Annotated in this window: 51 protein-coding genes, 3 pseudogenes and 1 other annotated feature (1 of these 55 running past the window's edge); of the genes and pseudogenes, 23 read left to right on the forward strand and 31 right to left on the reverse strand. The window is 69.7% G+C overall.

All coding sequences use genetic code 11. The features are described 5' to 3' along the window. Positions 1-326 precede the first annotated feature (326 nt). From ME121_RS01040 to ME121_RS01060, 6 genes and pseudogenes are all read left to right on the forward strand, one after another. On the forward strand, positions 327-1,112 hold the full coding sequence (locus ME121_RS01040; RefSeq protein WP_059408046.1) for a hypothetical protein: 786 nt from the start codon (positions 327-329) through the stop codon (positions 1,110-1,112). Between the two features lie 119 nt (positions 1,113-1,231). Continuing rightward, positions 1,232-1,459, forward strand: coding sequence for a hypothetical protein (locus ME121_RS01045; protein WP_059408048.1), 228 nt, complete (start codon positions 1,232-1,234; stop codon positions 1,457-1,459). Positions 1,460-2,078: 619 nt separating this feature from the next. After that, the gene (locus ME121_RS01050; RefSeq protein ID WP_059408050.1) at positions 2,079-2,384 is read left to right on the forward strand and encodes an ArsR/SmtB family transcription factor; all 306 of its coding nucleotides are present in this window, start codon (positions 2,079-2,081) and stop codon (positions 2,382-2,384) included. Positions 2,385-2,601: 217 nt separating this feature from the next. Continuing rightward, positions 2,602-3,124: pseudogene (locus ME121_RS33050) on the forward strand (transposase); the annotation flags it as partial. After that, positions 2,879-2,995 (forward strand) — a sequence feature (AL1L pseudoknot). (Overlaps the previous pseudogene by 117 nt.) A 506-nt stretch (positions 3,125-3,630) precedes the next feature. Next, positions 3,631-4,254, forward strand: a complete 624-nt coding sequence (locus ME121_RS01055; protein ID WP_306419136.1) for a sigma-70 family RNA polymerase sigma factor — start codon at positions 3,631-3,633, stop codon at positions 4,252-4,254. A gap of 168 nt (positions 4,255-4,422) precedes the next feature. After that, positions 4,423-4,686 (forward strand): hypothetical protein, encoded by a 264-nt coding sequence (locus tag ME121_RS01060; RefSeq protein ID WP_143739258.1) that lies wholly within the window; start codon positions 4,423-4,425, stop codon positions 4,684-4,686. 140 nt (positions 4,687-4,826) lie between these two features. Here the strand turns inward: ME121_RS01060 and ME121_RS33055 are convergent, their stop codons facing one another. Next, entirely contained in the window at positions 4,827-5,123 is a 297-nt protein-coding gene (locus tag ME121_RS33055; RefSeq protein WP_408902627.1) for a hypothetical protein, read from the reverse strand. A 30-nt stretch (positions 5,124-5,153) separates the two neighbouring features. Beyond that, a pseudogene (locus ME121_RS33060) lies at positions 5,154-5,642 on the reverse strand (transposase); the annotation flags it as partial. 501 nt (positions 5,643-6,143) lie between these two features. Here ME121_RS33060 and ME121_RS01065 point away from each other — a divergent pair. Beyond that, complete coding sequence (locus ME121_RS01065; protein ID WP_179239958.1) at positions 6,144-6,929, forward strand: GGDEF domain-containing protein; 786 nt, start codon at positions 6,144-6,146, stop codon at positions 6,927-6,929. Between the two features lie 351 nt (positions 6,930-7,280). Here ME121_RS01065 and ME121_RS33065 read toward each other — a convergent pair whose 3' ends face one another. Further along, the gene (locus ME121_RS33065) at positions 7,281-8,384 is read right to left on the reverse strand and encodes a glycosyltransferase (protein WP_206406673.1); all 1,104 of its coding nucleotides are present in this window, start codon (positions 8,382-8,384) and stop codon (positions 7,281-7,283) included. Positions 8,385-8,743: 359 nt separating this feature from the next. On the opposite strand from ME121_RS33065, the gene ME121_RS01070 reads away from it, so the two are divergent. Both ME121_RS01070 and ME121_RS01075 read left to right on the forward strand, forming a co-directional pair. Continuing rightward, positions 8,744-9,094, forward strand: coding sequence for a ferritin family protein (locus ME121_RS01070; RefSeq protein ID WP_059408058.1), 351 nt, complete (start codon positions 8,744-8,746; stop codon positions 9,092-9,094). Between the two features lie 205 nt (positions 9,095-9,299). Beyond that, complete coding sequence (locus tag ME121_RS01075; protein ID WP_059408060.1) at positions 9,300-10,622, forward strand: type II restriction enzyme NmeDI-related protein; 1,323 nt, start codon at positions 9,300-9,302, stop codon at positions 10,620-10,622. Positions 10,623-11,085: 463 nt separating this feature from the next. On the opposite strand, the gene ME121_RS01080 is transcribed toward ME121_RS01075, so the two are convergent. The 22 genes and pseudogenes from ME121_RS01080 to ME121_RS01180 all read right to left on the reverse strand — a co-directional run bounded on the left by ME121_RS01080 (position 11,086) and on the right by ME121_RS01180 (position 35,334). Then, positions 11,086-12,210, reverse strand: a complete 1,125-nt coding sequence (locus ME121_RS01080) for a DNA-binding protein (RefSeq protein WP_059408281.1) — start codon at positions 12,208-12,210, stop codon at positions 11,086-11,088. A gap of 636 nt (positions 12,211-12,846) precedes the next feature. Continuing rightward, positions 12,847-13,581, reverse strand: a pseudogene (locus tag ME121_RS01085) (DUF4396 domain-containing protein). Positions 13,582-13,674: 93 nt separating this feature from the next. Continuing rightward, on the reverse strand, positions 13,675-14,508 hold the full coding sequence (locus tag ME121_RS01090) for a hypothetical protein (RefSeq protein WP_059408062.1): 834 nt from the start codon (positions 14,506-14,508) through the stop codon (positions 13,675-13,677). Positions 14,509-14,519: 11 nt separating this feature from the next. Continuing rightward, positions 14,520-15,881 (reverse strand): hypothetical protein, encoded by a 1,362-nt coding sequence (locus tag ME121_RS01095; RefSeq protein WP_059408064.1) that lies wholly within the window; start codon positions 15,879-15,881, stop codon positions 14,520-14,522. 608 nt (positions 15,882-16,489) lie between these two features. Next, complete coding sequence (locus tag ME121_RS01100; RefSeq protein WP_059408282.1) at positions 16,490-17,662, reverse strand: SIR2 family protein; 1,173 nt, start codon at positions 17,660-17,662, stop codon at positions 16,490-16,492. A gap of 99 nt (positions 17,663-17,761) precedes the next feature. Further along, positions 17,762-18,064 (reverse strand): metal-sensitive transcriptional regulator, encoded by a 303-nt coding sequence (locus tag ME121_RS01105; RefSeq protein WP_059408067.1) that lies wholly within the window; start codon positions 18,062-18,064, stop codon positions 17,762-17,764. 67 nt (positions 18,065-18,131) lie between these two features. Beyond that, complete coding sequence (locus ME121_RS01110) at positions 18,132-18,887, reverse strand: DUF4111 domain-containing protein (RefSeq protein ID WP_089231003.1); 756 nt, start codon at positions 18,885-18,887, stop codon at positions 18,132-18,134. A 10-nt stretch (positions 18,888-18,897) separates the two neighbouring features. Continuing rightward, on the reverse strand, positions 18,898-21,336 hold the full coding sequence (locus ME121_RS01115) for a heavy metal translocating P-type ATPase (RefSeq protein WP_059408069.1): 2,439 nt from the start codon (positions 21,334-21,336) through the stop codon (positions 18,898-18,900). A 68-nt stretch (positions 21,337-21,404) separates the two neighbouring features. Further along, positions 21,405-21,896, reverse strand: coding sequence for a DUF305 domain-containing protein (locus ME121_RS01120; protein ID WP_059408071.1), 492 nt, complete (start codon positions 21,894-21,896; stop codon positions 21,405-21,407). Between the two features lie 56 nt (positions 21,897-21,952). Next, positions 21,953-22,285 (reverse strand): four-helix bundle copper-binding protein, encoded by a 333-nt coding sequence (locus ME121_RS01125; protein ID WP_059408073.1) that lies wholly within the window; start codon positions 22,283-22,285, stop codon positions 21,953-21,955. A 410-nt stretch (positions 22,286-22,695) separates the two neighbouring features. Beyond that, positions 22,696-23,169: a hypothetical protein gene (locus ME121_RS33070; protein WP_491892815.1), complete on the reverse strand. Its 474-nt coding sequence runs from the start codon at positions 23,167-23,169 to the stop codon at positions 22,696-22,698. 91 nt (positions 23,170-23,260) lie between these two features. After that, on the reverse strand, positions 23,261-23,473 hold the full coding sequence (locus ME121_RS01130) for a heavy-metal-associated domain-containing protein (RefSeq protein WP_059408075.1): 213 nt from the start codon (positions 23,471-23,473) through the stop codon (positions 23,261-23,263). Between the two features lie 280 nt (positions 23,474-23,753). Continuing rightward, the gene (locus ME121_RS01135) at positions 23,754-25,469 is read right to left on the reverse strand and encodes a DUF2326 domain-containing protein (RefSeq protein ID WP_059408076.1); all 1,716 of its coding nucleotides are present in this window, start codon (positions 25,467-25,469) and stop codon (positions 23,754-23,756) included. Continuing rightward, positions 25,459-25,701 (reverse strand): hypothetical protein, encoded by a 243-nt coding sequence (locus ME121_RS01140; RefSeq protein ID WP_059408078.1) that lies wholly within the window; start codon positions 25,699-25,701, stop codon positions 25,459-25,461. The genes ME121_RS01135 and ME121_RS01140 overlap by 11 nt, the downstream gene beginning before the upstream one ends. Continuing rightward, positions 25,694-26,653 carry an SMEK domain-containing protein gene (locus ME121_RS01145; RefSeq protein WP_059408080.1) on the reverse strand — a complete coding sequence of 320 codons (960 nt, stop codon included), beginning with the start codon at positions 26,651-26,653 and terminating at the stop codon, positions 25,694-25,696. The genes ME121_RS01140 and ME121_RS01145 overlap by 8 nt, the downstream gene beginning before the upstream one ends. Before the next feature lie 230 nt (positions 26,654-26,883). After that, complete coding sequence (locus tag ME121_RS01150) at positions 26,884-27,360, reverse strand: DUF411 domain-containing protein (RefSeq protein ID WP_059408081.1); 477 nt, start codon at positions 27,358-27,360, stop codon at positions 26,884-26,886. 20 nt (positions 27,361-27,380) lie between these two features. Then, positions 27,381-30,542: an efflux RND transporter permease subunit gene (locus tag ME121_RS01155; RefSeq protein ID WP_059408083.1), complete on the reverse strand. Its 3,162-nt coding sequence runs from the start codon at positions 30,540-30,542 to the stop codon at positions 27,381-27,383. Beyond that, positions 30,539-32,062 (reverse strand): efflux RND transporter periplasmic adaptor subunit, encoded by a 1,524-nt coding sequence (locus tag ME121_RS01160; RefSeq protein WP_059408084.1) that lies wholly within the window; start codon positions 32,060-32,062, stop codon positions 30,539-30,541. The genes ME121_RS01155 and ME121_RS01160 overlap by 4 nt, the downstream gene beginning before the upstream one ends. Next, positions 32,059-32,463 carry a FixH family protein gene (locus tag ME121_RS01165; protein ID WP_059408086.1) on the reverse strand — a complete coding sequence of 135 codons (405 nt, stop codon included), beginning with the start codon at positions 32,461-32,463 and terminating at the stop codon, positions 32,059-32,061. Before ME121_RS01165 ends, ME121_RS01160 begins: the two co-directional genes overlap by 4 nt. 81 nt (positions 32,464-32,544) lie before the next feature. After that, positions 32,545-32,958: a hypothetical protein gene (locus tag ME121_RS01170; protein WP_059408088.1), complete on the reverse strand. Its 414-nt coding sequence runs from the start codon at positions 32,956-32,958 to the stop codon at positions 32,545-32,547. 1,174 nt (positions 32,959-34,132) lie between these two features. Beyond that, positions 34,133-34,783 carry an NrsF family protein gene (locus ME121_RS01175; protein ID WP_059408089.1) on the reverse strand — a complete coding sequence of 217 codons (651 nt, stop codon included), beginning with the start codon at positions 34,781-34,783 and terminating at the stop codon, positions 34,133-34,135. Continuing rightward, complete coding sequence (locus ME121_RS01180) at positions 34,780-35,334, reverse strand: sigma-70 family RNA polymerase sigma factor (RefSeq protein WP_059408284.1); 555 nt, start codon at positions 35,332-35,334, stop codon at positions 34,780-34,782. The genes ME121_RS01175 and ME121_RS01180 overlap by 4 nt, the downstream gene beginning before the upstream one ends. A 520-nt stretch (positions 35,335-35,854) precedes the next feature. Between ME121_RS01180 and ME121_RS01185 the strand changes: the two genes are divergently transcribed. Next, a complete protein-coding gene (locus ME121_RS01185; RefSeq protein WP_059408091.1) occupies positions 35,855-36,478 on the forward strand; it encodes a DUF2231 domain-containing protein in 624 nt (207 codons plus the stop codon). A 232-nt stretch (positions 36,479-36,710) separates the two neighbouring features. Here ME121_RS01185 and ME121_RS33075 read toward each other — a convergent pair whose 3' ends face one another. Then, positions 36,711-36,962 (reverse strand): hypothetical protein, encoded by a 252-nt coding sequence (locus ME121_RS33075; protein ID WP_408902546.1) that lies wholly within the window; start codon positions 36,960-36,962, stop codon positions 36,711-36,713. Positions 36,963-37,319: 357 nt separating this feature from the next. Between ME121_RS33075 and ME121_RS01195 the strand changes: the two genes are divergently transcribed. The 9 genes from ME121_RS01195 (at position 37,320) to ME121_RS01235 (ending at position 45,690) form a co-directional block, all read left to right on the forward strand. Further along, entirely contained in the window at positions 37,320-37,616 is a 297-nt protein-coding gene (locus ME121_RS01195) for a hypothetical protein (protein ID WP_059408095.1), read from the forward strand. A 47-nt stretch (positions 37,617-37,663) separates the two neighbouring features. After that, entirely contained in the window at positions 37,664-39,196 is a 1,533-nt protein-coding gene (locus ME121_RS01200; RefSeq protein WP_059408097.1) for a TolC family protein, read from the forward strand. A 41-nt stretch (positions 39,197-39,237) separates the two neighbouring features. Further along, a complete protein-coding gene (locus ME121_RS01205; RefSeq protein WP_059408099.1) occupies positions 39,238-40,656 on the forward strand; it encodes a multicopper oxidase family protein in 1,419 nt (472 codons plus the stop codon). Between the two features lie 163 nt (positions 40,657-40,819). Next, the gene (locus ME121_RS01210; RefSeq protein WP_059408100.1) at positions 40,820-41,110 is read left to right on the forward strand and encodes a copper-binding protein; all 291 of its coding nucleotides are present in this window, start codon (positions 40,820-40,822) and stop codon (positions 41,108-41,110) included. Positions 41,111-41,186: 76 nt separating this feature from the next. Further along, positions 41,187-41,897 (forward strand): copper-binding protein, encoded by a 711-nt coding sequence (locus ME121_RS01215; protein WP_059408102.1) that lies wholly within the window; start codon positions 41,187-41,189, stop codon positions 41,895-41,897. Then, positions 41,897-42,619, forward strand: a complete 723-nt coding sequence (locus ME121_RS01220; RefSeq protein ID WP_059408104.1) for a transglycosylase SLT domain-containing protein — start codon at positions 41,897-41,899, stop codon at positions 42,617-42,619. Before ME121_RS01215 ends, ME121_RS01220 begins: the two co-directional genes overlap by 1 nt. Positions 42,620-42,740: 121 nt before the next feature. Then, positions 42,741-43,607: a GNAT family N-acetyltransferase gene (locus tag ME121_RS01225; protein WP_245337754.1), complete on the forward strand. Its 867-nt coding sequence runs from the start codon at positions 42,741-42,743 to the stop codon at positions 43,605-43,607. Next, positions 43,604-44,908, forward strand: coding sequence for an ABC transporter ATP-binding protein (locus tag ME121_RS01230; RefSeq protein ID WP_059408106.1), 1,305 nt, complete (start codon positions 43,604-43,606; stop codon positions 44,906-44,908). The genes ME121_RS01225 and ME121_RS01230 overlap by 4 nt, the downstream gene beginning before the upstream one ends. Before the next feature lie 326 nt (positions 44,909-45,234). Further along, positions 45,235-45,690, forward strand: coding sequence for a MerR family DNA-binding transcriptional regulator (locus ME121_RS01235; protein ID WP_059408110.1), 456 nt, complete (start codon positions 45,235-45,237; stop codon positions 45,688-45,690). A gap of 470 nt (positions 45,691-46,160) precedes the next feature. Here the strand turns inward: ME121_RS01235 and ME121_RS01245 are convergent, their stop codons facing one another. Then, positions 46,161-46,955 carry a copper resistance protein B gene (locus ME121_RS01245; RefSeq protein WP_059408113.1) on the reverse strand — a complete coding sequence of 265 codons (795 nt, stop codon included), beginning with the start codon at positions 46,953-46,955 and terminating at the stop codon, positions 46,161-46,163. Further along, the gene (locus ME121_RS01250) at positions 46,955-48,757 is read right to left on the reverse strand and encodes a copper resistance system multicopper oxidase (RefSeq protein WP_059408115.1); all 1,803 of its coding nucleotides are present in this window, start codon (positions 48,755-48,757) and stop codon (positions 46,955-46,957) included. The genes ME121_RS01245 and ME121_RS01250 overlap by 1 nt, the downstream gene beginning before the upstream one ends. 424 nt (positions 48,758-49,181) lie before the next feature. On the opposite strand from ME121_RS01250, the gene ME121_RS01255 reads away from it, so the two are divergent. Both ME121_RS01255 and ME121_RS01260 read left to right on the forward strand, forming a co-directional pair. After that, entirely contained in the window at positions 49,182-50,492 is a 1,311-nt protein-coding gene (locus ME121_RS01255) for a carbon-nitrogen hydrolase family protein (protein ID WP_059408117.1), read from the forward strand. A 159-nt stretch (positions 50,493-50,651) separates the two neighbouring features. Then, positions 50,652-52,127, forward strand: a complete 1,476-nt coding sequence (locus tag ME121_RS01260) for a helix-turn-helix transcriptional regulator (RefSeq protein ID WP_491892816.1) — start codon at positions 50,652-50,654, stop codon at positions 52,125-52,127. 503 nt (positions 52,128-52,630) lie between these two features. On the opposite strand, the gene ME121_RS01265 is transcribed toward ME121_RS01260, so the two are convergent. The 3 genes from ME121_RS01265 to ME121_RS01280 all read right to left on the reverse strand — a co-directional run bounded on the left by ME121_RS01265 (position 52,631) and on the right by ME121_RS01280 (position 55,465). Then, the gene (locus ME121_RS01265; protein ID WP_059408121.1) at positions 52,631-52,906 is read right to left on the reverse strand and encodes a type II restriction enzyme NmeDI-related protein; all 276 of its coding nucleotides are present in this window, start codon (positions 52,904-52,906) and stop codon (positions 52,631-52,633) included. Between the two features lie 449 nt (positions 52,907-53,355). Continuing rightward, positions 53,356-54,795 carry a HAMP domain-containing sensor histidine kinase gene (locus ME121_RS01275; protein WP_059408125.1) on the reverse strand — a complete coding sequence of 480 codons (1,440 nt, stop codon included), beginning with the start codon at positions 54,793-54,795 and terminating at the stop codon, positions 53,356-53,358. Next, entirely contained in the window at positions 54,788-55,465 is a 678-nt protein-coding gene (locus ME121_RS01280; protein WP_059408127.1) for a response regulator transcription factor, read from the reverse strand. Before ME121_RS01280 ends, ME121_RS01275 begins: the two co-directional genes overlap by 8 nt. Before the next feature lie 166 nt (positions 55,466-55,631). On the opposite strand from ME121_RS01280, the gene ME121_RS01285 reads away from it, so the two are divergent. Together ME121_RS01285 and ME121_RS01290 are read left to right on the forward strand one after the other, a co-directional pair. Beyond that, a complete protein-coding gene (locus ME121_RS01285) occupies positions 55,632-57,005 on the forward strand; it encodes an efflux RND transporter periplasmic adaptor subunit (protein ID WP_408902544.1) in 1,374 nt (457 codons plus the stop codon). A 4-nt stretch (positions 57,006-57,009) separates the two neighbouring features. Then, a protein-coding gene (locus ME121_RS01290) for an efflux RND transporter permease subunit (protein ID WP_059408129.1) crosses the window boundary here: on the forward strand, positions 57,010-57,270 show its 5' end (the start). Its footprint extends 2,877 nt past the window's final position; 261 of the gene's 3,138 nt are visible here — the first part of the coding sequence; it begins with the start codon at positions 57,010-57,012; the stop codon falls past the right edge of the window.

A 57,270-nucleotide genomic window follows, 5' to 3' on the forward strand; every position in this document is an offset into this window, starting at 1 on the left:
CGCGACGGTCGCCCGGTCAGCACCGATGCCGGGACGAGCCGGCGGCCGGGTCGCCAGGGGGGACCACGCCTCAGTCCGTTCAGGGATTGACGGGTGCGGATGTCGCGGGCGCTGACGGACGCGACAAGGCGCCGTGCCCACGACCCGGCCCCCGAGGAGGGCGGGACGCCGACGGCGGTCGGCACGAGCGCGGGACCGCGCGAGGCGCGATGGACAGTGCGCTTTGGGCGGCCAGGGATCCGATAACCAGTAATTTCGATACTTCTGGATTTATGGAAATAACGGTGGCAGGATTCCCTCGATGCATCGGCCCAAAGGAGGACGCCGTGATCGCGACCATCCATTCCAACGACCGCACCGGCCTCCTGGCCGCAGCGCTGGTGGCCGGCGGCCTGACCGACGCCGGCACCCGTCCGACCGTCGTCGCCGTCGGCGCCAACGGCGCCCAGGCCTGTGGCCTGGCACGCCTCTCGGGTTCGTTCGACCTGCTCCGCCCCGATCCCCGCGACGCGGCGGCCATCCTCTCGGGCCTGGCGGCGCGGTCGGAACGCGACGTGATCGCCGTCCTGCCGACGGACCTGCTTCGCGAGGGCGGTCCGGGCGAACCCGGACACCTGCGCGTCGTGGCCACGGCGTGCCGGCTGACCGCGGCCCAGGCCCTGCACGCGACCGCGTCGGGGGCGTGGCACCTTCGCTGCGACAGCGAGCTCGGCCAGCCGGCCTGGCGGATCGCCCCGCGCGTCCTGCCGCTCCGGCTGCCGAGGCTCTCGCCGCTGGAACAGATGCGGCTGCTCGCGGGCGATCTCGGCGAGGGCATGCGGTACGCGGCGGTCGCGCTCGCCGCCACCCTCCTCGCCGTGTCGGCGGATCCGGACGCCGAGCGCTTCGAGGCGGGTGACCTGACCGCGCTCATGTCGCCGCTCTCCCCGGCCCGGGACCGAGCCCTGCACGAGCGGCTCCTCGACTGTGCCGCCGCCCTGGGCGACCCGGCCTTTCATGGCGCGGCCGTCGGGACCGCCGCGGCCGCCGGCGGACGCCTCCGCAAAGCCCACCCGACGCCGGTGGCGACCGCTCGCCTCCGCGCAATGCAACCCGCCCGCCTCCGCGCCTGACGGAAAGGACCAGAGCAATGATCAACCGCACGAAGCCGAACCGCGTCTCGTTGGCTCCCCGGCCGCGCGTCGCCTCGCCCGGGACCGCTCGTCCCGGTCGCTCCGGAAGCGCTCGCCGAGTGCGCGCCGGGGCGGGCTCCTCGCGCGCCCGGATCGGTCAGGGCCTCTCCCGCGACCGGGCGCCGACGACGGCCCCGCGCTGGGACGCGAACCCCTACGAGGCGTTCTACGCCTTGTCGGCGGACGGGGTGGGCCTGCTCGATCCCGGGTTCGACGACTGGGACTTGGACCCGTGCGTCCTCGTCGGCCTGGCGCCGAACGGTGGCGACGAGCGGGACGACACGTGACCGTTCTTCCGAGCGGCCCGTGCGACCGGCGTCCGGACGACGCGGGCCGGGACAGGCCGGCTTCCGCTTCGCCGCGGGAGCCGCGGCCCGGCGAAGGATCAGCCTTTCGGGTTCCGGAATCCGTATGGCACCTGTGACGGGTATCGCTACGCATAATCCGTTACGGGTTGCGATTTCCGGGCATGATCCGAGAGCCGGAGAATGGGAAATTGGCCGCGAGCGGAGAGCGCTCGGTCGTGTGCGGCCCGAGCCGTCCCCATGAGGGCACCTCGGGGTCGCCGCGTCGGGATTGCCGCTTTGCCGCCAATGACCGAATGAGACGGTGGAGCCGGCGACGGTTCGGGCCCGCCCGGCGTGCCGGAGTATGGAGCCGGGCGGCGTGGTCACACGTCGGCTCGCGGCCGATCTCGGCGCCGATGTCGGTGGATCCGATACCCTCACGACGTCGCGCCGAGCTGATGGGGCGAGACTTCCGAACGCGAAGCAGCCCCGCCGCGGTCGCGAAGGATCGCACCCTCCGGCATCGACGCGCCTCGCCGAATGCCGATAGCGGTGCGGTCGTGCTCGACGCATCGAGTAAGGGGTTGCGCGGTCCGTTACGCTTCTTCATGCTAATTCCATGGAGATCGAATTAGCGGCACGACAATTGGAGGCGCTCGGCAATCTGACCCGCCTAAAGGTGTACCGTACGCTCGTCCGGGCGGGCCATGACGGTCTGCCGGTCGGTGCCCTCCAGCAGCGCGTCGACGTGCCGGCCTCGACGCTCTCCCATCATCTGCGCCGTCTGATCCATACCGGGCTGGTCGTCCAGGAGCGCCGAGCCACGACCCTGATCTGCCGGGCGGCCTATCCGGCGATGACCGATCTGGTCGGCTTCCTCGGCGAGGGAGGGCACGGCGGGGGATCGGCCGGATCCGCTTCGTGAGGACGTGATAATTACGAGACGACGACGGGGCATGGAAGCGTCGTTCGAACGGCGCTGTTCGACCGCGGTGGCCCGTCGTCGCCGGGGCACTTGCGCGCGCTGGCGGGCGGCCCGGACCTTGCCCGGCGCGGGATGCTCGCAGCGGGGGTCGCAAATCCCGAGGCCGAAGCGGTCCGCGCCCAGATCGAGCACGCCGGCCGTCGTGGGGCCCATAGCCATGACGAAGCATACCCCGCCCTTCTCCCTTCAGGTTCGCGAGCGGACCGTCCGGCTGGTGCGGGAGTACGGGAGCGAGCACGGCTCGCGATGGTCCGCGATCCAGACGATTGCCGCCAAGATCGGCTGCACAGGTGAGACGCTGCGCAATTGGATCCGGCAAGCCGAGCGGGACCAAGGCGGGCCGGTCCCGCGAGCGAAGAGCGCGAGCGGATCAAGGTGCTGGAGCGGGAGGTGCGTGAACTCCGGCAAGCTAAGGAGATCATGAGGAGGGCATCGGCGTATTTTGCCCATTCGAAGCTCAACCGCCAGTCCAAGCGATGATCGCCTTCATCGACGGTCACAGCGCGCCCTACGGGGTCGAGCCGATCTGCTGGGCGCTGCCGTTCGCCCCGTCGACGTACCACGCCCACGCCGCGCGGCGGGCCGATCCCGGCAGGCTGCCGGCTCGGGTCAAGCGGGACGCGACGCTCGTGGTCGTGGTCCGGCGTGTGCACGCGGTCAACTTCGGCGTCTACGGGGTTTATGGCGCGCCGTCTGTTCCGGAGGGGCGCCTCTCCGTACGCTGGAGGATGGTGCGGATCGAGGGCGCGCCGCACCTGCTGATCGAGTTGGCCGAGAACAGCGGCCCGCCCGTCACGCCGCCGACACGAGGGGGGTCGGCTCGCGGCTGGTACAGCGTGGCCTCGCGCAGGAACTCGGGGGCGAGATCAAGCTCAACTTCGCAGCCGCCGGCCTGTTCTGCGTCATCACCTTCCCGGTCGGCGGGACGGCCGTGCCGGAAGCCGGGGGCGCCGCCATCCCCGCGGCGCCGTGTCCGTGATGCCCGGCCGGTTGCCGACCTGAACGGCGGCCTCAGTCTCCGTTCAACGACGCGTTGCCAGAAGGTCTCGGCTCGATTGCCGGCTCCGAGAAAGGCCGGCAGGCGTCAGGAGAGGGCTCTTCGATGCGTTCCGGGAAACGCTGTCACCGGCCCGTCGCGGGCGAAGTCGGCGCGTCTGCGAGGTCGGCTCGCAGTTTGCCTGCGTCGGTGCGCGACCACATCGGCGCCGAGTTGCGGGCAGCCTACGCCGGCTTCGAAGCGGGCGACCTCCCGGGCCGCGTGCTCGACCTGCTTTCCCGTCTGGACGGCGCCCTCTCGCGCGAGGCGGCGGCTGCCGGAGCCGCCTTCCGGGACGGGCTCATGAACGCCGTTCCGGGCTTGCGGGCCTTCGCACTATCGCTCGGGGTCGACGCGACGCAGGCGGAGGACCTCGTGCAGGAGACGCTGATGAAGGCGTGGGCCAACCAGCACCGGTTCCAGTCCGGCACGAACCTGATGGCTTGGCTGTGCACCATCTTGCGCAACCAATTCTACACGGAGTGCCGCAAGCGCAGGCGCGAGGTCGAGGATGCCGACGGTGCCCTGGCGGCGAAGCTGACGGCGCCAGCCGCCCAGGAGCACGGCTCCGACCTCAGGGCTGTCTGGAAGCACTTCGGCGGGTTGCCCCCGTTGCAGCGTGAGGCTCTGATGCTGGTCGCGGCCCGGGGCATGACCTACGAGGCCGCGGCCGAGGTGATGGGGTGCCAGGTCGGCACCATGAAGAGCCGGGTCAGCCGTGCCCGCTCGTTCCTCGTCGAGTCCCTCGGCTTGGCGGAGACGTCCGCCGCGTAGGCCTTGGACGCAGCATCGGGCCAGGTTCGCCCGCGGTCAGAGTTCCCCCCACCGGGCCGGGCATCTGGCCGCACAGGCTTGCCGGGTGGCCCCGCTGCGGTCCGCGACGTCGATGCCTATCTGCCACCGGCCGCCAGCCGGCCCTTTCCCTCAACCCGTGTTATGCGCATGACCGAGAATGCGGACGACGAGATCACGTGGCTGGTGCTGACCCTGGCCGAAGAGGCAGACGTCTCCGGGGCAGCCGTAGGCCTGATGGTGGAGCGGCTGCGCCGCATGGAGGACGAGGCCCGCCTGGGGGGGGCCGACAGCCAAACGTTACAGCGGATCATGTCCGGTCGCCGCGTTCTGGGTGACAGGGTGGATTTCGGGCTGGCTCCGCGGGTGCCGGGCAACCGACAGGGGGTCGCCACAGGGCGGCGTGGATCCTGAACCGGCCTCAAGGCACGGGAGGTAACGAGTCGTCGACACCCGAAAAGCCGACTGCTCGACGTCAAGCGAAGGGGTAGAAAACCGGACCGTAGTCATAGCCCACCGGGCGATGCCCGAACCGTGGTGGCCCATGATAACCGCTACGCTCTTCCACAACCTCGCGGTCCACTGGACCAGGCCGGTAGTTGGCCCGGGTCGCCTCCAGGGGCTACGTGGGGTGCCGGCTGGTCAGCATCAGGCAGGCCACCCCTTCCGCCACCGGCAGCGGTAACCCGGCCGCCTTCGAATAGCTTCAGGGTGTAAGCGCTGAAGAAGGTTTGGTTTACAATCGGAAACAAGCCATTGCATGCTAGTACGAACAATGGGTTCAAGCTCCAGCGCAGGGCGATCAGTCTTGCCAAGACGGTGTTGATCGTCATCATCAGCGACATCGCAATGCCGTAGACGCCCGAACCTGCAGGGCCCGATCAGCCGGAAGAACAAGCATGATCCTCGGAGACGGCAGCCGTGAAGTGGTTGCGGTACTTCTCCATCTGGAAGCGAAGATTTTGTGGATCGTCTCACAGAGATCGCCATCGGTGCGGGCCGCCGCGCTGCGCAGGAGCGCTTCCGGTTTCGCGCGTGTACATTCAATCGGTTTGAACTCAGGCGAGTATGGCGGGAGTACAGGAGCCAGGCCTTGGCTGCCTCGATGGCCTCGCGCACGCCCGCGACCTTGTGAGCGCCGAGGTTGTCCAGGATGAGCGTGTCACCGGGCCTCAGGGCCGGAACCAGTGTCTCTGACACGTAGGCGCCGAAGCGCTTGCCCGTCACGGGCCCGTCCGGTGACGAAACCGCCCTTGGCCCACTCGCGCGCAGCCAGCCGATGGCAGTGGCGGTTCCAAGTACCCGGCTGGCGCCGCGATCCGGCAGTGTTCGCAGCGCGAAGCCCAGTCGTAACGGCGAACCATGCCGGTCAGCGGTCGGATAGCTCCAAAATCCGTCCTGAGCGACGCCGTGGCTTTCGTTCCATCGCTGCGTTGGTGCACCACGGTTTGACGACCATTCGCCCAGCCGCTCGCCGCCCGCCGACGAACAAGCGCGGCCGGAGACTTACCCGTTCCGGCAGGTGATCAAGGCGAGATCCCGAACACGGGCCGGAATCGGGACGGCGGTCGCGGGCGGCCTCCAGGCCGGATCGGCGCGAGGATCCGAAAGGCCAGGTAAAAGGCACGGGTCCGGGCCGTTCGGCCGATGCGCCCAGGATTACGTTAAGATTTCGCTCCGATCGTCGTGTCGCGATGGCGGGTGCCGCCAAGGATGATCCAGCGGGAGCGGCAACCATGCCCTGCAGAGAAGCGACAACACGAGATCCGCTCGACACGCCCCAAGCGTGGCGGAAGGTAGGGACGTGGGCCGCGCTGGTTGCGGCCTGCTTGATCCTCGCCGCCGCCGACCGAGTCGTCCCGGAGGCGGGGATGGCGGCGCTCTTCATCCCGCTCATTACCCTCGCGGGCTGGCGGCTCGGTCCGCGCGAGGCCTGCAGCGTTGCGCTCGCCGCGGCGCTGGTGAACGTGTCCACGCCGCATGCCGGCGACGCGGGGCTACCGCCGGTCCTTGCGGTCCTCCGGATCATCCTGCGCCTGGGCACGAACGCGTTCGTCGTCTGGGCCGTCTGCACCCTGCGCTCGGCATACGACCGCGAGCGGACCGCGGCCCGGCACGACGGACTGACGGGTGTGCTGAACAGGGCGGCCTTCGAGGAGCATGCGCGGGCGATCCTGGAGGCCGAGCCGTGCGATCAACGCGTCACCGTACTGGCGCTCGCTGACATCGACGACTTCAAGGTCGTCAACGACACGGGCGGGCATGCCGCGGGCGACGCGGTGCTGAGAGCGTTCGCTGAAATCGCCGCAGCGTCACTCGACGGCCGAGAACGGCTTGGGCGGCTGGGTGGCGACGAGTTCGTGCTGCTGCTGGAAGCCGATACGGTGGAGGCCGCGCGGTCCCGGATTGAGGCCGTGCACCGGCGATTGACGGATGACCTCTGGTCCGCGACCGTTCCTGCGACGGCCAGCATCGGTGCGCTGGTCCTGCAACCGGAACGTCGTCACGATTGGGTCTTTGCGCTAAAGGCAGCCGACCATGTCATGTACGCGGTGAAGGCGTCGGGCAAGAATGCGTTGCGGGTCGAGATCTCCGGCATGGTTGCCGCCTCCCCAAATATGTCGCGCCTACCGGCCCGGGCCTTCGCGGTCGCTTGATCGTCGGGTCCGAGCGAACGTGTCGCCCAGCGGCGTTGGGCTGGCATAAGGTAGGCTGTAACATCATTCATCCGCACTCCGGCCTGTGCATGCTCTTGTCCGCGAGATGCTCAGCCGGAGTGCATGAATCCACCCCACCGTCAGACCGGTCAAACAGGGTGCACATCAGTCACGTGCTGTGTTCTTCGTGAGCAAGCACGGCGGAGCTTGAGCGCATTCCGGAGCAGACTGGAGGCGTTCTAATCGTGATGCGCCGCAGGCCTCTGGCCATCTGCGTGCGTCATCTGCCCCCTCGGACGGACTGGTAGCACCCATGTGAAAAGCGGCTCGCCATCAGGGCGAGCGTGATTTTCAGACAGTAAAGTTTTGCGAAAGTTGTGCTTCGAAGTCGGAGATCGTGCGGAGTTGCGCAAGTTTAGGGGAATAGTTGAAAGACCAGCGTTGATCAGAGCGCGCGACCTGCTTTCCTCGCAGGCCATCGATGAAGGTGTTGAAGCGCTCTCGTTCGATTGCCATCAAGCGCAGGGTTGTAGAGCGTGTGAAATCTGCCGGAATGGCGCGCGCCTTCATCGCAGCCACGCCTTCTTGGACTGCCCGAGGATTGTCATCCACGATCAAGGTCGTGTCCGGGTGAAAGAATGTATCGCGTCCGCCTTTGCTGCGGGTTGAAACGACAGGCAATCCGGCCAAAAGATACTCGATGCTCGCGTACATGGCGCCCTCTAGCTTCGAAAGACATAAGCCAACGTGAGCCGACGCCATTGCTTCATTTACTTGAACGTGATCCATGAACACGACATTGTCGGCCTCGATTCTGTTGATGATTACGTGGCCTCGGGGCAGCCCGTGGAGGAATTTGTGGAGCTGTGCCTTCTTCAGATGTGGAGACCAGCGACCGAACAGTTTTGTCACATAAGCGCAGCTTGGCACAAGCCGCGCCAATTCATGCCGCTTTATCGGGACGAGCTGCGCATTATAGATTGCATCGTACGTCCGCGGTCGGTCGACGATCGGGTGGAACATGGTCTCGTCAACGAACATGTTCTGCGGCGCAAGGTATACGTCGACGCCGAACCTGCGCAGCAATTCTTCTTCCCCCGGCGTGTTCGCCATGACGATCAGGCGCGCTCGGCGATGGGCTTTGCGAAAACGTCTGTATTGTTGAGCGACTGATAAGGCGAAGGTCGGCCGCTCCAGGCTGTGGGTGACCGCATGCAGGAAAACGAATGGCGCCTCGGGAAAGCGCGCGGCGAGGTAGCTTGCAGCCCCGAACGGCCTCGGTTGCGGTTGGGCGCAGAAGATTGGGGGATCGAGAGACAAGAACAGGCCCGCGACTTGTAGGTCCCTGGACCATGTGCGCGGTTCTCGAACGAAGCAATCGACCAGGCCGACTGCTTCTGACAGGACCGGTGTTCCAAAAAGATATGGATTGCGGAGGGCGTGCAAATTGAGCATGCGCGGAACTCGATCCAAATATCCGAGCAGAGCTAAGACCGCATGAGTCGGCGGCTGACGCTCGCACAAGCTTGAAAAGGACGGTCGAAAGGCAGTCCTGCCTACGTAGGCGCTCGTGAGATCGATGCTACTAAAAACTTGTTCACGCTTTATCTGTGGCAGGACTGGCGTTATCGCGAAGCTAAATCTGTTGTTGCTTCGGACCGTACCGCCTTGAGGTGAGCGTTGATGTGCTAACCGGCCTGACTTATTGGCGCCGCGATAAGCACCACTTCGCTCGTCGTGGCCGCTCAATGCTCAGTCGATAGTCTTGCCCCGTCACGCCGTGGGCAACTCGAACGTTTCAGATCCACCATACGATGCGCGGTTACTCAAACCTGACCAGGCGTGAGCTAGCGTTGGCTGTCGCCAACGAGGAGGAGGACGGTCGAGGCTACGATGACTTCGCTCGCGACCTGCAAAACGAACAGCTCGACGGTGCCCGCATGTTCGGCGACATGGCTGAGGAGGAGACCGAATACTGCCAGCAGCTCATCGATCTGTTGTCGAGCGCTTTAACCCGCACACTCCGTCGGCGCAGCGGCAGGAGACGCGCCTACACCTTCGCGCAACTTCGTCAGGCGTGTTCTTCGGCGCGGATCGGGCCGAGGCCGACGGCACATGACCCTGGTCGTGCGGACGAGTTCGGCGGGATAGCCGGCGACCTTTAGCGGACGCTGGACGGCCGCTCGGTGCTGGTGACCTCGAATAAGGAGGCGCCGTTCGAATCCAATCGCGTCGACGGCCACTCCGTGGCGGAGGTCGCCCGGCTTCGCTCGGCGTGAACCGCGCCCGTGAGACTTCCCGATGACAGCGGCAACCGTGGCTTGGATGGTATGCTCCGGACCGAAGTCGGATTTCGGGAATGCTGCGCCGATGCGCCTGATAGATGACACCGGGGCGGAACGCGCCCCCTTGGACGAAGCCTGGATCGGCAATCTGATCCGGCATTGGCGCGAGGACCCCGGCGCCTCCTATCGGACCTGGTTCCTGTGGGAGGAGCGCATCAAGAACTTCCGCTCCATCCGGCGCGGCCTCCAGGCGGTGATCGACGAGATCCGGGCCGACACGTTCGGCAACGCCTATCGCGGTTCGTCGCTGGAGACGGTGGTCCACTCCATCGCGGAGCAGCGCCAGGTCTTCAAGGGCGCCGACCACGCCTTCCTCTGGAAGCCGAAGCTGCGCATCCCCGACATCTACGAGGACCGCACGAACCAGGTCGCGTTCGGGCGGTTCCTCGACGCCTGCCTGTGCTGCAGCGCCGAGGACGGGGTGCTGTCCGCCATCCACGCGCTCGACCGGCACCGCATCAAGGGGCTAGGCCCGGCCGCGGCGAACCTGCTGTACTTCCTGCACCCCACCCTCGTGCCCCCGTTCAACACGGCCATCGTGAAGGGCTACAACGCCGTCGCCGGCGCCAACGTGAAGCTCGGCAAGTGGGACGAGTACCTCGCCATGCGCCGGGGCATCGTCGCCCTCAACGCCGGCCACCGCGGCCTGCTCTCCAACGATTACGGCGCCATCGCGGGCTTCCTATTCGACGTCGGGTCCGGGCGATACCCGCTGCCGGAGCGCGACGGGGCCGCCGCGCTCGCCCGCTGGCGCGAGGACCTCGACCGCGTCCGGGCGGAGGCCGCCGCCACGGCCTCCAAGGCGGCGCTGGCCGCGCGCGAGGCGGACCATACCCACACCGAGGTCCAGGGCTGGCTGCGCGACCTCGGCCTCGCCCTCGGCTTCGACGTCTGGATCGCGTCGAACGACGGCAACCGCCCCTACGGCTCGGGCCGCCTGTCCGACGGCTGCCTCGACCGCCTGCCCGGGCGCGTGACGGCGAACGGCTCGGCCGAGACGGTCCGGCTCATCGACGTGATCTGGCTGGACAAGGCGGGCGGCGACGTGGCGGCCGCCTTCGAGGTCGAGCATACGACGAGCATCTACTCGGGCATCGTGCGGATGCTCGACCTGGCGCTCGGGGTCGAGGGCGGGGCGGCCCGCAACTTCTTCCTGGTGGCGCCCGACAACCGCGAGGATGACGTGCGCGCGCAGTTCGCCCGGCCCGCCTTCTCGCGGGTGGCCGAGCTCGACCTGCGCTACCTGCCCTACAGCGAGCTGCGCGGGCACCGGGAGACGATCGCCCGTTTCGGGAGCGGCCTGAAGGGCGTGCTCGCCATCGCCAAGCCCGTCGGGCGTCCGCGCTGAGCCCGGGGAGCGGCGCGACGGAGCCGGCCGGAGGGATTCGGTCGTCATTCCAGCGGCCGGCCGCGAGCGTCCGGAGGTCGCGCAACCGCATCGGCCACCATCGCGCCGTCCCCGACGAGGGACCGACCAACCATCACGCCGACGCCGTGGACCCGACCCGCTGGTGCCGTCCGACCATCGCGCGATGGGCGAGCACCGTGTCACGGGTGGCCGCCGTCGTCATCGGGCGTCCGGCCGCGGGCGCGAATTCCGAGGACGCCGGACCGCACGCGCAGATCCCGACGGTCGCCGAAGTCGTTCGCGGCGCGGCCGATGCACCGCCGCCGGCCGGGATGCCGGTGGACCCACGACAACGAACCCCGCTGTGCGGCCGGACCCCGCGTCGTAGCCTCCGGGCGGGCGTCAAATAAGTCGGCTGCCGCGCCGCGGTGACCCCGCTCGCCGCGGGCCTCGGCCGCGGGCGTCATCCGGCCCTCGCCGCCGGGACCCCGGCCGGGCTCTCGCCGTCCCAGGGAGCCTCGCCCATGAGGGCGGCGAAGCGCCCGTCCGGGAGTTCCTCGAACGGCCTCCGCTCCGCTATGCGCTGGCGCAGCTTCCACCGGAGCAGCCGGGGCGTGATTCTCTGGAAGCGCCCCGTCGCCGCGACCAACTCAGGGTCCAGGCCGCCGAGGATCCCCTCCGCCGTCTGCGCCCCGCCCCTGGCGAGAAGGGCGTGGACCTCCCGCATGAACAAGCGCCAGAACGGCCGCTTCCCCATCGCCGCGACCGCCTCGGCGAGTGGCGGCTCGGGCGTCGCCGCGACGTCCGGCTCGGGATCGGGATCGGCCAGCCCGAACCGATGGCCGACGAGGGTCAGCCCGTTGCCGTCCTGCACCAGGCGCAGGAGATGATAGCGCAGCCACGCCTCGGTGAGCGGGAAACCCGCCCGCTCGCCCTCCTCCTTGAGCCGGGTCGGGAGCGCTCTTAGGAGCGGGTGGACCGCCATGGGGCCGCATTGGCGCACCGCCGCTTCGACCGCGTCCCGCACCTGCCCCCAAAAGTCGTTCGCCTCTCGCGCCAGCTTCAGCCCGTGCGCGGTATCGACGAACCCGGGCCCGGCGCGACCCTGCGCGAGGGAGCCCGCCTCACCCGCGGCGGAAACGGGCGGCGCGGCCCCGCCGGCCTGAGTGCCGGCGGCCCGCACCCGGTCCAGCTCGGCCTGCAACGCCGCGACCCGCTCCTCCAGGAGGTCGACCCGGTCCAGCGCCTCGTCGAGCAGATCCCTCGCCACGGCCCTGCGGTCCTCCGCTCCGACAAAGTCCGCCAGACCCGCCCGGGCCGCTTCGACCCGGGCCATCTCAAGCAGCTCCCGCCCGATCACCGTGAGCCGCCTCTCGAACGCCTCCGGCAGGTCCGCCCGCTCGATGGCCGGCCGGTAGTCCTCCCTGTCCTTCCACTTCCTGAGCTCGCGGGCGATGTCGCCGAACGACCCGCCGCCGAGTTCCCTCCGGACCGTGCGGACCGAGACCCGCTCCTTGGTGCCGCCGGGCGGTGCCGGCCTGGCCCGTATCCGATCCGCGGCTGTCCAGACCCCGTTCTCCGTCACCATGCCCGCCATCCCAAGCCATTACCGGTATCATCGCCGCGAGCAGTGAAGAAACGGTCGCGGCCCGCTTGCAGGCTCGGTGTGGGCGCGAGCGCGAGCCGGTCCCGAGGGCGACCGGACAGATAGGCCGCGGGAGGCCTTCGGATTGATGAACGCCCGCTCGGTGAACGCCCCGCATCGTGTAACGCGTACGCATAACGTTACCCGTTATGCGTACGCCTCGGAGTCGCGTACCAACCGCCGGCGGCAGCCGCCATCCCGCCTTGAGCCTGCGGAAGCCTCGCTACCCCCGAAGACGTACTTCGTCGGCCTGTCCCGCCGCACTACGAAGGTATTCAGGACCGTCGCGGCCAGCCAGTGGGTGATCCTGTCGGCCCTTACGCAGGGGCATCACCGAAGCGCGGCGGCACGCGAAGTCTCGGGACGGGACGGCAGGGGGCGCCCATGTTCTTATCCAAGTGCGGTTGCTGCGGCCGGACGGTTCGCGCCGACGCGACGAGGTGCCCAAGCTGTCGCGCCGCCACCGGGACGGGCATGCGCGCTGCCCCGAGTGAGGCGGGGTACCGGATCTGCATGCTCGCGACCGCGTGCGCCGTCCTCTTCTGGCTCCTCGTGATCCGCCGTTAGGCGAAAACCGGCCTACATCCGCTCCTTGATGCCGGAGCCGACGAGCCACCAGTTCACCGGGTAGCTGGTCAGGAATCCCGCGACCATCGCGACCTGCATCGCGAACCAGAACTCGACCGAGTTCACCGCCGCGCGCTGGCCGGCCAAGTGCGGGAACAGGTAGAACTGGGCGAAAGCCATGAAGCCGTACATGCCGACCTGCCAGGCGATCAGCGAGACGGTATCCGCCTTCACGGCCGCCACAAGACCCTGGCCGGGGGAGAGCCCGCGCATCGGCACGATGGCGTAATACTGGAACGCGATCCCGAGGGCGTAGGCGAAGACGAAGTCCAGCACCCAAACCGCGTACATCTTCTCCTCGAACAGGGAGTGCCAGCCGAACCAGACGGCGACGCCCGGCACCAGGAAGGCGAGCCACTCGGCGGCGACGTCGCCCAGCATGCAGCCGCTGCCGCAGTGGAGCGCGCCCTTGCCCACCATGACCGGGAACGGGGTCTGCGTCATGTTCGGCGGCTTCTCGCCGCGCTACTTGGCGCGATGGTGCGCCTCCATCGTGGCTAGCCGTCCATAGCGGTAATACGCCCAGACGACGACGAGCGTCCCGAACAGCGCGCTCACAGGCCAGACGACGTTCATGACCGTCATGTGCTGCGGGTGCCGGATCACCTGCACCGACAGCAGCAGCGAGCACGCCGCGCCCAGCAGCAGGGCGCAGACGGACAGGATGTGGAACCACTCCGGGAACATGCGGCACCCCTAACGGAAATTCCGGTGCAACATACCCCCTACGGGTAAGGTTCCCCGACGCGGCGCAACCCTCCCATGCCGGCGGTGGGCGGATCAGCGCGGCGGGTCCCACGAATACGGGAAGCTCAGGGAGTGCTGCAGGCCGGCCGTGACCCGGAAGTCCTGCCGGCGGTCGCCGCCGAAGCCGACGCCGACCGCCCCGACCAGCACCGTCTGCGGCGTCGCCATGTAGCGCGCGCCGATCTCGGCCAGGTTGACCGCCCGGCCGCGCTCCCGGTCGGTCTCGCGGTAGACGTCGGCCACCAGCACGACGGAGTTCGAGACCGGCTGGCTGTAGGCGACGCCGACCCGGTAGCGGTCGCGCCGCTCGGCCTCCCGGCCGGTCGTCGGGTCGTAGTTGTGGAACCACGACGCGTTGAAGTGAACCTGGCGCGGGACGTAGGAATACGGCGACAATCCCTCCGGATCGGGGGTGCCGAGCGACTTGGTCGCCAGGAACTTGAGCTCGGTCTCCGTGCCGCCGGCCATCCGGCCGTAGGGCGTGTTCACCCCGAGCGCGACCGCCATGGCGGGCAGGACCAGCCCTTCCTGGTTGAAGTTGTAGAACCCCTGCGCCCGGAACTCGCCCTGGTCGGTGTCGCTCGCGTCGCCGAGCCGGTACGGGGCCTCGACCGAGAGCTGGAAGTTCTTGAACGCGCCCCATTCCAGGCGCGGCACCGCCATCAGGCTGCTGGCGCCGCGCGGGTCGTTCCGGATGCGGTCGTACTGGAAGTAGGACTGAACTTCGAGGCCGTTCTCCTTGATCGGGTAGGCGTCCTCGATGGTGATGGGCAGCCCCTCCTCCAGGTTGGTGTGGTCGGCGGCGAGCGCCGGGCCGGCCGTGAGGGCGAGGAAGGCCGCGAGGGCGGCGCGCGTGCTCGTCGACATCGGGCGTCTCCTCAACGGGCGGCGACGCGGGCCGGGCCGAGGCTCGGCTCGACGGTCATGTCGATGGGGGCGACGTCGGGCATGCGGGCGGCCTTGGCCTTCCAGGCCTGGACCATGCGCTCGACCATCATGGCCGGGACCTCGCCCGGCTCGGTCGACCCGGGCATCGCCATCATGCCGGGCGCGGCCTGCATCAGGGCGTCGTGGAGCGATCCGGGCACCTCGCCGGGCTCGATGCCGAGACGCCCGTTCATCATCATCTGCCGCATGACGGCGGCCCGCTGCGCCTTGGACAGGCCGCCCGGGAACATCATCGGCAGCATCTCCATGAGCATGTCCATCATGATCATGCCCATGGCGCCCTGGGGCGAGCGCACCCAGGCGGGATAGGTCCTCGGGTCGAAGCCGGGATGGGGCTCGCGGAACTTGCGGGCGTAGGCCTCGTCGCCGGGCTGGTGGCCCATGGCCTCGATGACCCGGTACATCTCGGCCCGCTTCTCCTCGACCGACCAGCCCTTGTAGGCGAGGATAGAGTAGGCGATCCCGTGCAGCATATGCAGGTTGTCGAAGATGTTCGCGCTCTCGGGACTCATCCGGGCGTAGCGCGGCATGATCTCGCGCGAGAGCAGCATGCGGCCGGGCCGGTCCGCCATCACCTCGCGGTACATGAGGTCGATGGTCTGGGCCATCGCGACCTCCTGGTCGCCGTTGCCCGAGATCATCTGCGTCTCGTACGCGGCCGGGTGCCACCAGTGGGCGACGTAGAACAGGCTCTGGTCGAGCGGGTAGAAGTTCCGGAAGTAGTTGAAGTAGGGCTTCATCATGATGCCCGCCCGCCGCATGGTCAGCTCCAGCGGGGCGACGCTGCGAGGCACGCCCGGCGTCTGCATCGTGAGGTAGTATTTGACCGCGCGGTCGGTCCACGCCTTCTTCTCGGCCCACGGGATCTCGCGGAACGCCATCACGTCGTAGGTCTGCTCGTGATGCATGTGCGTCCAGTCGATGGTCCGGAACAGCGTGTGCATCGCCCGGTCGACGTAGTTGGAGTAGTACGGCATCTCCGGCTCGATGGCCGGCGGATCGCGCAGCCACTCCTGCGCCTCCTTGTCGAAGCGGGCATCGACCCCGGCGCGGTCCTCGAACCGGGTGAGCTGCGGCAGGTCGTGCTGCTTCGAGTGGAAGAAGTGCATCCCGGCGCCGATGCGGTAGGCCTTGTTGAGCCGGTAGTAGAAGGCGAGGTTGTAGGGCCCCCTGAGGAAGCTGACCTCGTCGCGCCGCTCGATGCCGTCCAGGGCCCGCGCGGCGGTCCCTGCAAAGGGGGCCGAGGCCGCCGACGCCAGGGCGCCGGTGAGGAATGTCCGCCGTCCGATCATGCCAGCCTCCGACTCGATACCCCTTAGGGGTATTTTGGTCGGGCGGATATGGGAAGGGTCGGTCGGGTGAATGCACGCCTTGGACAGGCTTTCCGCCGCTGGTGTTGCGGAAGCGCTACTGACGCGCTTCCCAAGCCCCGTCCCATCCAAGCCGACTGCGACTGCGGATACCGGACGCAAGATCTACATCCATCCCCGAAGACCTCGGGCCGTCGCTCGCCGCATCAACCCGGTGGAACGGCGGCGTCATCCCGCGAGGAGGGCTTGCATCGCCTCCGACGACTTCCGCCGAACGCTGGCCGCACACCGCTCGGCCGAGCTCGTCGACCGAACCCTCGGCTTTGTCGACCGACACCGCTCCCGCGACCCTGCGGGCCGGGATCAGGATACCAGCCAAGACATCCCGGGACCCCCGACAACGGCGTCGCGGCGAGGCTGGCCGCCCCTCCCGGAGGCTCGCCAGCGCAACGTCGACTTGGCGTCGGCGCCTGAGCCGCGCCATCTCCGGGACGATGCGGAATCGGAAGTCCTTCGGTACGGTCCCGGAAAGCCACGGTCCTCCGGCACCGCCCGCCGGGTCTGTGCGCACCGTTCCCTCGACCCGAGCGTCACGCCAGTCGCGCGAGCACCTTGGATGGCTCGTCGCAGGCCGCGAGCATGCCGTTGTACCAGATGGCGAGGGGCGTCGCGGGGTCCACGCAGGTCTCGAATTCCCGGGCGGCCCTGAGATCCGCGACCGTTTGCGGGGCGGCGTAGCCGAGGGCGCGCATGGTCCTCGGCTCGGTCAGGAACGTCCGGGCCATCTCGTCGACCATGGCGTTGGGGCCTCCGAGATCGGCGCCGCCCATCGTCATGGCGTCGTCCCGAGCGAAGTCGATGATGGCGACCGGGCGGTTCCGTGCATCTCGGAAGCCCTCGAAGGCCACCGTCAGATGCTCGTCGCCGAACCCGTACCCGGCGAAGAGCACGGCGTCGCAGCTGGCCACGAGGCGGTCGAGTTCGGAGTAGTAGGTGCGGAACGGCCGTTTCAGGATCTGGGTCGTCTTGCCGTATCCCGCGACGATGACCGAGGTCGGGAAATCAATGCCCTCGACGTGGGAGCGCGTGCTGCGGCCACCGGCGTTCTGATGGAAGCGGCCGCGGATATCCGGCTGCCAGCGGATCTCGTGCATGTCCCCGGTCGGGCCGGGCTGCATGTCGAAATGGACGGACCCGTGGAGGTGCAGCATGCATGCCCAGCCGGACCGCCGGAGGATGCGCTCCTGGTCGAACATGCCGGTCGCCGGGTCGAAGCCGGTCTCGATCCCGGGAAAGGCGCGGTACATCACGTCGTCGTAGTTCAGGGTGACCACCGCGACGTCGAACTCGGCCTGCAGCGCGGCGACCAGCACTTGAAGCCTCGCGAACTCGGACGCCTTGTCCGCCTCGCCGGCGGCGCAGCGCTCGCGGAACGCCTCCACGACCGCATCAACCGACGCGCGGCCGAGATCGCGCAGGGTGTCGGGCCCGACCGGCGTGGCGTGCCGTCCGAAAAGCGAGACGTCGGGCATCCCCTTGGCTGTCACGACCGCGCCCAACGCCGAGGTCGCGGCGCCGGCGGGGTAAGCCGCGGCGACGGCGAAGATGGCGTACAGCAAGTCCTCGTAGTGCGGCTCGCGGCGCAGGAACGCGGGGACCGTCCGTTGCCAGTGGGTCCTGACCAAGCCCTCGACATGCTCGTACAGGTTCGTCGCGGGCTCGGCGAGCAACGGGTAGCGAACCTGGATGGCGTCGTTGATCATGGCCCGAACCCCTGCGACCGGGGGCATGCCGAATTCGAGGGACGCACCGGCGCCGACGACAAGCAAAAGTTTTCTTTTCGGCACGGCGCTCCTCCCCCTTCAGACCACCTTGGCGATCAAGCGGCTCATCTCGTCGGCGAGGCGACCCCGCTCCTCCGCGGGCAGGTTCCCGGTTAGCGTGGCCTGTACCAGCGCCTGCAGGTGGTCGCGCAGCATGTCGGACTGCACCCGCCGAAGGGCCGCGATGACGGCGTCGGCCTGGTGGGCGACGTCGACGCAGTAGCGCCCGTTCTCGATCATCTGCTGCAGGCCGCGGACCTGCCCCTCGATGCGGCGAAGCCGGGCGATCTGGCGGGTATGGTCCACGGCCACGCCGCCGTGCCTGTCGTCCGGTTCGCTCATCTCGGGCCCGTGTTGCGACTGTCAAGATAGGCGCTCGGGCGCGCCGCCGGAACCCCGGGGCGTGCATTCAGGGCAGTGACAGCCCGTCCTCCGCCGCCGCCTCGACGAAGGCGAGCGCATGCCTGCGGCGTTCGCCCTCGTCCAGGTACAAAGCCGGCCCGTCGGGCGTGCGGCGCAGGCGCAGCGCCTCGTCGATGATCCGCCGCCACCGTTCGTCGAGAGCGATCAGGCCGTAAAGACCGGCCTCGGACTTCGAGGGTATGCGCCGGAGCGCGAGCAGGTAGTGCAGCCGGCAGGCGCCCAGCACGGCCTCGTCGACCTCGACCGTCCCGGCCGAATCCCGCAGGGCACCGAACGCCTCGGCCGCCCACCCGTCGATGCCGGGCACGTCCAGCCAGCCCGGCGGCGGACCCCGGAGGGTCACCCCGTGCTCGGCGAGGGCGAGCCTGTCCACCGGGCGGCGCCTGTGCCCGGACAGCGGCTCGAAGCGGCCGACCCGGACCGCCGGGCCCTCGTCCTCGGGTCCTTGCCGGTCCGCCGCGGCGACGTAGATCCCGTCGAGGGCGGGGCCGCCCATCGCGCCGAGGCCCTCGTGCAGGTCCGCGAGCCGTTCCAGCGCGTCGGCCCCCGGGGGCCGGGCGACGACGGCGACGAAGTCGAGGTCGCACCGTCCCGGAACGAAGTCGTCCAGCGCCGCGGAACCGACCACGTGGAAGCCCGAGACGAGGCCCGGCAGCGCCGCGTCGACCGCCGTCAGGTACCGCTCCGCCGCCGCCGCGGCGAGCGGGTGCATCACGGCCGTCGCGTCCACGAGCTCGGTCACGCGGCCCGTCTCACAACCGGACGGCCCGCAGGCGCAGGGCGTTGCCGATCACGCTCACCGACGACAAGGCCATGGCGGCCGCCGCGATGACGGGCGAGAGCAGGATGCCGAGGAACGGGTAGAGGATGCCCGCCGCCACCGGAACGCCGGCCGCGTTGTAGACGAAGGCGAAGAACAGGTTCTGGCGGATGTTGCCCATCACCGCCCGCGACAGACGCCGCGCCCGCACGATGCCGAGGAGGTCGCCCTTGAGCAGCGTCAGGCCCGCGCTCTCGATGGCCACGTCCGTGCCGGTGCCCATCGCGATGCCCACGTCGGCCGCGGCGAGCGCGGGGGCGTCGTTCACGCCGTCCCCGGCCATCGCGACCACCTGCCCGGCCGCCTTGTGGCGCTCGACAACCGCGGCCTTCTGGTCGGGCAACACCTCCGCCTCGACCTCCTCGATGCCGAGCCGACGCGCCACCGCCTCCGCGGTCGTGCGGTTGTCGCCGGTCAGCATCACCACCCGGATGCCCTCCGCCCGGAGCGCCGCCAGCGCCTCGGCCGTCGTCGCCTTGACCGGGTCGGCGATGGCGAGGACGCCGGCGACCCGTCCGTCGACGCCGGCGAAGATCGCCGTGGCGCCGTCGCGCCGGAGCTCGTCGGCTTCGGCGTCATGGGTCGACACGTCGACCCCTTGCTCGCGAAAGAAGGCGGCGTTGCCCAGCGCCACGCGGCGGCCCTCGACCGTTCCGAGCGCGCCCTTTCCGGTCGGGCTGTCGAAATCCGTGACGGGGGCGGTCGCGATCCCCCGCTTCCCGGCCGCCGCCACGATGGCCAGGGCGAGCGGGTGCTCGCTCGCGCGCTCGACGCTCGCCGCGAGCCGCAGGAGCGTGTCCTCGTCGAAGCCGGCCGCCGCCACGATCCGGGTCACGGCCGGCTTGCCCTCGGTCAGGGTGCCGGTCTTGTCGACGACCAAGGTCGTGACCCGCTCCATCCGCTCCAGCGCCTCGGCGTTCTTGACGAGCACCCCGGCCCCGGCGCCGCGGCCGACGCCGACCATGATCGACATCGGCGTGGCGAGGCCGAGCGCGCACGGGCAGGCGATGATCAGCACCGCGACCGCGGCCAACAGCGCGAAGGTGAAGCGGGGCTCCGGCCCGAAGGCCATCCAGGCGGCGAAGGCGAGAACCGCCACGCCGATGACCGTCGGCACGAACCAGCCCGCGACCCGGTCGGCGAGGCGCTGGATCGGGGCCCGGCTCCGCTGGGCCTCGGCCACCATCTGGACGATGCGGGCCAGCATGGTGTCGCGCCCGACCTTGGTCGCCTCGACGACCAGCGAGCCGGACTGGTTGAGGCTGCCGCCGATGACGGGGGCGCCGGCCTCCTTGGCGACCGGCATCGATTCCCCCGTCACGAGGCTCTCGTCCACGGAGCCGCGGCCCTCCACCACCGCCCCGTCGACCGGGACCTTCTCGCCGGGGCGCACGCGCAGGCGGTCGCCGACCGCGATGGCATCGAGTTGCACTTCCTCGTCCTCGCCGTCCGGCCGGATGCGGCGGGCGGTCTTCGGCGCGAGGTCGAGGAGCGCCCGCAGCGCGCCGCCGGTGCTCTCGCGGGCGCGCAGCTCCAGGACCTGCCCGAGCAGCACCAGCACGGTGATCACCGCCGCCGCCTCGAAGTAGGCCGGCACCGCCCCGCCGTGCCCGCGTAGCGCCTCCGGGAACAGCCCGGGGGCGAGCGTCGCGACCACGCTGTAGAGGTAGGCCGTGCCCGTCCCGAGGGCGACCAGGGTGAACATGTTCAGGTTCCGGGACAGGACGGAGTGCCAGGCCCGGACGAAGAAGGGCCAGCCGGCCCAGAGCACGACCGGGGTGGCGAGCGCGAACTGGATCCAGTTCGAGGTCTGCTGGCCGAGGCGGTCGGTCAACCCGAGCAGGTGGCCGCCCATCTCAAGCACGAACACCGGAACGGTCAGCACCAGCCCGGCCCAGAACCGGCGCGTCATGTCGACGAGCTCCTCGCTCGGACCGTCGTCCGCACCGACCATCGCGGGCTCCAGGGCCATCCCGCAGATCGGACAAGCCCCTGGCCCGACCTGGCGCACCTCCGGGTGCATCGGGCAGGTGTAGATCGAGCCCTCCGGCACCGGCTCGGACTTCGCCGCGGCGGAGGCGGGGTCGACGTAGCGGACGGGGTCGGCCTCGAACTTGGTCCGGCAGCCGTTCGAACAGAAATAGTACGGACGCCCGTCGTGCTCGGCCCGGCGCTTCGTCGCGTGCGGGTCCACCTTCATCCCGCAGACCGGGTCCTTCGCGCGGAAGGCGCCATCGGACGAGGCCGGTGCGGCATGGCTGTGCGCGCGGTGGTCGTGCCCGTGGCCGTGCGCGCGTGCGGAATGGTCGTGGCCGCCGGCACCGGCGTGGCCTCCCGCAGCTTGAGGATGTCCCTGCGACGCGTCGCTCATCACCGCTCCTTCCGTATGGCCGAGGGCCTGGCCGCCGGACCGCGAACGGTCCGGCGGCGCGCGGCGCCTTACCGGTTGCCTTCCTTCTTCGCGTTCTTGTCGAGCCAGGCGACGAGCTCCTGGATGCTCTTCTCCTGCTCGCCGATGGTCTTCTCGGCGAGGCGCTTGCTCTCGGCGTTGTCGGCGCCCTTCAGCGCCGCTCGGGCCATGTCGATGGCGCCCTGGTGGTGGGGGATCATCGCGCAGACCCACGCGACGTCGGGATCGCCCGCCATCATCCCCTGCATCATCGGGCCGTTCATCGACATCATCGCCCGCTGCAGGCCCTTCTGGGTCTCGGTCATCTGACCGCCCATGCCCTGCATGGTCTGGGTCATGTGCGCCTGCATGTCCTTCGCCATCGCCTCCTTGCCCGCCGAGGCCGCCTTGCACGCTTCCGGCAGCCTCACGGCGGATTGCATCGAGCCGTGGTCGTGATCGTGGTCATGGTCGGCCGCGACGGCCGCTCCGGCGCCGGCGAACGCCATGGCCGCGGCAAGGACGAGGTTACGAAAGAGCATGGTTGCCTCCTCTCATCTGGTGGAAGCGGCAGCCGTCGCCGGCCGCCCCGATTGGCTCAGGCGGCCATCTTGCGGCAGCTCTCGGCGCATCGCCGGCACTGCTCGACGCAGTCCTGCATGTCGCCGACCTGCTCGCAGCTCCTGGCGCAGGCCTCGCACACCTCGGCGCAGGCGCGGCAGGTATGCTTGTGCTCGGGGGTGCCGATCAGCATCAAGTGAGCCGAGGTCCGGCACGTCTCCGCACAGGCTAACATCAGCCGGAAATGCGCCGGCTCAACGTGCTTGCCGCCGGCCGGAAGGCAGTGGTTCGAGGCCATGCCGATGCAGGTCTGATAGCAGCGCAGACACTCATCGATGCAGGACTGCATCTCGTTCGACATCGTATGCATTTTTAATCTCCATCAAGGCGGTTTATACTGTTCGGTAAACTGAGCTTTACGCTAAGAAGCGATTTTATTGCTCAGCACAGCGCAGTCATAAAGATAGTGAACTGACATCTTGTTCAACGCGAGAGACGAAAATCTTTCGCGGTGACGTTCACGTTTGGAACGACGGTCCCGCGGCCATCGTGGACCGGTCCCGGCGCGGGGACCGCCCGACCACGAACGACCCGATGGGATGCCGCCCTTCCGACCTCGCGGTTCGGCGCGTCCCGCGGGGCGACCCGAAGCGACGCCGCCGCTCTTGAGGCGGCGATTGGACAGATCGACGGGGGGGGCGGTCTCGACGGCGAGGAAACGGGCGCAGGCCGTGGCCGCGGGCGCACCTCAGGCGTTGCGCGCCTCAGGCGCGCATCACCTCACGCGACGGTTCGTGGCGGCTTGCGAAGCGCCTCGGGGCCTGCGCCCTCGTGCCCCGCGACGTCGTCCGGGACCATCACGACGGCCTTGAAGAGGGGGGCCGACAAGGATGTCGGGGCGGCGGGAATACCGAGGGTGCCACAAACGGCCGTCCCGCAGCGGCAGCGCTTGCAGGCGCCGGGGCAGCAACCCTCGTCGGCATCGGCGGCTTTGAGCGAGGCCGTCGCCCGAACCGGCAGCGTCCCGAGACGTGGCGCACCGCGAAGCCTTCCCGTGAGCCCTGGGACGTGCAGCGAGGTTGCCAGCGCTGGCCCAGCAAGCGGTGCCTTCGCATCGACCATTGCCGCCGCGCGCCGATTGTGACCGCAGTGGACATGGCCATCGTGGGCCTCGACGGCGTACGGCGCGACGTAGGCGATGATCGCGAGGATCATCGCCGCTATCGAGCGCACCACATGCCGCTTGAAAGCCATCCCGGCCGCTAACCCCGATCTCGAATGCCGCGACGAAGTCTCACTTGGGACGAGAATGCCTGCATCCGCATTTGGTTGCCGGCGCGTCCCATCACGCGGTCGCGCGTACCTGCTCGGCCGGGTAGCCGGCGGCGGCGACGGCCCGTGCGATGCGGTCTGCCGGCCCGACGGCGCCGGACACGGTCACGAGCTTGGCCCCGAGGTCCACCGCGACCTGGGCGTCCGGCTCGATGTCGATGATGGCCCGGGTCACGGACTTGACGCAACCTCCGCAGCCCATCTTGTCGACCTTGAAACGATGCATGACGCTCTCCCTATGACGCGTCACCTTCAGATGGGGCTTCCCATGGTGGGAAGGTCAAGGGTCGGGGAGCGCTGCGCATCGGGCTGGAGCGCGTTCGCCGCAGGCGGCATGGCCGTCGTGACGCTGAAGCCGGTCGATCCTCGACATCATCGACCGGTGCGGCGACGCTTGGCGTGGTGCCATCGCTCGACCCTGAAGCATCATGTCCATCGGCCTGCGCGCGTGCGCTTGGACCCTTGGTCGACGGGCATCGCGGTGAGCCGGGACCTGGCCCGAGCGATCACTCCCGGCCAACCTCTTGGTAGTGCGCCTTGAGAAAGCGATTGCTTTTGGTGAAAGATGCCACGACGCTCTGCTCAAGCTCGTAATACCATATCTCCTCCCGTGCATGCTCGATGCGGTCGACATTGAGCGTCAGGATGTACTGCTGGTTCTCGTCGAGTCGTGCCCGAGTGAGGATGAACTCCAAGCTCTTTCGCAGGGTGTCGTCGTCGACGTCGAAGATATTATCGTGAACCAGCAACCCGGGGTGGCGGGATTTCGTGTACTCGTTGAGCAGCAGCGCGATGTCGTAGATGAAGACCTTTTCCCTCTCCACGCTATGACTGCCGTCATCGTCGATCCGCAGGACGATATCGACGACGTGCTTCCTGGGGGTGGTTCGCACCTCGAAGGAAGCCTTGCGGTTGCCCTGGATGAACTGATGAATGGCAAGGATCGTCCGCTCGAAGGACCGCAGCCGGTCCCCGGCGGCAGAGATGCTGGCCTGCAATGCCAGCCTTTCGGCCTCGATCTCGGACTTCTTGGTCTGACGTTCGATTAGCAGTTGGTCGTAACGGCTGAAGAAGCCCTTGAGCTGTCCAAGTTCATCGCTCTTTGCCTGGAAGGAGGCATAGGTCTGGCGTAGGTTGCGCAGCTGCCCTTTCTGGTCGAGAACCGCCACCAGCTTTGCATACCGCCTATCGAGTTCGGCGAGCTGCTTGTTGAGGTTCCGGATCTCGACGTCCACCACCCTCGACTTCTCGTCCAGCAGGTGGCGCTGGAACTGCTCGATCTTGGACTTGAAAGTAATCACCTCCGCGAGTTCGCGGACGATGCTGGTTCCCAGGCCGGCACGAAGCTGGTCGTAGAAGTCGCGGATCTCGCCGCTGTCTATGCCGGGCTCCAGGGCAATCGGCGCCAGATTCGCAGCGCGCTGGACCAGCACGTCCTTGCTGCGGCGCAGGTCCGACATCCGGTCTTCGATATCGAGGATCTCGCCCTTCACGATGTCGTAGGCCGGGGCGTTCTCCAGGGCATCGATGCCTTGCCGGATCGTCTCGACCTCCTCGTCGAGGGCGTTGAGGTCGGACCGGGCGTCATCCAGATCCTTCTGGCGGACGAGCCTGACGCTGTCCTTGATGCGAGCCTCCTCAATGGCGATGGCGTCGAGTTCCTTCTGTATGCCCTTGATGGCACGGTAGATGCCGAGGTCGATGCCGAGGAGCATGAGGTGCGGCGCGTAGTTGTCCGGTATCCGGGCCTTGGTGTCGAAGCAGCCCACAATCGACTTGAACTCGGATCGCTCGTCCCGGATCAGCGGCCCCAGGATCTCCCGGAACCCGACCTGCTCATCCTGGTCGGGGAACAGCCTTCCCGTCAGGAAATCGGTCGCATCCTTGAGCTTGGCGTAGACCGTCTCGCGCCCGTCGACGATGATCCGCGGGTGCTCCGCCTCTTCGAGCGATCTCTTGATGGTGTAGCCGATCCCGTGCAGCCGGAAGTCGACGCAGATGAGGGTGCGCGGATCGAAGCTCTCCTTCGGGATCCTCGCCACGCGACTTTCCGTTTTGCGTTTGAGCAAGGCGAAGTTCAAGAATTCGATGGAGAGCGACTTGCCGACGCCGTTGTTCTTGGAGCTGGTCACGTCGCTCTCACCCAGGATCACATTGACCCCTGCCGTGAAGACGATGGGATCGATGGTCGCGGGCTCGGTGTAGAGACGCTCAATCAACATCACGGACGATCAGGTATGGTTCTTCGAAATCGATCAGGCCAACGGCGTATAGGAAGGTGATGCCATAAAAGAACGAGTTCCACGCGAACCAACTCTCGCGTTTGAAGCGCTCCACCACGTCGAAGATACTGACGCGACCCTTGCCCGACTGCCTGATGTACCGCGCGATCTCGAAGCCGACGATGGCCGGAGACTTGTCGAGTGCCTCGTCCTTGAGGAAGATGCTAGGCATCGAGCGCGCGCTTGTTCGGGAACACGTTGCAGGCAATCAGCTGATCGACAAGGTAATATCGAATGGCGCAATCGTCGAACGCGACGGCGCTGGTGCCCATCATCCGAAGGACCTTTTCGGTCAGCGCATCGAGGGCGGCTTTGGGATCGCCTCCATTTTCCGTCAGGACGCGGTCGCTCCAATTCATGAGGTAGACCTGGAGCTTGCGCACACGCACGTGCCCGAGGTCGGTATGCCTGTTCACTTCCGCGAGCGCCCGTCCATATATCTCGTGCAAGTCGACGTACTGCTGTTCGAGGAAGGCGGCGTGATCCGCGAATCGGTCGCGGATCTTCCTGTCGGGATCGGGGTCCTCCCGGTTGTCGCCGACCGAGATCCCTTCCTCGGCGGCGCTGAGAACCTCGATCAGGCGGATCAGGGTACCAACCTCGTTGGACTGCCGGGGCTCGGGGATCTTCAACTCGTCGCGCAGGAACTCGCAGCAGCGCTCAAGCCTGTCCAAGCGAAGGTCGCCGACCTTCCTCAGGAGCTCGGGAATGTCCCAGACGTCCTCCGCCAGGGACATGCTGAACACGCCGTCGCCGCCTAGGGACGGCTCCCGGTACCTGCGCTTCTCTCCGATGATGAGAACGACCAGGCGGTCGTATTTGCCGTCGAGGCCGCTCGCCACGAAGCCCTTATGGGTGTGCTTGATCTTGTCCAACTCCGACGTCGACGTCACCTGGATGGCGATCCGTTCGTCCTCGTCGCCCAAATCGATAGCTCGCGCGTTCCTTTCTACTATGTTTATGTTCTTCAGCTTATATTCAAACACCAAGTTCAGAAAATCTCGAAAGAACGCTTCCGCATGGACGTTGACGTCTTGTAGGTTGAGACTATTGCGGTGCCCGACCGACATCCTCAGTTGCGTCAAATAGTGCAAAGCGACCCCGATGAGGCTTGCGCGATTCATGGTTGTGACGAAACTCTCTCGGATCCCCTGAGTCCTAGCGTTGCGGCGCCCCCTTCGCCACTCCGATCTTCATGCCGTCGGGACGAGGCTGTGAACCGGGTTCCCGCCCACGCCAGGCCCGCCTTCGGGGGATGTCCGGGCACGAGGCGGGGCGTCGGCTCTTGCGCGGCGGCGCGACAACCGTTCACAAACGTGGACGGCGACGGCGACCGCCCGCACGTCGGCCGCGCTCAGGCCGGTTCGCCGCCACGATAACGGGCGAAGGTGTCTCGCCCCTCGGGTCCGAACAGGATCACCGCGTAGGTGCCGGGATCCCTGCCCTCGACCTCCATGCCGGGCGAGCCGGCCGGCATGCCCGGAACGGCCAGGCCGGTTCCGTTCGGGCGCTCGGCCAACAATCGCTTGATGGCGTCGGCCGGGACGTGTCCCTCGACCACGTAGCCATCGACGAGGGCGGTGTGGCAGGAGGCGAGGTCCCGCGGCACGCCGAGACGCGCCTTGACCGCGGTCACGGGCCCCTCGGTCACCGTCACCATGAAGCCGGCCTGGCGCAGGTGGTCCACCCACTTCGCGCAGCACCCGCAACTCGGGTCCTTCGTCACGGCGACGGTCGGCAGGCCCTGTGCCGTTCCGGATCGACCGACGGTCAGGCCCGCCGCCAGGCCCACGAGCACGGCTCGCCGGGATGGCATCGTGTCAGACTTCATCATCCGCTCCCGTTGTTCGCTCATTCGGCCGCCAGGGGCATCCGGGCACCTTCTCCGGCCGCCTCGACGGCCTGCGGCAACCCGCGCCCTTTCACCCATGCATAGACGGCCGGGATCACGACGAGGGTCAGCACGGTCGAGGAGACCATGCCGCCGATCATCGGCACGGCGATGCGCTGCATGACCTCGGAGCCCGAGCCGGTGCTCCAGAGGATGGGCAGGAGCCCCGCCATGATGGCGACCACCGTCATCATCTTCGGCCGCACCCGCTCGACCGCGCCGATCATGATGGCCCGCCTCAGATCCTCGCCCGTGAGCGGGCGTCCCTCGCGGGCGCGCCCGGCCCGGACCTCGTCCCAGGCATGGTCGAGGTAGACCAGCATGATCACGCCGGTCTCCGCCGCGACCCCTGCCAGGGCGATGAAGCCGACCGCCACGGCCACCGACATGTTGAAGCCCATCCACCACATCAGCCAGACGCCACCGACGAGCGCGAACGGCAGCGACAGCATGACGATCAGCGTCTCGGTCAGGCGCCGGAAGTTGAGGTAGAGCAGAAGGAACACGACCAGCAGCGTCAGCGGCACGACGATCCTGAGACGCGCCGCGGCGCGCTCCAAATACTCGTACTGCCCGCTCCACTGCAGCGTCGTGCCCGGAGGCAGCGTGACCTCGCCGTCGACCGCGGCCCGCGCGTCGGCCACGTAGCCGCCGAGGTCGCGCCCCGTGAGGTCGACGAAGATGTAGACCGCGAGCTGCCCGTTCTCGGTGCGGATCGAGGTCGGCCCCCGGGTGAGCTCGACCTTCGCCACCTCGCGCAGGGGGACCGTCCCCCCCGCCGGAAGGGGCACCTGCACCTCGTCGGCGATGGCCCTCGGGTCCGAGCGGAAGGCGCGCGGGTAGCGCACGTTGACGGTGTAGCGCTCGCGCCCCTCGACCGTGGTCGTCACGGCCTGGCCGCCGAGCGCGGTCGCGACGACGTCCTGCACGTCCCCGACCGTCAGTCCGTAGCGCCCGAGCGCCTCGCGGTCCGGCGCGATGTCGAGGAAGTAGCCGCCGACGACCCGCTCGGCGTAGGCGCTCGACGTGCCCGGCACGTCGCGCACCACCGCCTCGACCTGGCGGGCGACCTTCTCCATGGTGCCGAAATCGGTCCCGAGCACCTTGATGCCGACCGGCGTCCGGATGCCGGTCGAGAGCATGTCGATCCGGGCGCGGATCGGCTGCGTCCAGGCGTTTGACACGCCCGGGAACTGCAGCGCCCGGTCCATCTCGGCCTTGAGGCTGGCCAAGGTCACGCCCGGGCGCCACTCCGCCTTCGGCTTGAGGCTGATGATGGTCTCGGCCATCTCCATCGGCGCCGGGTCGGTCGCCGTGTTGGCGCGGCCCGCCTTGCCGTAGACCGAGGCGACCTCCGGGAAGGACTTGATGATCCGGTCCTGGGTCGCCAGCAGCTCTGCGGCCTTGGTCACCGAGATGCCCGGCAACGTCGTCGGCATGTACATCAGCGTGCCCTCGTCGAGTTCCGGCATGAACTCCGATCCGAGCTGGCGCGCCGGCCAGACCGTCGCCGCCAGGACACCCAGGGCGAGCAGGATCGTGAGGATGCGCGCCCGCAGCACGCCGGCGATGAGCGGCCGGTACAGCCAGATCAGGAGCCGGTTCACGGGGTTGCGATGCTCCGGCACGATGCGCCCGCGCACGAACAGCACCATGAGCGCCGGCACCAGGGTCACCGACAGGATCGCGGCCGCCGCCATGGCGAAGGTCTTGGTGACGGCGAGCGGCCCGAACAGGCGCCCCTCCTCGCCCTCCAGGGTGAAGATCGGCAGGAAGCTCACGGTGACGATGAGGAGCGAGAAGAACAGCGACGGCCCGACCTCGGCGGCGGCCTCGACCAGGATCTCGACCCGGGGCCTGTCCGGCGGCGCCCGCTCCAGGTGCTTGTGGGCGTTCTCGATCATGACGATGGCGGCGTCGATCATGGCGCCGACCGCGATGGCGATGCCGCCCAGCGACATGATGTTGGCGCCGATCCCGAGCGCCTTCATCCCCGCGAAGGCCATCAGGATGCCGACCGGCAGCATCAGGATGGCCACCAGCGCGCTCCGCACGTGGAGCAGGAACACGACGCACACGAGGGAGACGACGACGCTCTCCTCGACCAGCGTGCCCCGCAGCGTCTCGATGGCCGCCTCGATGAGCCGCGAGCGGTCGTAGACCGGCAGGATCTCCGTGCCGGCCGGCAGGCTCTTGACGACCTCCGCGAGCTTCGCCTTCGCGTTCTCGATGACGGTCAGGGCGTTCGCGCCGAAGCGTTGGAGGACGATGCCGCCGGCGACCTCGCCCTCGCCGTTCAGCTCGGCGAGACCGCGGCGCTCGTCGGGGCCGAGTTCGACCCGGGCGACGTCCCGGACCCGCAGCGGCGTGCCGCCGGAGGTCTTCAGCACGACGTCCTCGATGTCGGCGACGCCCCTGAGGTAGCCGCGGCCGCGCACCATGAACTCGAATTCGGAGAGCTCGACCGTGCGGCCCCCGACGTCGGCGTTGCTCGCCCGGATGGCGTCCCGGAGCTTGTTCAGGCTGATGCCCTGCGCGCGCAGGCGGTTCGGGTCGGCCACGACGTTGTACTGCTTCACGAAGCCGCCGACGCCCGCGACCTCGGCCACGCCCTCGGCGCGCGAGGCGCCGAAGCGGACGACCCAGTCCTGCAGCGAGCGGAGCTCGGCGAGCGTGCGCTCACGCGCCACCACCACGTACTGGTAGACCCAGCCCACGCCGGTCGCGTCGGGGCCCAGCGTCGGCGTCACCCCCGCGGGAAGCCGGTTCGCCGCCCCGTTGAGGTATTCCAGCACCCGGGAGCGGCCCCAGTACGGGTCGGTGCCGTCCTCGAAGATGACGTAGACGAAGCTGACCCCGAAGAACGAGAAGCCGCGCACCACCTTCGCCTTCGGCACCGTCAGCATGGCGGTGGTCAGCGGGTAGGTGACCTGGTCCTCCACCACCTGCGGCGCCTGCCCCGGATACTCGGTGTAGACGATGGCCTGCACGTCCGAGAGGTCGGGGATGGCGTCGAGCGGCAGCGTCCTGAGCGCCATGACGCCGGTCGCGACCGCGAACACGGTCCCGACCAACACCAGCACGAGGTTGCGGGCCGACCAGCCGATCAGGCGCGCGATCATGGCTTGCCCTCCACATTCGCCGCCTGCCGGTCATCCGCCTTCGGGGACGCCATGGACTTCAGCGCCGCCTTCAGGTTGCTCTCGGCGTCGATCAGGAAGTTCGCCGCCGTGACCACCCGGTCGCCGGCGGCGACGCCGTCGCGGATCTCGACGAAGCCGGTGCCGCGAACCCCGACCTTGACCTCGCGCGGCTCGAAGCGGCCTGCGCCCCTGTCGAGTAGCACCACTTGCCATGCGCCGGTGTCGATGACCGCGTCGTCGGGCACCGCCACGACGGGCTTGCCCGTTCCCGAGGCGATCTCGACGTCGGCGTACATGTCCGGCAGCAGCGCGCCGTCCGGGTTCGGCAGCTCGATGCGGACCCGCGTGGTGCGGGTGTCCGGGTTCACCTGCGGGTAGATGACGCCGACCTTGCCCGAGAAGGTCCGTCCCGGCGCCGAGCGGAGGCGCACGGTCACGGCCTGCCCCACGCGCACCCCGGCGAGGTCGCGCTCGGGCACGTCGGCCAGCACCCATACGGCCGAGATGTCGCCGATCCGGAACAGGGTGTCGCCGGCCGCGGCCTTCATGCCCTCGACGGCCGAGCGCTGCAGCACCACGCCGTCCCTGGCGGACGACCAGGTGATGGCCATCGGCACCTTCCGGGTGCGCTCCATCTCGTCGATGACCGCCTCGGAGACGTTGAGGTTCTGCAGGCGTCGCCGGGCTCCGTCGAAGCCGGGATTGGCGATGAGCTGCGCGGCCGCCGCGTTGATCTCGGGCGAGTAGACGTGGACCAGCGGCTGGCCCTTGCGGACGCGGTCGCCGGTGGTGACGTCCTCGACATGGTCGACGTACGCGTCCGACCGGGTCGCGATGACCGTGACGCGGCGCTCGTCGAGGGCGACGGTGCCCGGCACCCGCACGGGTTCGGCGACGACCCGCCGCTCCGCGGTCTCGGTCCGGACGCCGGTCCGCTGGACCTTGCCGGGGGAGACGGTCACGACGTCGCCGCCCTCGTCCTCGCCCGCGTAGACGGGGATGTAGTCCATCCCCATCGAATCCTTCTTCGGGGTCGTCGAGGTGTCCGGCAGGCCCATCGGGTTGCGGTAGTAGAGCACCTTGCGCGTGCCCCCGTCGGGCTTCCCGGCCGCCGCCGTCCCATGCGCCGCCATGCCGTGCCCGGTCACGTCGTGGCCGGCCATGTCGGGGGATGTCGTCTCGCTCTCTCGTGCCTGGTCGAAGCGCACGTCCTCGCTGGCCCGAACCGCCCGGAAGTCGTGCCCCGCCGCAGTCGTTCTCGGCGACGCGGAGTAGACCGGCTTCCCATCCGGATCCTGGTAGTAGACCACCGGACCCGTGACCTTCGCCGGCGCCGGTGCCCGCGGACCCGGCATGCCGGTCGGAAGCCAATGGGCGAATTCGGTCCGTGCGCGCTCGACGAGGACCGGAACGGGGCTGCCATCACGCCCCGCCCAGAACCCGGTGCCCCCCGCCGCCGACGCGGCGAGGATCCCGGCGAGCCATGCCGAGCGGCTCACTTGACCGCCCGGAAGACGAGCCTGTCCTCGACGGTGCCGGTTTCGCCCTGGACCTTCGCCCCCAGCGAGAGCCGCCAGCCCCCGGCCATCGTGAGCTTCGCCTTGAAGCGGTAGAGGCCAGGCTCCGTCGATGGGACCTGCTCGATCGTCGAGGTCATCTCGTCCATGCTGTCGGGCGCCATGTCGATGCGCTTGGCGAAGATCACCGCGTCCGGAACGGGCTTGCCGGTGCGCTTGTCCATGAGGTGAACCGAGAGGACGGTCTCGCCGACCTTCGCCTCCGTCCGGGTCAGCTCGAAGGCGTAGTCCTCGATGCCGGCGAGCGCCGGCCGGGCCGGGACCGACAGGGCGGCACCGAGCAGCGCGGCACCAAGAGCGCGCGCGAAGGGGTACTTGGTCACGGGTTTCGTCTCCTGAACGCGATGGATGGCCACGCGCGGACGCGCGGCGTCGTGCCGGCGCTCACGCCGGCGGCATCGGGCTCAGGCTCGGGGGGGCTCGGGTAACGGGCGGCCGGATACGCTGGCGAAGGACGCCGCATCAGGCCACACCCGGCTCGTTCGCGTCGCCACCGGGGCCGGGACGGACGCCGCGCTCGGCGGGAGGGAGACGACGCTGGCGAGGCAGAGCGCCAGCAGCGGACAACCGGCCTTGGCGCAGTCGGGTTGCGCCGTCTTTCCGGGCGGGCAGCACGGCATGTCGGCCATGTCCGCGTCGCCCGCGTCCATACCCTCCGTCCCGGCATGGGCGATGGCCGCGGTCGTCCCAGGCGCGGCTTGCGCCATCGTGAACGCACGCATCCCTGCGGCGGCCGCGGGAGCGGCCACCGGCGTCAGGGCGAGACTGAGCACCGCCAGGAGCGGCAACAGTCGCCGAAGGGCGATCAAGAACGTCACTCCGGAACGATGCCAGCTTTTCGATCCGGGCGGAAGGCCAGTGTGAAGGGAGACGGCGCGTCCCACGTCTGGAAGGTCAAGGTTCCGTTTGGTCGGGCGGCCGATCCGCCGACCGACCTCGCCGGGTGGGCGTCTCGGGGACCCGTTCCCCGTCGGGCCCGCCGGACCGTGCGATGGCGCGGTCCGCCTCGCGTGCCATGGCGTCGCCGACCGGCGGCGAGAGGCCGGATCGAGGCCGCCATGGAAGCCGCGTCGACGCCTTCGGTCCCCTGGTACCCTCTCGGGACGGTGGAGCGGCCCTCTTCCGAGCGCGCCATGTGGAAGGCGGCCGATGGAGGGAGCGGTCGCGTGCGTCGCCGGCGTGAGCCGGTCGTCATCCTCGGGCTGTCGCGCTGGCCGCCCATCGCCAGGGCGCAGGGTCCCGCCCCCCGGCCTCCGCGCGCGCGCTGTCCGGGCATCTGGGAAACCCACCGCATTCTTGGCCCTGTGCGCGGTGGGCGGAGTTGGGCGGTGCGCCAAACCCCACCCCGCACGACCCCGATCGGCCGGTCCGGCGGTTCGGACCGCGCGGGAGGTTCAGAAGTGTCGGGCGGGGGACGCCGACCGACCGGCGGCAGGGCGGCGGGGCACCGCGATGATCGATCCGGTCGTCAGGCCGAAGTCCGGAGCTTCGACCTGAGGCGGTGCGGTCCGTTGCGATCGATGCGTCTGGGGCAAAAAACGGGGTGGGACGTTGTCCATCCACCCCGCGAGGGCGTGACCCGGCAGTCCGGCGAGCATGGCGATTCCTGCGAAGGCGGGCATGATCTTGCTTTTCACGGCGGAACCCTTTGACCTGATGAGAAGCTTGCCGCTCCTTGTCTTCAAGTCCGGATGTCTTGGACGTACCGTTACAGCGCGCTGCGAACCTTCGTAGGGTTAGGTCGGGGTCGCCCGGCGTGGCGCCTCGCTCACCCGGAGGGACGATCCTGCAAGCCATTGCGGGATGCGCGGCGCCCGGTTTGCCTCGCGCGGCCGGGCGGGGGGTCATGCCCGTCGTCTTTCCGGATCCCATCCACGGCGATACCGCGGCGGGGCCCGCGTCATGAAGCGTCGGCCGGCGACAGGCGCCGAAACAGTCGCGTCGCCCCTCGAACCCCGCGAGGCGATCCGGAGGTTGTTCCGAACCGGCTCGCTACCAGCGAAGGAGGCGTGGCCCCAGGAGCGCTCCGACGAGCGTGCACATCGCGATCGTCCCCCCGTACCAGACGGCGACGAACGGTACGGTGTCGTCCATGCAGTGCAGCGAATAGCCGAGCGCGCTCACGGCTCCCGCGGAGAGGCCGACCAGGGCACCCGCCCGCACGAGATCCGTCGGCGCGCCGAACCGTCGAACCGCCCACGTGACGACGGCGAACGGCACGACGGCGATCACGGGAATCGAGATGAGGCATTCGAGCCAGGTGTGACCGGATACCACGCCGTGCCAATGTTCGGTCGGCGTCATCAAGAGGCTCACGCACGCCAGCGCCGCGACCACGAGGAACGGCAAGGCGGCGACCCCGAGATGGACGCGGCTCTCACCGCCGGGCCTGGCCGCCCTGAGGAGATACCGGAGCGCGAGACCCCCGACCGCGGCCGCGAACGAGAACTTGAAGGCGAGGAACAGGAGCGGCCGGACCTCGGTCAGGCCGGGACGCAGGCCCAGAAACGCCAGCGCCAGGCACAGCGCGGCCGTCGCGCCGACCGCGACCGCCAGCGCGAGCCGGCGGGTCATCCAGGGGGCGCCGACCGGTTCGCGCTCTAAGCTGGCGCCCAGCAGGCCGATCAGCTCGTCGGTCTTCATCTGGCCTTGCCTCCCACGAGATTGGCCAGGGTCTTCAGGCCGCGGTGGACGCTCACCTTGATCGCGGTCTCGGACATCCCGGCGCGTTCGGCCGCCTCGGCGGCGCTCAGGCCCTCGACCTTCGTCGACAGGATCGCGTTCCTCATCTTGGGCGGCAGGTGCGCCAGGAGGCGCTCGACGTCGAGCGAACTCTCCGCCGCGACATGATCGTCGCGAGCCACCAGCACGCCGGCATCCTCGACCGGGACGTCGGCCGCGGCCGCACGCGTACGCCGAAGATGGTCGATGAGCTTGTAGCGGGCGATGGCGTGGATCCACGGCGTCACCGGCTGCGTGACGTCATAGGTGTGCCGCCGGACGTGGATCACCATCAGCGTCTCCTGGACGAGATCCTCCGCCTCGGTGTCGGGACGGCCGGAGCGGGTTAGCTTGCCCTTGTAATACGCGCGCAGGTGCGACCCGAGCCGCCCCAGGAAGCGTCGGTAGTCGGCCGCGCTGCCCGCAAGGCTGGCGATGAGCAGCCCGCGCAGTTCCTCCTCCGCCTGCAGCACCGGGACTAGGCGGGCCGGTTCGTAGCCGCTGAGCGGATGCCGGTGATACGTCGCATGGTCCGCCACCCCGCCGTGTCCCCAAGACCGCAGCACCATCCTGCAGGAGCGTGTCCTACGGCGATCCGAGCCCTGCGGCTCGTCGGCCGAAGGTGACGCATGATCGGCCGCGCCGCTCGGAGAACAATCCGCAGACGGCCGCCGAAAGGTTACAGCGCTCGCGGCATGCCCGGGAGCGCAGGCATGTGCCGGGCATAATTGCCAAGCCTATGCCCCGATCTTAGACCTCGCCGGGCCCTACGCCACGGGCCGGGCGGGACGCCTCCGGAGCCTCGCCGCCCGCGCTGTCCCTTCGCATGGACAGGTCTGCCAAGAGCGCCGCCGAGATGGCGGTCTCCGAACCTGGGACGACGGCGAGCTCGTCCCGGTGCGGCGTTCGGCGCCATCGCTTTTCCCCCACCGGGGGCGGTCCGGGCCAGAAGCCGGCCCGGACCGCCTTCGACGTCTTCCCAGGAGTACGATCATGATCGAGGTGATCCCGAACTGGCATCCGGTCGCGGTCCATTTCACGGTCGCCCTACTCATCACGGCCAGCGTCCTCTTTGCCGCGGCGACCCTGTTCAGGACAGCGGCATCGGGGGGCGCGCTCACGGCCGCCGCCCGATGGAACCTCGCGATCGGCGCGGCCGTCACGGTCGCGACCCTCGCCACGGGTTGGTCGGCGTACAACACGGTCGCCCACGACGCGGCCTCGCACGCGAACATGACCGTCCACCTTCGCTGGGCCATCGCCACCGCGCTCGTGTTCCTCGCCGCCGCCGGCGTCGCCTGGCTGGAGCGCCGGAAGGTCGCCGGCGCGGGCGTCGTGCTGCTGGCGCTCCTCGCCGGAGGTTCCGGGGCCCTCGCGGTCACGGGCTGGCTCGGCGGCGAGAACGTCTACCGCTACGGCCTGGGCGTCATGGCGCTCCCGAGATCGGGCGACCACGTCCACCCCGCAAGCGGCGGCCATCCCCACGACCATGGCCACGACCATGGCGACGACCACGAGACCGCGGACGCCCCGACCACGCCCGATGCCGCCGCGGGCAAGGTAGAGACGCGCCCGGCGCCGGACGCTCCCTCCGCACCGCACGAACACGCTCATTGACGGACGTGCCGCGGCGATACCCGGCCCGGGTAGCGCCAACGCCCCTCGCATGAACGCCACGGAGCTTCCGGAACCGGCGTTGCGGTCAATCCCCGGCGTGCGACTTCGCCGTCGACACCGGCATGTGGCGAACTTCCAACACGCTGAGTTTGTGGGACATCGGTTCAGCGCCACGGATTGCAGCTTCCACCCAGGCGTGAGAATGTCCGCGAAGATTAGGCAGGGGCCCTGATCAGTGAATGTCGTGCGCGCATTGCTGCTTGCCGTACTCGCGTTGGCCTTGGCCATCGCGCCGGCGGCGCCGTGCACGATGGGCCGGCAGTCGATGGCTCACCGCCACATGGCCGCCGCCGCGGCGACGCCCCTCGCGCACGTCGCCGGTGCCTTGGGAAGCCGGAACGAGCCGGACGAGGCTGGGATACGCGGGATTTCCCTCGCCGTGCCGGCGGCGGCCGCCGACGAAGGGTGCCCCGGCCATCGGCATCGCCCCGAGCATCCTCCCTGCCCGGCGACATGCTGCCCGCTCGCGTGCCAAGCCGCGCTTCCCACCCTGCCATGGGCAAGCATCGCCCTGGAATCTCATGCGTCGGAGCGGGTCCTGATCGTCCAGGTGGACGGAGCCGTCGACGCGCATCCGCTACGGATCGAGCGGCCGCCGAGGCGCCAAGCGTGACGCGCGGGCGGATCTAGCGCCCGCCCTTGGCCGCTCAGACGGGACGGCCTCGCACACCTCCAACGAGCCGACGCCTTCGCCGGGCGCGACGCCGTCGCCGCCGGACCCGCGGCCCGTGCCGCGCCTGGGCTTGCCTTCGGCCGTCCGCCTCAATTCGGGAATTCCAAGATGTTCAAGTTGCCGAGACCGGTCGCGCTCGCGGCGGTCCTGCCGCTCGCCGGCTGCTTGCCCGCCGCCGTTCCCGCCGGGCTGGTCCTACCCTCGGAGCCGGACATCCCGGTGCGGCCGTCCCGCTACGCCAAGGTCACGCAGGGCGTGAAGGACTTCGGCGTCGTCGACCCGAAGGATTGGCGCGAGCTCAATCGTCAGGTCGCGCCGAGGGCCGGGTCCGGCGGGATGGGGGGCATGCCGGGCATGGACGGGATGCCCGGCATGGGCGGCAAGCGCGATTCGGGGGGGCGGTGATGGCCCGTCGCTGTAACGAAACGGGCGGCGGCGCCGGACTACCGGACATGAGTGGCACGACGACCGCGCCGGGACACGCCGGTACGACCGCGCGTCCGCCGGACGAGGCCGTCCGGGGGCGGTTCGTGCGCGTGGCCGCGAGCGTCACCGGCCTCGGCCTCGCCTTGGCAGGCTGCGCGAGCTTCTCGCCGGACGCGGGCCTCTCCGTGGCCGGCGGCTACGCGGCGCTCGCACTGCGCAAGGACATCGTGAAGGCGGACGACCAGGGCGTCGCGCCGAGCGCGGACGCGCGCGTGGACGCGTTGCTGCGCCGTCCCCTGACCGCCGATGGCGCGGTGCAGGTCGCGCTCCTGAGAAACCGGGGCTTGCAGGCCGCCTTCAACGACCTCGGCGTCTCCGAGGCGCAGTACGTGCAGGCCACGCTGCCGCCCTCGCCGCGCCTCTCGATCACGCAGTGGGGATTGGGTTTCAACACGGAGATCGAGCGCGCCGTCGCCGCCAGCGTGCTGGAGTTGGCGACGCTCCCGGTGCGCGCCGAGATCGCGCGGCAGCGGTTCACGGCCGACCAGTACAACGCGGCGGAGCAGGTCCTGCGGCTCGGGGGCGAGGCGCGCCGGCAATTCTACCGGACCGTCGCGGCCAACCAGGCGACCGCCTTCCTCGAACAGGCGCTGGCCGGCGCGGAATCCGCCTCGACGCTGGCCAAGCAGCTGGGCGAGACGGGCGCGCTGAACAAGCTGGAACAGGCGCGCGAGCACGCCTTCTACAGCGAGTTGGGCGCGCAGCTCGCCAAGGCGCGGGTGCAGCAACGCGCCGAACGGGAGCGGCTGACCCGACTGCTCGGTCTCTGGGGGCGGGACATCGATTTCCGCCTGCCCAACGGCCTGCCGCCCCTGCCCGGGAGGCTCGTCGACGGGCGCGCCATCGAGGCTGAGGCGATGAGCAAGCGGGCCGACGTGCAGGCCGCCCGCTTCGAGCTGCAATCGCTCGTGGGGCAGTTCGGGCTGAACCAGGCCAGCGGCTTCGTCAGCGTCTTCGACGCGGGCTTCGCGAACCGGTTCTCGCGGTCGAGGACCGCCGGGGGCGAGGGCGGTGCCCCGAAGGTCGACAAGGCCAGCCTGAACGGGTTCTCGGCGGATCTCGTCATCCCGATCTACGACTTCGGGGCCACCGCCGTGCGGGGCGCGCAGGAAAGCTACCTCGCCAGCGCCAACCGCCTCGCGGAGCGGGCAGTCAACGCCCGCTCCGAGGTGCGCGAGGCGTTCCAGCGCTATCGCGGCCAGTACGACATCACGCGGCATTACCAGACCAGCGTCCTGCCCCTGCGGCGGACGATCCAGGACCAAGCCCTGCTCCAGTACAGCGGCATGCTGCTGGACGTCACGACGCTGATCGTCGACGCCCGGGCCAGGATCCTGAGCAACATCCAGGCGATCGAGGCGCAGCGCGACTTCTGGATCGCGGCGACCGACCTCAAGGCGGCGACCGTCGGCGGCGGGTTCTCGGGGGGCAATTTCGGCGGCGAGGCCGCCGGAGGCACCCCGGGCACGAGCCTAGCCGTCGCGACGCCCGGCGGCTGAGGTCCGGGACCCCGGCCGCCCATGACATTCGGAGAGACACCATGACCGACATCTCGCGCAGAGGGATCCTGGGAGCGGGCGGCCTCGTGCTCGCCGGCACGTCGATGATCAGCGGACGCGTCCAGGCCGCGGGCCTGCCCGAGGCCCCGATCATGGACAAGGCGACCATGCAGCCGCCGCTCTATCCGACGAGCGGGCCGGACTACCAACCGGTGGTGACGCTCAACGGCTGGACGCTGCCCTGGCGCATGCGCGGCGACTGGAAGGAGTTCCACCTCATCGCCGAGCCGGTCGTGCGCGAGATGGCGCCCGGCATGGACGCGCGGCTCTGGGGCTACAACGGGCAATCGCCCGGTCCGACCATCGAGGCGGTCGAGGGCGACAAGGTCCGCATCTTCGTCACCAACCGGCTTCCGGAGGCGACCGCCGTGCACTGGCACGGGCAGACGCTGCCCAACGGCATGGACGGGGTCGCCGGCCTGACCCAACCCGGCATCCCGCCGGGCAAGACCTTCGTCTACGAGTTCATCCTCCGGCGCTCCGGCACCTTCATGTACCACCCGCACTCGGACGAGATGGTCCAGATGGCGATGGGCATGATGGGCTTCTTCGTCGTGCATCCGCGCGATCCGGCCGAGCGGCGGGTCGACCGCGACTTCGTCTGGCTGCTGAACGCCTACGACATCGAGGCCGGGTCGTACGTGCCCAAGGTCAACACGATGCTCAACATGAACATGTGGTGCTTCAACAGCCGGGTGTGGCCGGGCATCGACCCGATGGTCGCCCGGCAGGGCGACAAGGTCCGGATGCGCTTCGGCAACCTGACCATGACCAACCACCCGATCCACGTCCACGGGGTCGACTTCCATGTCACCGGCACGGACGGCGGCTGGATCAACGAGGGCTACCAGTTGCCGGAGGTGTCGGTCGACGTCGCCGTCGGGCAGATGCGCGCCATCGAGTTCAACGCCGACAACCCGGGCGACTGGGCGATCCACTGCCACAAGTCGCACCACACCATGAACGCCATGGGCCACAACGTGCGGACCTACATCGGCGTGAACCTGAAGAGCACGGCCAAGCAGATCCAGAAGATCGCCCCCGGGTACATGCCGATGGGGTCCACCGGCGGCGGCATGATGACCGAGATGGAGATGCCGCTGCCCGAGAACACGCTGCCGATGATGACCGGCACGGGCCCGTTCGGGTCCGTGGAAATGGGCGGGATGTTCACGGTCCTGAAGGTCCGCCCGGGGCTGGCGGCCGGCGACTACCGCGACCCCGGTTGGTACAAGCACCCGGAAGGCACTCTCGCCTACGAGTGGACCGGCGAGCCGATGCCGGAGCCGGCCCGGGCGCCGAACACCCCGAAGGACCGCCGCGCCCGCCAGACCGACCTGCAGGTCGTCGATCCGCGGACGCGCCGTACGGCCGCGAACTCGGGCGGTCACGAGCACTAGGCGGAAGCCTGCAACGCGCCAGACGGCCTGCCGGAGCGCCAGGGGCGCGGCAGGCGAACCCGTTCGGAACGGGAGCGATCCCGTCCGAAGTCCGCCGCGCCGGTCGCCGAGTCCCCTCAACGGCGCCGGCGTGGCGGTTCAATCGACCTGAGGAGAAGAAGCCATGAGAAGCAAGTTCCCGCTCGCCGTCCTTTCGGCGGCCTTCCTCGCGGTCGCGGCGCCTGCATGGGCGCAGTCCGTGAAGGGGACGGTGACGAAGGTCGACCCGGCGGCGGGCAAGGTGACGCTCGACCACGCGGCGATCCCGAAGCTCGACATGGACGCAATGACGATGGCGTACCCCGTCAAGGATCCCGCGATGCTCAAGGATCTCAAGGCCGGGGACAAGGTCGACTTCGACGTCGACGGGACCGGCGGCGCCTACACCGTCACGAAGATCCAGAAGGCGAGGTAGCGCCCTGGAGGGAAGCCCTGGCGCGGCTTCCGCCCGGTCCCGCGCGAGGGCTTCGGAGCCCTGAGATGGAGCAACCATGCGACGCCTGATCCTGACCACCGCGCTCGTGGCCGCGCTCGTCGGCCCGACCCCGCAGCATGCCGGCGCGCAGCCGGCCAAGGGCGCGCCCGCAGCGCTGGAGCGGGCGCGCGAAACGATGGCGAACCGTTTCCGGGGCACGAAGCTGACCGGCGACCCGGACCGAGACTTCGCCGAACTGCTCATCGCCAGCTACGAGGAGACGCTGTTCCTGGCCAAGACGCAGCTCGACTACGGCGGTGACCGGCAGCTGCGCGAGATCGCGCAGAAGATCCAGGACGAGCAGCAGGCGAAGATCGACGCCCTGAAGCAGTGGCAGGTCCGCAGCCGCGAGGCCGGCTACCGGCCGCAGCCGAACCAGACGCCGTCGGGCGAGGGACCGTTGGACCGTCAAGCGAAGGGCGACCCGCCCCAGGGTCAGCCGGAAACGCCCCCCGCGGAGAAGGCGGCCCCGCAGCCCGCTCCGCAGGCGGCGCCGTCGAACGCCCCGCTGGTCGCCGGAACCGTCAAGAAGGTCGACGACGCCGCGGGCAAGGTGACCCTCGACCACGAGACCATCCCGAACATCGGGATGGACGCGATGACGATGGCCTACAAGGTCCAGGACCCGGCCATGCTCAAGGGCCTGAGGCCCGGCGAGCGGGTGCGGTTCTCGGCCGACCGCGTGAACGGTTCGATCGCCGTCACCCGCATCCAGAAAGCCAAGTAGTGGCATTCGGCCGGAACCGCCCACGCCCGGCCGCGGTGCCTCGCGCCCTGGGCGTCCTCCTCGGCCTCGCCGCGGTTGCCGGCGCCGGGCCGGCCGCCGCGGAGGGGACGGAGGGCACCGCGGGACCATCCGCGACGGCCATGGCCCCCGGGAACGCCACGGCCCGCTGTCGCACCGCCTATGGCGAACTCCTGTTGCGGGAGGCGACGGCACGCGGGGTCCCGCCCGCACTCGCCGAGGCGGTCGCGTTCGTCGAGAGCGGCTACGACGCCGGGGCGGTCGGAACGGTCGGCGAACTCGGGCTGATGCAGGTCCGGCCGGCCACGGCGGCAATGCTCGGTCATCGCGGGCCGGCTGCGGAACTTCTCGACCCGGCCACGAACATCCGCTTCGGCGTCGCCTACCTCGCACGGGCCTGGAGCCTCGCGGGCGGCGACGTCTGCCGTGCCCTCGCCAAGTATCGCGCTGGCCACGGCGAGGAGCGCATGACGCCGCGCTCCGTCGATTACTGCCGGCGCGCCCGCGACCGGCTGGCCGCCATGGGGTCGCCGCTCGCGGCGGTCGCGGCGACGGCCGGTCCCGGCATCCCGCGGACATCCGCATCGAAACCCCGCGCGGCGCCGATGGCCGTCACGCTCCTCGCGAACCGGTTCTGGGCCGCGCACGTCGCGCGCGTCCGGGCCGTCGAGATCCGGACCGCCCGGATCATGGGGGGCGGCTGATGCGGCCCGAATGGGCGGCGCTCCCGCCGCTCCCCTGGGTGCTCCGGAGCGCACCGGTCATCCGTGCGCGTCGACGCATGGCCACCCCGGCGCGCCGCCCGCGAAACGAGGGAGGCTCGGCATGACGTTCAAGCCCTACCCGCACGCGCGCGGCGACGGCTCGCTCGGCGATGGATTGGCGATGCTGCGCGCCAGGGTGGCCCGGCGCGTCGCCCTGGGCCCCTACTCCAGGCGGGTCTCGATAGGTTTTTGGCGGGACCTGTCGGTCGCCATCGAACCGCCTGTCGCCAAAATCCCGGTGCGATTGCGCGACTTCCGGCCGGACGACCTCGCGGCCCTCTTCCCCTCCGGCGGCGACGAGGCGGCGAAGCGCGAACGCGATGACGTCGAGTGGCGATTGCGTGCCGCCGCGCACGGCGTCCTGCCGAGCCGCTGCTACGTGCTCGACGACGTCGGGTCGGGCCGCCCGTGCCACGTCCAATGGCTCACCGACCCGGGTTACGGCGACGCGGTCCGGCGGTCCGGCGCCCTGCCGGTTCTGGCGGCCGATGAGGCCATGCTGGAGAATGCCTTCACGCCGAAGGGCTTCCGCGGCCTGGGCGTCATGGCCGCCGCCGTGCACCTGATCGCCGAACGCGCCCGGTCACTGGGCAAGGGACGCTTGGTGGCCTTCGTCGACGCCGACAACGCCGCCTCCCTCAAGGCGGTCGAACGGGCGGGCTTCAGACCCTGTTCGATCCGCACGAGACGCCAGTTCGCCTTCGGGACGTTCCGAACTGTCCGATTCGAACCGAGGGCGGGGGCCGTGGGTCGCGGCGCGCGCGCAACGCCGGGGGACGAGGGCTACGGCGCTCACCCGGGGGACGGCATCCCCTCGGAGGTGGACGCACGAGGGGCGGGGCCGCCGGATGCCGCTGAGCCCATCAAGAACGCCGGGCCGCGAAGCGCGCCCTCCCCTCCCGGAAATTCGGACCGATCCGCCCCGTGACGGCAATCGAAGCCATCCACGCCCTCGCCCACAGGCTCACGGGCCTCGACTACCCACACGGCCACTGGTGGATCGTCGCCGATGCCGTCCTCGTCTTCGTCGTGGCGCCCGTGTGGACCGCGTGGCTCGTCGGCCGCGCCGCGCTGCGCCGCCGTCGGCGGACGGCGGATGCTGTCGCCGCGGCGGGAGCCACCGATGCCATGCGGGACGCCCCGTCCCGTGGCCGTCGGCATCGCGGCTTCGCGCTCCGGCCGGGACGGCGCCTGGAGGCATACGTCCTGGGTGCCACGGCGGGCATCCAGGTCCGCCTGGTCTTCCTGTCTCTCGCCACGCTGCCGGCCGCCTGGCTGACCCTTGAGATACCCAAGCACATCGTCAACCACACGCTCGACGACGCGCGGGGCGACGGGCATCCCGGCATGACGTTCCTGGGACTCCCCCTCGGCCGCACGGAACTCCTGTTCGCCCTGTGCGCCGGCTACCTCACCGTCCTCACCGTGAACGGCCTCCTGAAGTACGCGGCGAACCGGGTCCGCGGACGCGTCAACGAGCGCGTCGTGCGACGCCTGCGCCTGGCCGTCCTGCGGCGCGTGCGGACGGAGCGCTCGGTCGAACGCCGCACGACGCTCTCCGCCGTGGCGGTCCAGGAGGTCGAGCCCATCGGCTACTTCGGCGGCAGCCTCGTCGCGGTCCCCATCGTGCAGGGGGGCGTGCTGGTCACGAGCGTCGCCTTCCTCCTGCTCCAGGACGTCGCCCTTGCCTTCGCCGCGCTGATCATGCTGCCGGTTCAGCTCACGGTCCTGCCGCGCCTCCAAAGGCGCCTGAACGCGAAGGTCCGGCAGCGCGTCCTCGCCACGCGGATGCTGGGCGCCCTCGTCACCACGCCCGAGGTCGCCGGGCGCTCGGGCCTCGCCCCTTCCGCGGCGGAGCGCGATCCACCCGCCTCGTCGTTGCGGCGCCACATGGCGCACGTCGAGGAGCTTGAGCGGCTCCGCGTCGCCATCAACGACATGAAGGGCGGCATCAAGAGCCTGTACAACTACACGTCCAACCTCACGCCGTTCTTCTTCTTCCTGATCGGCGGCTATCTCGTCGTGCAAGGCCGCCTCACCCTCGGCGCCCTGGTGGCGGCGCTCGCGGCCTACAAGGAAATCGCGCCGGCCCTCAGGGAGCTGTTCGATTTCGCCCAGGATTGGTCGGACGCGACCGCGCGCTTCGCCGAGGTCACGCGGGCCGTCGACATTCCGGCCGCCGTTCAGCCAGGTATCGCGAGGCCGGCGTCGGCACGGGAGGCGGCCTAGCCGATGCGCGCTCACGCCATGCGTTTCCCCGAACGCGGACGCTCCTCTTCCGCCGCCCGGGGGCCCGCGCCGGACGAGGCTCGGCTGCGGCCGTCTTGGGTCGCGAAGCCGCTCGCGGGAGACGAGGTGCCGCCTTCGGTGCTTCCAGCCGCGACGACCCTGCGGGGCCTGCGCCCGCCCGGCCCCATTCGACCGCCCACGATGCGACCGTACCGCGGAATTCCCCGGCATCCGCCGACGCGGGACGGTCGCGAGGTCGGATCGGTCGCGGCGTTCAAGCTCGGCCGCGAGCGCCGTTGGGACCCGGTGCGACGGGAGGTGGGGCGATGAGGATCGGGGAGGCGGCACGCGCCTGCGGGATCTCGCCCAAGATGATCCGCTACTACGAGCGCACCGGTCTGATCCCATCGCCGACCCGGTCGGTCTCGGGCCATCGCGTCTACGCCGAGGACGAGGTGCGGACGCTGCGGTTCGTGCACCGCGCCCGCCTCCTCGGCTTCTCGGTCGCCGACACCGCCACCCTTCTGCGCCTGTGGCGCGATGAGGCGCGTGCCAGCGCCGGGGTGAAGGACCTGGCCCTTCGGCGCGCGACCGACCTGGAAAGACGCGCCGCCGCGCTGGCGGACGCCGCGGCCTCGTTGCGGGGGCTCGCCGGGATATGCCCCGGCGATGACCGTCCGGAATGCCCGCTGCTCGACGCCCTCGCCCGCGAGCCCGCCCGGGCGGGCGGAGGACCCACCTCAGCCCGGCCCGCGCGGATCGAGGCCGGTCCGACCGAATGACGGGCGCGTTACGGGTCGGAGACGATCCGGGGCACGGGTGCGCTCACCCCGCGCGCATGATCGACGTCCGCGGGACGCGGGTCAGCGCCGTTGCGCCGTGTTGCCCGGTTGGGTTCGGAGGGAACGCCGGAGCTGACCGCATCGCGCGGCCAGCAAGGCCGGGGTCTCGCCCGGCGCAAGGACGGCCTCGCCGCGGTCGGCGGCGGCGCAGCGGCCCAACATCTCGGTGAGCGTCCTCCCGTCCACCGCCCTGATCCCGTAGCCCTTCATACCCGGCTCCGTGACGGCCTGCGCTTGAGCGGATCCGAGGCCGGCCAGGAGCGCGAGCGCGGCGAGGCGTGGTCGAGAGGTGTAAGGCACGGCCGATCTCCACGGTTCGGCGAAGGAAGGCACCGCCACGGACATGTCAGGAGGCGGGCCCTCTACCTCCGCGTGGCAATGGATAGGGGATCGGCCGGCCCGGGTCCCTCTCAGTACCAGAGTCGCAGGCCGGCCAGCGCCCGCAAGTCGCCGGTGCCCTCGCCGGACCGGCGCCGGTAATTCGCCGTGCCGCCCAGGAACTGCTGGTAGGAAAGGCCGACGTAGGGTGCGATCTCGCGGGTGAACTCGTAGCGCAGGCGCAGGCCCGTATCGATGTCCGATACCCCCGAACCGAGCTCCCGGCCGCGGTCGGCCTTCGAGTAGGCGTTCATCTCGATCTGCGGCTGCAGGATCAGGCGCTGCGTCAGGTAGAGGTCATAGGAGGCGTTTCCCCGGAACGCGAAGCGGCCGTTGTCGCTGGCGTAGCCGGTCAGTTCGAGGTTCCAGAACCCGATGGCCAGCCCCTGGACGCCGAAGGCCGCCCAGGTGCGGTTGCGCAGGCTGTCGATGTCCGAGCGCACGCCGACCTGCATGTCGAAATAGGTCGAGATCGGCCGGGTGTAGAGGGCCTCATGGTCGCCGTCCGAGAAACGTCCACGATTGCCGGCGTTGTAGCGACCCTCCGATTTCAGCCACAGCTTGTTGTAGTCGTCCCCGATCCATGCCTGTCCGTCGTAACGGAAGTAGCTCCCGTCCCCGAAGCGACCCTCGAACTGGTTGAGGAAGGCATGGGCGTACACCCGGTCGTCGAGGATCGGGTTGCCGTAGGGCGCGGCGCCCTGCAGCGTATCCGGCCCGAGGCGCGTGCCGCCGTTGAGCAGCCCGGTCACGCTCTGCGCCAGGACGCCGGAGGGCGCGAGGACGATGAGCGGGACGACGAGCGCGAGAGTGGCGGGCGCGCGCATCACGCCCCCCTCGGCAGCACGCGCAGGGTACGGAACATGCCGGCCTCGAAATGATACAGGATGTGGCAGTGCAGCGGCCACTGCCCGGTCGCCACGGGGGTGACCAGCATCGACAGCTTCTCCGCCGGAGCGACGCTGACCGTGTGCAGGTAGGGCCGGTGCCGCCCGTGCCCGTTCTCCAGCTCCATCCACATGCCATGCAGGTGGATCGGGTGGCTCATCATCGTCTCGTTGATCATCACGAGCCGGAATCGTTCCCCTACGGTCACGTCGATCGGTCCGACCTCGGTGAACTTCTTGCCGTCGAAACCCCAGATCATGCGCTGCATGTTGCCGCTGAGCCTGAGCACGATCTCGCGGGTCGGCTGGCGGTCGTCGACGCCGGGGTTGATCGAGCGCAGGTCCGAGTAGGTGAGCACGCGGCGCTTCAGCTGGTTCAGGCCGTCACCGGGGATGCGGGTGCGGTCGCTCAGCATCTTCGGCTTCATCTGGACCTCGACGCCGGTCTCGTCGAGCTCGACGCCGGGCGGCGGCTTCGCCATGGGCTGGTGGCCCGCGAGGCGACGCTCGTCCGGCACGATCTCGCGGGCATGCTCGCCGAGGATGCCCCCGATGCGCGAGCCGTCGGGATGGGACGCGCCGATCTGGTCGCGGCCCATCATGCCCTGCATGCCCATGTCGGTCATGGTCCGCAGCGGCCGCGGGTCGAAGGGCGGGATCTCCGCCTCCATCCCCGGCCGGGGCGCGAGCGTTCCGCGGGCGTATCCGGAGCGGCCGAGGTCCTGCGCGAAGATGGTGTAGGCCCGCGCCTCGCGCGGGCGCACGATCACGTCGTAGGTCTCGGCCACGCCGATGCGGAACTGGTCGACCGGCACCGGGACGACGTCGTTGCCGTGGACGTTGACCACGCTCATCGTCAGGCCGGGGATGCGCACGTCGTAGTAGGTCGCCGCCGAGGCGTTGATGATGCGCAGCCGGACCCGCTCGCCGGGCCGGAACAGGGCCGTCCAGTTCGCCCCGGGCGGCTGCCCGTTCATCAGGTAGGTGTAGGTCTCGCCGGACGGTGCCTCCAGGCCGGACGGGTCCATGCGCGACTCGGACTCGTGCCAGCGCTCCTTGATCGTGTCGGCGAGCCCGCTGCGCTCGGCGTCGGCAAAGAACGTCCTGACAGTGCGCTTGCCGAAATTGTAGTAGTCGGCCTGGTACTTCAGCTTGTTCTGGATGCGCTCGGGGTCCTCGTCGGTCCAATCGCTGAGGAGCACGACGTAGTCGCGGTCCGCCTGGACCAGGTCGCGGCCGCGCGGCTCGATGATCAGCGCGCCGTAGACGCCCTTCTGCTCCTGGTAGCCCATGTGGCTGTGGTACCAGTAGGTGCCGCTCTGCAGCACCGGGAAGCGGTAGGTGAAGGACTCGCCCGGCTGGATGCCCGGAAACTCCAGGCCGGGCACGCCGTCCATGTCGTTGGGCAGGATGATGCCGTGCCAGTGCATGCCCGTCATCTCGGGCAATTCGTTGCGGACGTTGATGGTGACGACGTCACCCTCGCGCCAGCGCAGCACCGGTCCCGGCACGCCGCCGTTGATGGTATTCGCCCAGGTCGGGGCGCCGGTCTTGTTGACCGTGCCGCGGGCCAGTGTGAGGTCGTAGCTCGCGGCGCGAGGCACGGTGGCCTCGCCGGGGCTCGCCAGGGCGAACGCGGAGCGGCTGCGCGCCGCGAGACCCGCGGCGGCACAGGCGCCGAGGCCGGAGATGAACCGGCGGCGCGTCTGCGCCGGACCGTCCCACAGGAGCGGTGCCACCATGCGATTCTTCCTGGGCCGCGGCGGAGAGCCGGGCTAGAGGCCAAGATCTCGCGAAGTTGCGGCCTTCCCACGTGGGAGGATCAAGCTCGGCGCCCCTCCGGCGACGCGCTTCCCGATCCGGTGTGGCGCACCGGCAACAAGGCGGCCGCCATCGCGGCGCCTTACGGCGACCCGGAACGATTCGCTTCATTCCTTGCTCCAGAGGCGGTCCGATGCGGACCGCAGGTCGGCCCCGACCGACCGCCGGGCCGCCGGCGGCCCGGACAGCCGGTCGCGAGGCGCCTTGACGGCGGAAGCGGTCACGTCGATGACGTGCGCCCCGATGTCCTGGCCCCCGGACGTCGATTTTCCGCCCGGTGCGTGTCTCCCAGCCGTCCCCTCGCGCACGGCTGTCCGTGCTGGTGCCCCGGCAGCAAGGTCCCTCATGCAGAGCCTGACCCGGTCGGCGTGGCTCGCCAAGATCGCCGACGTCACCGCGAACTTGTCGATTGACCCTGACGACGTGGAGACCTGGCGGCTCGCCCTCGTGCGCGTCTGGACCCTGCTGCCGCTCGCGCCGGTGACGGCGCAGGGCACCTACGGGACGCTCCCGGAAGCCGATCTCGTGGCTGCCGGTGACGCGGCCTACGCCCTCGCGGGTCTCGCGCCCGAGGCGTTGAACCTGCCGGGAAGGGACAGCGACGCGGTCCGCCTGACGAAGTTGGGGGGCTGGCTGCGGGCCGCCGAGCGCAAGATCGCCGACATGGACACCGGCCGGCCCGTCCGGGACCCGAACGACGATTGGTACCACGCGGTCGATGGGCAGGGCTTCTTTCTCGTTCCGTTGCCGCGCAGCGCCTGGCGCTCCCCCTACCTGCCGGGAGCCCTGCCGCGGCCGTACACGCGTCGCGCCCTGCTGCTGTCCCGCATCGTTCCGGCGGTGATCCGAGGCCTCCCGGTCCGCTTCACCGTCCACCCGCGGACCGGCCTCGACGGCTCGGCCCTGACCTTCGGGGCGTCGCTGTTCCCCGGCTTCGATGTGCTGCCCGAGGACGAGGACGACGAGCGATACTTCCTGGCGCGGGCGGCGGTCGGGCCGACGCCGGAGGCCGTCAGGTCCGACGTCGCCGAGGCCGCGCGCCGTTCCTGCTTCGCGCACGTGTTCCCGGAGCTGACGCTGATGCCGGACCTGCGCGAACTCGTGCCCGGGACGCTCGCGCGCGCGGAATGGAACGGCGTTGGCGAGACCCGGCTCGGTCCCGACCTCGTCGTCGCCGGCTCATGGCACGTGCGCGACGGCGAGAGCGCCTGGAACGAGGCCGTGGTCTACGACGGCGCCGGCCGGGAACTCCTGCGCTTCCGCAAGCTCTTCCCGTACAGGGACAAGGATGGCCGCTTCGAACAGATCGAACTGGGGGAGGCGCTGGAAGTGCTCGTGACGCGGCGCGGCCTGTTCGGCTTCGGCGTCTGCCTCGACTTCTGCCAGAGGGTGACACCCGTCCTGACCGAACTCGACGTCGATTGGATGATCATCCCGTCCTGCGGCGACTGGCGGACCATGAGGGATCACCTCGGCGCCGCGCACCAGCTTCAGGTCAGCTTCGACACGCGAAGCTTCGTCGTCCAGCAGGTCTACCCGGAGCGGGAGGACGGCGGCGTCGGCTACGTCCTCGCCGCGCCGGAGCGGGTGGGCGACCTCCGCGAGGCCGACCTACTCGTTTCACAATCTTTCACCGTTTATGCGGTCCTGCCGTAAACGCCGCGTTGACTTGCGGCCTCCACACTCCAATGTGAACCTTTGTGAAACGTCGCTCCGGAGATGGCCATGCGCGGTGACCCGAGACAGCGTCGCCTCGACGAGATCGCCCTCGGCGAGGTCGGCCCGGTCGATGCCTTCACCCTGCTGAGGGACCTGTTGTCCGAGGACGCGCCGAAGTTCGCCAGGGGCGTCTATCTGGCCCTCCAGGAGGTTGTCTGGCGTCTCGTCGCGAACCGGGTGGCCGGTCCCGAGACGGCGCAGTGGCTCGACACCTGTGGTCGGGCGAGCGTCCTGATGCGCCAAGGCGGGGCGGAGGCCACCGCGCACCAGGTCGCGGCGCTCGCCGACATCGTCGAGCGCAACGCCCGCTTCTTCGAGGCCCAGCCGGTCGGCGAGGTCCTGGGTAAGCGGCACGTCCTGGACGTTCTCCGGCTGCTGGCCGGGAGCGCGGGCCGGATGAGCCGCGCGGCCGTCCTCGAAGCGACGGGCCTCGGCCAGTCCAACCTCTCGCGCATGCTCACGATGCTGGAGGGGCACGGACTGGTCCGGCGCGATAGGTCGGGGCGCGAAGCCGAGCTGGCCCTCACGGCGTCGGGCAGGGCCGCCGTTGCGCGGCCGGGGACCGAGGCTGCCCCGGTGCGACCCGAGACCGTCTGGCAGGCGCGCGGGATCGGCATCTGCGTCTCCACGGGCGATGGCACGGTCCTGTCGGCAAATCGCGAGTTCGAGCGGGTGGTCGGCACTTCGGCCGAGGTGGCGCTCGCCGCCGTCTCGGCCGGGACGGGCGTCGAGGATGTCGGAACGGCGGAGAACCGCTGGGCCCGCCGGATCGAGGCCGGGGAGGCCGAGGGCGGGATGACGTCCGTCTGGGTCGACGTCAGCGACCTTCGCCTCGCCTTGGCCGAGGCGGAGATGCGGGCGTCGGCCGCCGAGGCGAAGGTCGCCGGCTTGAGGGAGGCTCTCGCCAAGGCACAGGCGAACGCGGCGGCGGCGGAGCGACGCCTTCACCGCCAGCACCTCTCGGTCGAGATGGTTCGGGAACGTGCGGTCGGACGTCTCGGAAGCATGGCCAGCCTCGTCCATGAGCGTTTCCCCAAGACGATCTCCGCCGCACGGCAGGGCGAGGAGATACCTTACCTGCAGATCGTGGCCATCAAGGAGGCATTGAGCAACCTGCTGGATGTCCAGGCACATTCGCCGCGCCCGTATGAGGCTGCACGCAAGAGCGGCCTTACGCTTATCAGGGAGGTCGTCAACTCGGCCTATGCGCTGACGAATTCGAAGGTGGTGGTGGATTATCCGGACTGGCTGCGAACCCAGAAGGCCGACTACATGGCCCTGGTCGAGCCGCTCAGCCATTTCCTCCTGACGACATGCGGCGACGTGAAGATGAGCATCGACCGGGACGACCGGAACGTGTTCGTTCACGGCGTCGGACATCCATTCCAGGAATGCCGAGGGCCCCGGGCCTTCGTGTCCATGGACGCCAAGGCGATGGATGCCTTCGCGGAGACCTGGGCCGGACCGGGGGTCGACGTCCGGATCACCGGCAGCCCGTCGCGCGACCACGGCATCGGATTTCGCATGAGTGTCCCTCGCGGCGTGGACCGTAGCCGCGAAACGACGGCGTAGGACCCCAGACCCATGCTCGTGGTCCCGCGGGTACCCGACAGCGACGTTCCTGTGCTTGGCATACGCGCCGCCGGCGCCCAGGGCCCGGGCGACGTCGGCGGAGTTCGACGTCGTCGGCTGGCTGACGGCCCCGGCGGAGGATGGGTTTGGATCCCTTGGGACCGGATTCGGGCCGGCCCTGCCGCGGCGGACGCTTCCCGCTATCGCGGCTCCTGATCGACCGGCAGCTCCCCGCGGGGGCGTCAGGCCCGACGAGGAGCCTGGGACGCTTCCTGCCTCCGATACGTGCCGAAGCGCGACCGCATCGGCAGGAACACACCGACGGTCGCGAGAGCCGCTTCGTCGCCGCCCCGGTCATTCGCCTCGCGCCCCATGGGCCATCGACCGCGCAACGGGGACGTGCCCGGTCCGAAAAGCGTTCCTACGGCCTTCCCCGTCGCGGCGTTATCGACTTGGCGAGGGCGAGCACGCCCTTCAGGCCACTGCCCAAGCGGGTGCTGGTGTCACGGCGGCACCGTAGCTCGCCCCGTAGAAGCGATAGGGAAAGCCAGCTCGGCGGCCCGGGAGAACGCGGGCCGCGCGGACCGCGCACGGACATCGTCCTCTCGGTCGTCGGGGGCGACCAGTGAGGAGTTGCGGGCGACGGCCTCCTCGACGCCGAGCGCAAGGTCGAGCATGCGCACGATGCCGGAGTAGATGCCGGTCGCATGCTCGACGTCGACGGCCGCCGCCACGTCGCGGCTCGCCTTGTCGAGGCGGATCACGGCGGTCAGCCGCACCGTCTCGGTCGAGCCTTTGGCGACCGCAGGCGATCCGGCAGGCAGCCGTGCGACAGCTTGCCCGACGCATCGGAGCGGTCGCCGTCGTTCGAGGCGATCCAGACGTCGTAGCCGAGCGCGAGCCCAGGTGGCGCGGCTTCCGCGCGGAGGCGGTCGAGATCCTCGCGCCGGCGGGCCAACGCTCCGTCCGCACCGCGGTCCGGCAGCGAACGCCGCGCCGATCCGAGGTCGAACGGGAATGCGGTTAGGGCCAGAACCCGCTCGACGGCAGCGCCCTACGGGTGCCGTTCAGACCCACGATGCCGCGCCGCATGGCCAGGTACCCCTCCTGCCGCGATCCAGGAATTTCCGTCTCGCCGTCGCGATCCTGGCCGCGCTCGGAGCCGCTGGCATCGCCATGCGACAGGACGCCGTCGCAGGTGCAGGTTCTGTCCCTCGCGGAGACAGGGTTACCTCGCGTGTTCGCCGATGACCCGAACAGCGGTTTTGCCGACCGCCCCCGCATCGCGCGGCCCTTCCTGTCCCCTCGCCTCTCCCAGAGGACATAGGACCGCGAAGCGGGCGCCGCCATCGGGCGAATCCCGCACTTCCACCGTGAACCCGTGCAGCTTTGCGATCGCGGCGACGAGGCCGAGCCCGAGTCCGTTGCCCGGCGTCTGGCGAGCGCGTTCCGCCCGATAGAAACGCTGGAACACGTGGTCGCGCTCGGCCGGGGAGATGCCGGGTCCGGTGTCCTCGACGAGGATGACGACGCCCTTCACCTCTCGCGCCAAGCCGATCCTAACGCGGCCGCCGGGCGGTGCGAACTTCACGGCGTTGTCGACAAGGTTCGACACGGCCTCGAAGAGAAGGTCGCGGTCACCGTCGACTGGCGGGATTCCCGCTTCCACGGCGACATCGAGGGAAACGGCCTTGTCCTCGGCGACCGGCGCGAAGAACTCCGCCGTCTCGCGGACGACCGCGGCGAGGTCGACCGGCGCGAAGCCCGCGTAGCGCCGACCGTGCTCGATCTCGCCGATGCGCAGTACGGCCGTCACCATCGCGAGCGTCTGGTCGATCCAGGCAAGCCCCTGGTCCACCGCCTCGCGGAACTCCGCGACGCTGCTGGCCTGTTCACGGGTTCGCTCCAGCCGCGCCCGCAGCCGGGTCAGCGGCGTCCGCAGGTCGTGCGCGACCGCGTCGCCGACGCTGCTGACCTCACCCAGCAGGCGCTCGATCTCGTCGAGCATCCGGTTGACGTTGCCCGCCAGCCGGTCGAACTCGTCGTTGCCGCCGCCGACCGGCAGACGCTTACGCAGATCCCCACGCATCACCTGGGCCACCGCGGCCTCCGTCGCCGCCAGGCGCCGTCGCGCCCGGCCCGCGAGCAGCAATCCCCCGAGCCCCGAGAGCGCGAGCGTCGGCATCAGGCCGAGGCCGAGCGCGCGTAGGGTGGTGGCCTGCACCCGGTCGATCTCGTCGGTGTCGTGTGCGATGACCACCGTCCTTCCGTCAGGAAGCGAGAGCGCGGCCGCCCAGATCTCGTCGCGCAGCGCGCGGCCCGCGATGTCGAGGTCGGCGCTGACGCGGTGGGCGTCTCCGTCGCGCGCCAAGCCATCCGGTACGGCGTCGAGATTGCCGGAGCGACGTTTGCCGTCGGGTCCGAAAAGGCCGCCGAAATGCGTGGCGTGCAGGTCCATGGCAATCCAGGTCTCCGCGCGCATCGCGGTCGCGGCCGGATCCGCCGCTGCCGCCCGGACCTCCAGCCGGAGCGTCTCGGCCAGTTCCTCCCGCAGATAGGCGGCCGTCTGCCAGTAGACGAAGGAGAACGTCGCCAACACGAGCAGGACGGACCAGATCGCGATGCCCAGCGCCCAACGGAAGGTTGTGGAGCGCAGCAGGTCAGTCATCGGGCGCGAGCGTGAAGCCGATGCCGCGCACGTTGTGGATGAGGGGCGGCTCGCCGACCGCCTCCAGCTTGCGGCGCAGGCGCCCGACATGGACGTCGATGAGGTTCGACTTCGGCGTGAACCGGTAGTTCCAGACCTCCTCGAACAACAGCGTCCGGGTCACGACCTGACCCGGACGGCGCATCAGGTATGCGAGGAGCTTGAGCTCGCGCGGCAGAAGGTCGAGGTCGCGGGCCCCGCGCCGGCCCGTGCCGCCGATCAGGTCGATCTCCAGGCTGCCGACCCGCAGGATCGTCTCGCGGACGTCGACGGGACGGCGCAGGAGCGCCTCGATGCGCGCCGCGAGCTCCGCGAGAACGAAGGGTTTGGCAAGGTAGTCGTCGCCACCCGCCCGCAGGCCGCGGATGCGCTCGTCGACGTCGCCGAGCGTGCTGAGGACCAGGGCCGGCGTCCGGTTCCCTGCGCGCCTCAGGTCCTGCAGCACGCTGAGCCCGTCGAGCCCCGGCAGCATGCGGTCGAGGATGATCGCGTTCCAGGCCTCGTCGCGCGCGTAGGCCGCGCCCTCCGGTCCGGTCGAAGCCCAGCCGACGACGTGGCCGCGCCCGCCTAGGTCGCCAAGCACCTCGCGTGCCGTCTCGGCATCGTCCTCGATCAGCAGAAGTCTCGCCACGTCCTTCAGCCTGCCTGAAACGCCCTTTCGGCCAACATACGATCCATTGTCGCAACGTGCCGCCGCCGTCTCGGCGAAACTTGAGACTGAACGCGAATTTAGTGGCGACGGGCAGCATTCAACGTAGGTGTTGGAAAGGCTCTAATCTAGCGGGACGAATGCGGGCGTGCTCTTGACCGTCGAGACAGTTTCGCGCCTCGCCGACGAAGGTGACCCCGTCTCCGAGCCGTTCGACGCGGGGGCCCGGGTCGAGCCGGACCCACCGACGCGGGATCCGATGGGAAAGCCGCCGGCCCGTGGCTGGGTTCTGCTGGTCGCGGCGGTGGCGCTCGCCTCCGTGGGCTGGTGGCAACGCGGGGTCACGGAAGCCTATCTCAGACCTGCGCTCACCTGGCTCGGCGTCGAAGCCCCTTTCTCCGGTCAGGCCAAGCGGGCGGAGCGGGCCGACGCGCCTCCACAGGCGGATCCAGACCTCGTGGTGCTCGACGCGGCCGGGCAGAAGCGCCTGGGCCTGGCGTTCGGGCAAGCGCAGGCCCGCAGGATCGTCCTGCCGGTCCGGTCACCTGGCACGGTCACCTTCGACGAGCGGCGTGTCACTCGCCTCAAGCCGCGCACGCAAGGGCGCGTCCTCAGTCTGGCGGTCCAGCCGGGCGATCCCGTGCGCGCCGGGCAGACGCTCGCGACCCTAGACGCGGCCGGCGTGCTCGACGCCCGCAACGGCCTCGCCGAAGCGAAGGCGAGCCTCGTCGAGGCGCAAGCGACGGAGAAGGTCGCCGAGACGAACCTGAAGCGCGGCCAGGACCTCCTCAAGGTCTCGGGTGTCGCCCAGGCCGACGTCGACCGGCGCCAGGTCGACCTTGCCAAGGCGCACGCGTCCACGCTCTCCGCCCAGGCCAAGGTCGAACTCTTCACGGCGCAGTACGAGCGCCTCGCGCCCGAGCCCGGCGCGCCTGTCGGCACCAGCGCCATCGTCTCGCCCATCGACGGCGTCGTGACGAGCGCGAACATCACGCTTGGCGAGGTCGTCGATAGCAACCGCGACGCGTTCACGGTGGCCGATCCCTCTCGCATCCTCGTCCTCGCCAACCTCTACGGGCGCGACATCGGCAGGGTGAAAGCGGGTGACCCGGCCGAGGTCCGGGCGCCGGTGCCGGACCACCCCGCATTCGAGGGCCGCGTGCGCTCGGTGAATGCCGCGCTCGATCCCGCCAGCAACACCGCCCCGGCGCGCATCGAGATCGCCAACCCGGGCGGATTGCTCCGCGCCAACATGTTCGTCTGGGTCGAGATCGCCGCCGACCTCGGACGGGAGGGCGTGACCGTCCCGGCCACCGCCGTGCAGCAGACCGAGGGCGGCCCCGTCGCTTTCGTGCGCATGGCGGAGAACCGCTTCGAGAAGCGCGTGCTGAAGCTCGGGGTGCAGCGGTCCGACTGGGTCGAGGTCACGGAAGGCGTGGCGGCCGGCGAGACGGTGGTGACCGACGGCAGCTTCGGCCTCAAGGCCATCCTGCTGCGCGCCCTGCTCGGCTCGACGGATTGACCCGATGAAGGCTTGGTTCGCCCTCCTGATCCGCCGTCGTTGGCTCGTCCTCGTGATCGCGCTCGCAGGGACCGCCGGCGGCATAGTCAACCTCGAAGGGCTATCCATCGACGCGGTGCCCGACATCTCGCCCAAGCAGGTGATGATCCTGACGCTCTCGCCCGGCCTCGGCCCGCAGGAGGTGGAGCGCCTCGTCAGCTTCCCCGTGGAGAGCGCGATGGCGGGCGCTCCGGGCCTCACCGGCATCCGCTCGGTCTCCCGCTTC

The sequence above is a fragment of the Methylobacterium sp. ME121 genome, from assembly GCF_000974725.1.
GTDB classification, from domain to species: Bacteria; Pseudomonadota; Alphaproteobacteria; order Rhizobiales; family Beijerinckiaceae; genus Methylobacterium; species Methylobacterium radiotolerans.

What these genes read in the sequence shown, in the direction of transcription:
- ME121_RS01115 (WP_059408069.1), bottom strand. Translation starts at nt 21,336, where the DNA reads ATGAGCGACGCGTCGCAGGGACATCCTCAAGCTGCGGGAGGCCACGCC.
- ME121_RS01185 (WP_059408091.1), top strand. Translation starts at nt 35,855, where the DNA reads ATGATCGAGGTGATCCCGAACTGGCATCCGGTCGCGGTCCATTTCACG.
- ME121_RS01105 (WP_059408067.1), bottom strand. Translation starts at nt 18,064, where the DNA reads ATGAGCGAACCGGACGACAGGCACGGCGGCGTGGCCGTGGACCATACC.
- ME121_RS01155 (WP_059408083.1), bottom strand. Translation starts at nt 30,542, where the DNA reads ATGATCGCGCGCCTGATCGGCTGGTCGGCCCGCAACCTCGTGCTGGTG.
- ME121_RS01215 (WP_059408102.1), top strand. Translation starts at nt 41,187, where the DNA reads ATGCGACGCCTGATCCTGACCACCGCGCTCGTGGCCGCGCTCGTCGGC.
- ME121_RS01080 (WP_059408281.1), bottom strand. Translation starts at nt 12,210, where the DNA reads ATGGTGACGGAGAACGGGGTCTGGACAGCCGCGGATCGGATACGGGCC.
- ME121_RS01075 (WP_059408060.1), top strand. Translation starts at nt 9,300, where the DNA reads ATGCGCCTGATAGATGACACCGGGGCGGAACGCGCCCCCTTGGACGAA.
- ME121_RS01070 (WP_059408058.1), top strand. Translation starts at nt 8,744, where the DNA reads ATGCGCGGTTACTCAAACCTGACCAGGCGTGAGCTAGCGTTGGCTGTC.
- ME121_RS01210 (WP_059408100.1), top strand. Translation starts at nt 40,820, where the DNA reads ATGAGAAGCAAGTTCCCGCTCGCCGTCCTTTCGGCGGCCTTCCTCGCG.
- ME121_RS01090 (WP_059408062.1), bottom strand. Translation starts at nt 14,508, where the DNA reads ATGTCGACGAGCACGCGCGCCGCCCTCGCGGCCTTCCTCGCCCTCACG.
- ME121_RS01275 (WP_059408125.1), bottom strand. Translation starts at nt 54,795, where the DNA reads ATGACTGACCTGCTGCGCTCCACAACCTTCCGTTGGGCGCTGGGCATC.
- ME121_RS01065 (WP_179239958.1), top strand. Translation starts at nt 6,144, where the DNA reads ATGGCGGCGCTCTTCATCCCGCTCATTACCCTCGCGGGCTGGCGGCTC.
- ME121_RS01150 (WP_059408081.1), bottom strand. Translation starts at nt 27,360, where the DNA reads ATGAAGTCTGACACGATGCCATCCCGGCGAGCCGTGCTCGTGGGCCTG.
- ME121_RS01205 (WP_059408099.1), top strand. Translation starts at nt 39,238, where the DNA reads ATGACCGACATCTCGCGCAGAGGGATCCTGGGAGCGGGCGGCCTCGTG.
- ME121_RS33075 (WP_408902546.1), bottom strand. Translation starts at nt 36,962, where the DNA reads ATGCCGATGGCCGGGGCACCCTTCGTCGGCGGCCGCCGCCGGCACGGC.
- ME121_RS01140 (WP_059408078.1), bottom strand. Translation starts at nt 25,701, where the DNA reads ATGCCTAGCATCTTCCTCAAGGACGAGGCACTCGACAAGTCTCCGGCC.
- ME121_RS01245 (WP_059408113.1), bottom strand. Translation starts at nt 46,955, where the DNA reads ATGCGCGCGCCCGCCACTCTCGCGCTCGTCGTCCCGCTCATCGTCCTC.
- ME121_RS01195 (WP_059408095.1), top strand. Translation starts at nt 37,320, where the DNA reads ATGTTCAAGTTGCCGAGACCGGTCGCGCTCGCGGCGGTCCTGCCGCTC.
- ME121_RS01175 (WP_059408089.1), bottom strand. Translation starts at nt 34,783, where the DNA reads ATGAAGACCGACGAGCTGATCGGCCTGCTGGGCGCCAGCTTAGAGCGC.
- ME121_RS01200 (WP_059408097.1), top strand. Translation starts at nt 37,664, where the DNA reads ATGAGTGGCACGACGACCGCGCCGGGACACGCCGGTACGACCGCGCGT.
- ME121_RS01060 (WP_143739258.1), top strand. Translation starts at nt 4,423, where the DNA reads ATGACCGAGAATGCGGACGACGAGATCACGTGGCTGGTGCTGACCCTG.
- ME121_RS33070 (WP_491892815.1), bottom strand. Translation starts at nt 23,169, where the DNA reads ATGGCTTTCAAGCGGCATGTGGTGCGCTCGATAGCGGCGATGATCCTC.
- ME121_RS01095 (WP_059408064.1), bottom strand. Translation starts at nt 15,881, where the DNA reads ATGATCGGACGGCGGACATTCCTCACCGGCGCCCTGGCGTCGGCGGCC.
- ME121_RS01120 (WP_059408071.1), bottom strand. Translation starts at nt 21,896, where the DNA reads ATGCTCTTTCGTAACCTCGTCCTTGCCGCGGCCATGGCGTTCGCCGGC.
- ME121_RS01145 (WP_059408080.1), bottom strand. Translation starts at nt 26,653, where the DNA reads ATGAATCGCGCAAGCCTCATCGGGGTCGCTTTGCACTATTTGACGCAA.
- ME121_RS01235 (WP_059408110.1), top strand. Translation starts at nt 45,235, where the DNA reads ATGAGGATCGGGGAGGCGGCACGCGCCTGCGGGATCTCGCCCAAGATG.
- ME121_RS01255 (WP_059408117.1), top strand. Translation starts at nt 49,182, where the DNA reads ATGCAGAGCCTGACCCGGTCGGCGTGGCTCGCCAAGATCGCCGACGTC.
- ME121_RS01225 (WP_245337754.1), top strand. Translation starts at nt 42,741, where the DNA reads ATGACGTTCAAGCCCTACCCGCACGCGCGCGGCGACGGCTCGCTCGGC.
- ME121_RS01050 (WP_059408050.1), top strand. Translation starts at nt 2,079, where the DNA reads ATGGAGATCGAATTAGCGGCACGACAATTGGAGGCGCTCGGCAATCTG.
- ME121_RS01100 (WP_059408282.1), bottom strand. Translation starts at nt 17,662, where the DNA reads ATGATCAACGACGCCATCCAGGTTCGCTACCCGTTGCTCGCCGAGCCC.
- ME121_RS01125 (WP_059408073.1), bottom strand. Translation starts at nt 22,285, where the DNA reads ATGCATACGATGTCGAACGAGATGCAGTCCTGCATCGATGAGTGTCTG.
- ME121_RS01250 (WP_059408115.1), bottom strand. Translation starts at nt 48,757, where the DNA reads ATGGTGGCACCGCTCCTGTGGGACGGTCCGGCGCAGACGCGCCGCCGG.
- ME121_RS01130 (WP_059408075.1), bottom strand. Translation starts at nt 23,473, where the DNA reads ATGCATCGTTTCAAGGTCGACAAGATGGGCTGCGGAGGTTGCGTCAAG.
- ME121_RS01135 (WP_059408076.1), bottom strand. Translation starts at nt 25,469, where the DNA reads ATGTTGATTGAGCGTCTCTACACCGAGCCCGCGACCATCGATCCCATC.
- ME121_RS33065 (WP_206406673.1), bottom strand. Translation starts at nt 8,384, where the DNA reads ATGCTCAATTTGCACGCCCTCCGCAATCCATATCTTTTTGGAACACCG.